The sequence below is a fragment of the Butyricimonas sp. RTP31003st1_G1_RTP31003_210430 genome (assembly GCF_040920905.1).
GTDB lineage: Bacteria > Bacteroidota > Bacteroidia > Bacteroidales > Marinifilaceae > Butyricimonas > Butyricimonas paravirosa.
This window is the reverse complement of the sequence record NZ_JBCOSQ010000043.1, coordinates 1-43832: the sequence shown is the minus strand read 5'-3', so window position 1 is coordinate 43832 and position 43832 is coordinate 1. Positions and strand designations below refer to the sequence as shown.

Annotated in this window: 33 protein-coding genes and 1 pseudogene; 19 read left to right on the top strand and 15 right to left on the bottom strand. The window is 44.1% G+C overall.

Translation table 11 applies throughout. The annotated features are described in order from the left end of the window. Nucleotides 1–509 (bottom strand): annotated as a pseudogene (locus AB5542_RS13725) (transporter); the annotation flags it as partial. 109 nt (nt 510–618) lie between these two features. Here AB5542_RS13725 and AB5542_RS13720 point away from each other — a divergent pair. Next, nucleotides 619–1176, top strand: a complete 558-nt coding sequence (locus tag AB5542_RS13720; protein WP_118302721.1) for an RNA polymerase sigma-70 factor — start codon at nt 619–621, stop codon at nt 1174–1176. Nucleotides 1177–1183: 7 nt separating this feature from the next. On the opposite strand, the gene AB5542_RS13715 is transcribed toward AB5542_RS13720, so the two are convergent. From AB5542_RS13715 to AB5542_RS13675, 9 genes are all read right to left on the bottom strand, one after another. Beyond that, nucleotides 1184–2239 (bottom strand): winged helix DNA-binding domain-containing protein, encoded by a 1056-nt coding sequence (locus tag AB5542_RS13715; protein WP_279039867.1) that lies wholly within the window; start codon nt 2237–2239, stop codon nt 1184–1186. Nucleotides 2240–2352: 113 nt separating this feature from the next. After that, nucleotides 2353–2919 carry a sugar O-acetyltransferase gene (locus AB5542_RS13710; RefSeq protein WP_279039866.1) on the bottom strand — a complete coding sequence of 189 codons (567 nt, stop codon included), beginning with the start codon at nt 2917–2919 and terminating at the stop codon, nt 2353–2355. 280 nt (nt 2920–3199) lie between these two features. Next, nucleotides 3200–4051 (bottom strand): aldo/keto reductase, encoded by an 852-nt coding sequence (locus tag AB5542_RS13705; protein ID WP_279039865.1) that lies wholly within the window; start codon nt 4049–4051, stop codon nt 3200–3202. Between the two features lie 16 nt (nt 4052–4067). Further along, on the bottom strand, nt 4068–4892 hold the full coding sequence (locus tag AB5542_RS13700) for a carboxymuconolactone decarboxylase family protein (RefSeq protein WP_279039864.1): 825 nt from the start codon (nt 4890–4892) through the stop codon (nt 4068–4070). Nucleotides 4893–4903: 11 nt separating this feature from the next. Next, nucleotides 4904–5911: a flavin reductase gene (locus AB5542_RS13695; RefSeq protein WP_279039863.1), complete on the bottom strand. Its 1008-nt coding sequence runs from the start codon at nt 5909–5911 to the stop codon at nt 4904–4906. 133 nt (nt 5912–6044) lie between these two features. Continuing rightward, nucleotides 6045–7286, bottom strand: a complete 1242-nt coding sequence (locus tag AB5542_RS13690) for a phosphatase PAP2 family protein (RefSeq protein ID WP_279039862.1) — start codon at nt 7284–7286, stop codon at nt 6045–6047. 109 nt (nt 7287–7395) lie between these two features. Then, complete coding sequence (locus AB5542_RS13685; protein ID WP_279039861.1) at nt 7396–10518, bottom strand: efflux RND transporter permease subunit; 3123 nt, start codon at nt 10516–10518, stop codon at nt 7396–7398. Beyond that, the gene (locus AB5542_RS13680; RefSeq protein ID WP_279039860.1) at nt 10515–11423 is read right to left on the bottom strand and encodes an efflux RND transporter periplasmic adaptor subunit; all 909 of its coding nucleotides are present in this window, start codon (nt 11421–11423) and stop codon (nt 10515–10517) included. The genes AB5542_RS13685 and AB5542_RS13680 overlap by 4 nt, the downstream gene beginning before the upstream one ends. A gap of 18 nt (nt 11424–11441) precedes the next feature. Beyond that, on the bottom strand, nt 11442–12737 hold the full coding sequence (locus AB5542_RS13675) for a TolC family protein (protein WP_279039859.1): 1296 nt from the start codon (nt 12735–12737) through the stop codon (nt 11442–11444). A 491-nt stretch (nt 12738–13228) separates the two neighbouring features. Between AB5542_RS13675 and AB5542_RS13670 the strand changes: the two genes are divergently transcribed. The 5 genes from AB5542_RS13670 (at nt 13229) to AB5542_RS13650 (ending at nt 20979) form a co-directional block, all read left to right on the top strand. Beyond that, a complete protein-coding gene (locus AB5542_RS13670) occupies nt 13229–14443 on the top strand; it encodes a FecR family protein (RefSeq protein WP_279039858.1) in 1215 nt (404 codons plus the stop codon). Between the two features lie 141 nt (nt 14444–14584). After that, on the top strand, nt 14585–18094 hold the full coding sequence (locus AB5542_RS13665; protein ID WP_368243131.1) for a TonB-dependent receptor: 3510 nt from the start codon (nt 14585–14587) through the stop codon (nt 18092–18094). 3 nt (nt 18095–18097) lie between these two features. Beyond that, nucleotides 18098–19666 (top strand): RagB/SusD family nutrient uptake outer membrane protein, encoded by a 1569-nt coding sequence (locus AB5542_RS13660; protein WP_368243130.1) that lies wholly within the window; start codon nt 18098–18100, stop codon nt 19664–19666. A 27-nt stretch (nt 19667–19693) separates the two neighbouring features. Then, nucleotides 19694–20398, top strand: a complete 705-nt coding sequence (locus AB5542_RS13655; RefSeq protein WP_279039855.1) for a hypothetical protein — start codon at nt 19694–19696, stop codon at nt 20396–20398. Between the two features lie 23 nt (nt 20399–20421). Then, complete coding sequence (locus tag AB5542_RS13650) at nt 20422–20979, top strand: hypothetical protein (protein ID WP_279039854.1); 558 nt, start codon at nt 20422–20424, stop codon at nt 20977–20979. Nucleotides 20980–21038: 59 nt separating this feature from the next. Here the strand turns inward: AB5542_RS13650 and AB5542_RS13645 are convergent, their stop codons facing one another. Genes AB5542_RS13645 through AB5542_RS13635 form a run of 3 tightly spaced genes read right to left on the bottom strand, consistent with a single transcriptional unit; the run spans nt 21039 to nt 23018 of the window. After that, nucleotides 21039–21422, bottom strand: a complete 384-nt coding sequence (locus AB5542_RS13645; protein ID WP_279039853.1) for a DUF3037 domain-containing protein — start codon at nt 21420–21422, stop codon at nt 21039–21041. Further along, nucleotides 21400–22182: a HipA family kinase gene (locus AB5542_RS13640; protein WP_279039851.1), complete on the bottom strand. Its 783-nt coding sequence runs from the start codon at nt 22180–22182 to the stop codon at nt 21400–21402. Before AB5542_RS13640 ends, AB5542_RS13645 begins: the two co-directional genes overlap by 23 nt. A 53-nt stretch (nt 22183–22235) precedes the next feature. Next, the gene (locus AB5542_RS13635; protein ID WP_279039849.1) at nt 22236–23018 is read right to left on the bottom strand and encodes a DUF1573 domain-containing protein; all 783 of its coding nucleotides are present in this window, start codon (nt 23016–23018) and stop codon (nt 22236–22238) included. Between the two features lie 232 nt (nt 23019–23250). Here AB5542_RS13635 and AB5542_RS13630 point away from each other — a divergent pair, with 232 nt between their 5' ends. The 13 genes from AB5542_RS13630 to AB5542_RS13570 all read left to right on the top strand — a co-directional run bounded on the left by AB5542_RS13630 (nt 23251) and on the right by AB5542_RS13570 (nt 41361). After that, nucleotides 23251–24630 carry a hypothetical protein gene (locus AB5542_RS13630; RefSeq protein ID WP_279039848.1) on the top strand — a complete coding sequence of 460 codons (1380 nt, stop codon included), beginning with the start codon at nt 23251–23253 and terminating at the stop codon, nt 24628–24630. Nucleotides 24631–24638: 8 nt separating this feature from the next. Further along, nucleotides 24639–26012, top strand: coding sequence for a C4-dicarboxylate transporter DcuC (dcuC, locus tag AB5542_RS13625; RefSeq protein WP_087420000.1), 1374 nt, complete (start codon nt 24639–24641; stop codon nt 26010–26012). A 3-nt stretch (nt 26013–26015) separates the two neighbouring features. Then, nucleotides 26016–27161 (top strand): beta-aspartyl-peptidase, encoded by a 1146-nt coding sequence (iadA, locus tag AB5542_RS13620; RefSeq protein WP_118302747.1) that lies wholly within the window; start codon nt 26016–26018, stop codon nt 27159–27161. 19 nt (nt 27162–27180) lie between these two features. Next, nucleotides 27181–28527, top strand: a complete 1347-nt coding sequence (locus AB5542_RS13615; protein WP_279039845.1) for a porin — start codon at nt 27181–27183, stop codon at nt 28525–28527. A 12-nt stretch (nt 28528–28539) separates the two neighbouring features. Beyond that, nucleotides 28540–30081: a M14 family metallocarboxypeptidase gene (locus tag AB5542_RS13610; RefSeq protein ID WP_279039843.1), complete on the top strand. Its 1542-nt coding sequence runs from the start codon at nt 28540–28542 to the stop codon at nt 30079–30081. Between the two features lie 15 nt (nt 30082–30096). Then, entirely contained in the window at nt 30097–31320 is a 1224-nt protein-coding gene (locus AB5542_RS13605; RefSeq protein ID WP_279039842.1) for a porin, read from the top strand. Nucleotides 31321–31331: 11 nt separating this feature from the next. Further along, nucleotides 31332–32222 carry a hypothetical protein gene (locus tag AB5542_RS13600; protein ID WP_279039839.1) on the top strand — a complete coding sequence of 297 codons (891 nt, stop codon included), beginning with the start codon at nt 31332–31334 and terminating at the stop codon, nt 32220–32222. Between the two features lie 112 nt (nt 32223–32334). Further along, nucleotides 32335–33840 carry a hypothetical protein gene (locus AB5542_RS13595; RefSeq protein ID WP_279039837.1) on the top strand — a complete coding sequence of 502 codons (1506 nt, stop codon included), beginning with the start codon at nt 32335–32337 and terminating at the stop codon, nt 33838–33840. Between the two features lie 152 nt (nt 33841–33992). After that, nucleotides 33993–35561, top strand: coding sequence for an L-aspartate oxidase (gene nadB, locus AB5542_RS13590; protein ID WP_168044390.1), 1569 nt, complete (start codon nt 33993–33995; stop codon nt 35559–35561). 211 nt (nt 35562–35772) lie between these two features. Then, the gene (gene nadC / locus AB5542_RS13585; protein WP_279039836.1) at nt 35773–36609 is read left to right on the top strand and encodes a carboxylating nicotinate-nucleotide diphosphorylase; all 837 of its coding nucleotides are present in this window, start codon (nt 35773–35775) and stop codon (nt 36607–36609) included. Nucleotides 36610–36724: 115 nt separating this feature from the next. Further along, a complete protein-coding gene (gene nadA / locus AB5542_RS13580; protein WP_168044386.1) occupies nt 36725–37651 on the top strand; it encodes a quinolinate synthase NadA in 927 nt (308 codons plus the stop codon). 129 nt (nt 37652–37780) lie between these two features. After that, complete coding sequence (gene pheT / locus AB5542_RS13575) at nt 37781–40231, top strand: phenylalanine--tRNA ligase subunit beta (RefSeq protein WP_279039835.1); 2451 nt, start codon at nt 37781–37783, stop codon at nt 40229–40231. Nucleotides 40232–40809: 578 nt separating this feature from the next. Next, nucleotides 40810–41361, top strand: coding sequence for an NUDIX hydrolase (locus AB5542_RS13570; RefSeq protein WP_229782451.1), 552 nt, complete (start codon nt 40810–40812; stop codon nt 41359–41361). 4 nt (nt 41362–41365) lie between these two features. On the opposite strand, the gene AB5542_RS13565 is transcribed toward AB5542_RS13570, so the two are convergent. Next, entirely contained in the window at nt 41366–42877 is a 1512-nt protein-coding gene (locus AB5542_RS13565; RefSeq protein ID WP_279039833.1) for a tetratricopeptide repeat protein, read from the bottom strand. A 38-nt stretch (nt 42878–42915) separates the two neighbouring features. Then, nucleotides 42916–43832, bottom strand: a 917-nt coding sequence (locus AB5542_RS13560) for a nodulation protein NfeD (protein ID WP_368243128.1), incomplete at its 5' end; no start/stop codon positions are given.

Genomic DNA, 43832 nt, shown 5'->3' with positions numbered 1-43832 from the left:
GGATAAGCCACGGCACACCCCAGTGCCAGATCTGATTGTTGAATCGTAGGATCATTCAATTGTTTCAACGTCTGTTGAGCCGCACCCAAAGCAGGTGTATTTGTCACCGCACCACTCAGAATTCCCACCATATCCGGCAACGACACTCCCGTGGACCAATGAAATCCCAAGGTCATCACGATTCCCAACAAAACCACCAACATGGCCAGCATATTCAATTTCAGCCCTCCCTTTCCCAAGGAAGAGAAAAAACCGGGTCCCACCTGTACCCCCAAGGCATACACGAAAATAATCAACCCGAAACTCTCCGCATAATTCAACATCTGCGGATCGATCGACAACCCGAAATGTCCTGCCATGATACCCACAAAAAACACGAAAGTTACTCCCAACGACACGCCCCACATGCTGATTTTTCCTAAAGCCAGCCCCACCGCAGACACCAGTGAAACCACGATTACTGCCTGAATCACTGAATGTTCTGTTAATAAACTACTCAACCATTCCATAATCTTATCTTTGAACGCCAAAATTAATTAAAAAAACAGGAATACGTATCAGGAGCTATTTTGTTTTTAATTTCACTTTTCCTAACTTTGCAAACAACCAAAGCGGATTATGGAACGTGTGCAAGACAATAAACAAAGTAGCCTCGTGTTTGAACAATTATTCAAGCAACACTATCGTACCCTCTGTTTCCATGCCATGAGCTTGGTAAACGATCTGGATGCCTCCAAAGACATTGTACACGACGTGTTCCTCAGTTTATGGTATCACCGGGCCTCCATTGATTTCACCCGCCCCATATTTCCCTACCTGTTCAGCCTCACCCGTAACCGAGCATTGAACTACTTGGAACATAAAAAAATCCAGAATAATCACGTGCGTCAACACCTTGCCGACGACCCGACTTACACGCTATCGGATGATTCCGCCCGGGAAGAATTGTTGGAACGCATTCTGGCCCGCATCGAACTCCTCCCCGAACGTTGCTCGCAAGTGATGAAACTCAGTTTTATCGAATGTAAAAAGTATAAAGAAATTGCCGAAGAATTAAATATTTCGGTGAATACCGTGAAAACTCACATCACGACAGGCCTAAAAACCTTACGGGACGAATTTCCCGCTTCTCTCTTATTGCTTCTGTTCTCACATCCGCACCGACATTTCGACTGATCCGGCATCAGTCATTCCCCTCGTTATTAAACACTCTAAACCTTTCTTTTGCCTTATCCAACTCTCCCTCATCGACCTCAATACCCGGTATAAAGAAAGAAGATTCTACCCCGAATTGTTTCTTCTTGGCTGACTTATTCCAATTCCCGACAATCTTCCCGTTATGCAAAATCACCGGGTAGAAAATTCCAAAAGTATTAAAAGCCTTCCTATAATATTCCGGCGCTAATGCCATCGAACGATCTTTATAACTAATAAGATATTCATCATACGAGGGTAACAAATGTATAACCTGCTTCGCCCGTACATTCCTTGCACACGAATGATGGATTAACCAGTCCGTCTCCCCAATCCTCTCCGTAATCAGTTCCGAATCAATCAACCCAACCGCCTGTTTTGCTTCCGTTATAGATAACCCCGACCACCAGATAAAATCCTGCAAGCTGGCAGGGGAATGACTTCTGAAATATTTGATCGCCAATTTTGCTAAAGCCTCTTCCTTGTGTAACTCTTTCATCGGGGGCACCCGTTCATCCAGCAAAGCATACGTACGTTTATTTCCCTTATCCACGCCATTACAGATGATACTGTCAACTTCCGCCCTTCCCAGAAAATACCCGACCAGATCATCCCCCACGATAACACCCGCTCGGTTCAACTCCTCACCAATCTCCTGACGGGTCAAGTAGCGATTCCCCTCCAAAGCCCTCACGATCACTTCAAGACTCTTGATATACAACTCTTCCGATATTCCATGATTTTTCCAATACGAATCGTACGCCAACTTCACCCGTCTGACAGACAATTTCAACATCCATCGAATATCCTCCGCCACCACCAGGTGCCAAGTCGGGCGCAACACGTGAGTCCGCAATATCTCCCCTTTCTCCAAAGCCGCCTCCACCTTCCGGATATCCGGTTTCTTCAACCGTAACCCCACGGCCCACTTCGCCATACTATACTCCTGCCCCTGCAAAGCCCCCATCCATGCCACAAGTTCCTTGGGATCATTAAAAGCTGGGTTCACCAACTGCTGACTTCTCAAACGAATATCTGTAATCATATATTTGTATTTTTAGAACTACCTCGTTCATTTTTTCAAATATATAAAGAACTCTCTATAAAACAGCAGAACCGAGTAAAATAAAGTAAATATATCTTTCAATTAATATATCCTCACCCGTCTATCATTTTGATAAAACGTGCAGGAACACCACCTACAATCGCATTCGCCGCCACATCTTTCGTAACGACCGCACCCGCACCGATAACAGCATTGTCACCAATGGTTACTCCTTGAAGAATTGTTGCGTTGGAACCTACCCACACATTTTTACCCAACACAATAGGAGCCGGATAAGTCGTTTTACGATCTTCCGGGGCTAACCCGTGGTTGAGCGTGGCGAAAACAACATTATGCCCAATTTGGCATCCATCGCCAATGGTCACCCCGCCATGATCTTGAAAATGACAACAGGCATTAATAAATACGTTCTCCCCAACAGTAATATTCTTTCCAAAATCCGCATAAAACGGAGGAAATACCCGAAGGGACGACGGCACTTGATAACCAAACAATTCGGAAAGCAACCCACGTACTTCGTCCGGTGTACGGTATGCCGTATTCAACAGGAATGTGATCCGTCTCGCCTCGTTACTCATGGCATCCATAAAACGATGTATTTCTCCTGTATTAAGCGCCTTACGCATCTTTACATATTCATTAAATTCCTTCGTTGTCATATCTTTATTTTCTTTCAAATCTTATGGGTACATCCCCATAGTACAAAATTAAAATAGTATGGTAATTACATACTACTTTACAGTCCATGAAGGTAATGCTTGTTTTCATACTCAAACTCCTCCGTCACTTCGTGCCACCTCCTCTATAAACAGAGGAGGAGCTGGTGACTCTTCCCGAAAATAGAGAGTATTTCAACTCTCCCTCTGTTTATAGAGGGAGTACCCCGAAGGGGGGAGGGAGTTGATGTACTGCAAATTCATGTATAAATTCCAATATTTATTATGCTTGGCATTCAATATTATAAAGTCGTTCCACTTCGGCCGGGGCGTGCAAATCAAGAATCGTGCTACATCCCGTGTCCATGGCATCAATTGCCGCCATATCCTCCACCGACAACGTGAAATCTCCGATATTGAAATTTTCCTCCATCCGAGTCCGATGTACCGACTTCGGGATGGCAACAACACCGCGTTGCAAATGCCAACGTAGTACGACCTGTGCTGCCGATTTACCATATTTACGACCGATTCCGGTCAATATTTCATCGGTAAACAACCCGTTCCGTCCTTCGGCCAAAGGTCCCCATGCCTCCATCTGTATGCCAAGTTCCTCCATGATCCGCACCGCCTCACTTTGCCGGGTATAAGGATGCATTTCAATTTGATTGACTGCCGGGATAACACGTACGTTGTGACACAAATCCAACAATCGATCCGGTTCGAAATTACAAACCCCGATGGCTCGTACACGGCCTGCCGAATAAAGTTCTTCCATTGCCCGCCACGCCCCGTAATAATCTCCGAAAGGCATATGTATCAGATAAAGATCAAGATAATCCAAACCTAAACGGGCTAACGAAACATCAAATGACCGTAACGTCTGTTCGTATCCCATCTCCGAAATCCACGCTTTGGTTGTAATAAACAACTCTTCCCGCAAAATACCGCTGTTGCGAATAGCCGCCCCGACAGCCCGTTCATTTCCATATACCGACGCCGTGTCGATAAGCCGGTAACCGGTAGCGAGAGCATCGGTAACGACTCTCTCGCACTCGGTTGCATCGGGTATTTGGAAGACACCGAAACCTTGCATCGGCATCTTCACCCCGTTATTCAATTCCTTGAAATCCATAGTTATACAGGAATCATTATTTGGTCTGTTCGAGCTTGTTGTACTCTTCATCCGTAACCGGTTCAAGCCATTCGTTGGAGGTTTTCTCTCCGGGAACCTCGAAGGCCAAATGAGCAAACCAACTATCAGCGGCAGCCCCGTGCCAATGTTTCACGTTCGCGGGAATATGGATGACCGTACCGGGCAGAATCTCCACGGGAGCCTTACCCTCTTCTTGATACCACCCCCGTCCGGCAACACCGATAAGCATTTGCCCGCCACCTTTCGTTGCACGATGGATGTGCCAATTATTGCGACAACGCGGTTCAAACGTAACATTGGAAATCGCAACTTGCTCACGAGAAACCGGGGCGAGGTAGCTATTACCAATAAAATACTTCGCGTATGCCGTATTCGGCTCGCCGATAGGAAAAATCATTTCACGTTGGAAAGCAGCCTTAGCATCATTACCTGTCGAATCTTCTGCCCACACTCCCTTGGCCAAATTAAATGCAGCCCACGCCTTCGGCCAACCGGCATAAAATCCTATATGGGTGATAATCTCAGCAATTTCAGTACGGGTGATTCCGTTCTTTTTTGCCGACTGAAGATGATAAGTAAGCGAACTATCCGTAATACCTTGACTAATGAGGGAGGTAATGGTTACTAGACTACGGTCACGCAGACCCAGTTTATCCGTGCGGCTCCAAACTTCACCAAAAAGTACATCGTCATTGAGTTCCGCAAATTTAGGGGCAAACTCTCCGAGTTGATTACGCCCAGCCGTCTGTACGATCTTTTCTTGTGCCATAACATTGAATGTTAAAATACTGAATACTGAAAATAAGAGAAATTTATTCATAGTCGTTTTGTTTATTGAATGAAGTTATTAATTTGATTTGCAGGATTAAGGGGCGTCTGGTCAGAAAGTGTCAGTCTCTTAACCATGTGCAACGTTCCCTGTTTGTACTTTTGAAAATGTTCCGATGCAATATGTAACTCGTAAGCCTTTTGACTGGCATAGGTTTCGAGAATCGTTACCATACAGGGATTCTCCTTTTCGCTGACAGCATACATAGTCACCCCCCCCGGTTCGGTGCGCAGGGAAACTTCGCCCACTTCCGTCGCGTATTTCATATACTCGTTAAGATACTCCGGATAAACCTCTATTTTCGACAGGCGCACGATACCATCAGCCGCCATCGGTTGTTCCGCACACATACCGGGTTCCTCATCCAGATTCAGACACTTCCCGATCACCTCCCCCGTGGCAAGGTAAGAGTAAGTCGGAAATTCAAACAACACAGGCTTTAACCGGGTATAGTCGAGTTTACCGTTATGATCAAGTACATCGGGAGTCGCATAAGTATTAACCACGGTGCAGATGAAATTATCAAACCCCTCGGTTTCGTAAATGTCCACCACGTTACACTCCATTGTCAAAGGCGAAACGTCAATCACAGGCGTACCATTCTCCCCGATATGATAAGCAAACACGCTCGATTTATCAACCGTCTCCCCACTCACACTACCCACATAATCCGCTTTAGGCAGCATCTCCCGGCTAACGAGATTAATGGAGAGTTTTTTCGATTGCTTGATTCCCTGATTGGAATAATGTTGTTTACTCATACTGACGAGTACGCGATCATGACCGATAACACCCGTATGTCCGACAACAAGCCAATTCACCTTTCCTTCCACCTTCGTACCAACAACTGTCATCGGCTTCGGATAGAGAGCCAACAGTTTGCCGAGATTTTTCTTTTCCACTTCCATTATATTAGGCTGGTCAGTATTCTCTTTCACTGTCGGGCTGCATGACAACATGGTAAGCAGCGCAAAACTCGATACTGTTTTCAAAAGGTTTCTCCCATCCATAATTTGCTATCTTTTATTATTAAACTTCTGATGGCAAATTTACGGCAATGGAACAAGCGGGTTTGTATATGAATTACGGATATTCATACCCAAATTCCCGATTTTGTAATCACCCCCATGGGTGAATATGAATTTAAAAGGTGATCATGAATGATGTTCCCAAAGTAAGCGTATTCATGTATTCATTACTATTTTTACTATGCGACGGAAGTAAATTATAATCAAAGAAAAAGCGGACTCCATAATGTTCCTTTGCTTTGAATGTCAAAGAAATGCCACTTCCGAAACAAAACCCGTTTCTCGCGGGAACCAATCGGTCGGAGAGTTTCAATTGCGGATAATGTACATATCCTCCCAAAAGTTTACTGCCTATCAACCATCGTGAAGATAACGGATATGAAAAATAACTTCCCCCACAAAGCGATAAGGCATCGAACGTGTTATTCTCCGCCCGATCTTTATTGACTATTATTGATGTATTGGAGACCGTGAAGCGCCCACCAATACCCACGTACGGATTGAAGAAATATGCCCCCTCCACACCGGCCGAACTACCCGATGAAGTACGGAACTCCGTTTGCTCGTCAATATCGTACCCACTTAACGGGATATTCAGACCGAGATACAGACTCACGAAAGAAGGCTTACCCATGCGGTCGAACATATCTTCATTTGCGAAACGATTAATCCCTCTTTCCTTGAATATCAAATCCGCTAGATAATAACCAACCTCTGTTGAAAGTATACCAATACCCGCCCCGGTCAAGACATCACTCAACCAATGTTTGTTGTTTGCCATCCGCATCAATCCGGTAGCAGTAGCAACACCGTATGCCCCGATACCAACCCACGGACTCTTATGCCCGTATTCCTTATTAAACATGGTGGCAGTCATAAATGCCGTAGCGGTATGCCCGGAGGGAAAAGAGTGTTTATTTGACCCGTCCGGACGCTCAACATGAGTTGTTTGTTTCAACGAATTTACGACTCCCCCCATAAGAAGAATAGAAAAGGCATCGGAAACCAGCATCCTGTCCCATGAGCTACGACTTTGTACTCCTGCCACTTTCATGCCAAGCATTACCGCGGCAGGAGTATATTGTAGATAATCATCCAAATGTCGATCAAACTGCGGCAGATAAGTATTGCGCAAACCCCGAAAATGGTCGTCTTCACTTTTCACGATCAAGCCACCAACCACTAACGGCACACCGATATACGTCATTTGGTAAAGCCGGGAAGATGAGAACCTGTCAAGCCTTTTACTAAAGTTACTTGTCGCAGGAACACGCAGACTATCCTCTTCTACTAAATTTTGAGCCGATAAGAAAGCAAAGCTACAAATGCCAATGATACATAGTACAATCCTTTTCATACTGTCATAATCTTATTGAATTAGGACCGTAAAAATATCGGACGATTTTGAAGAAAATTTGAAGATTTACCAGAATCTTACCGTAAACCCATTGTTATTTATCTATGTTTCATCCATTCTTTTTATAAATTAACAACATCATACTCGGCAATACCAACAAAAGTAATGGTAAACCGACGACAAATCCCCCGATGACAGCCACCGCCAACGGTTGTTGCATTTGTGCGCCCAGCCCAATTCCCAAAGCCAAAGGCATGAGAGCAAGTACCGCACCAATAGCCGTCATCAGTTTGGGACGAATACGTAGGGCTATAGCATAATCCACAGCTTCAAAAACATCTCCACCCGAATGGCGATTCATCTTGTACTGCCACACGGTGAAAATAGCATTCTCGGCAATAATACCTACCACCATAATAATACCCGTATAACTACTCACATTAAGGGGTACACCCGTCAACCACAATGCCAACAAGCAACCGCAGATGCCCAGCACGGAAATAAACAATACGGTCAACGATATACTCCATTCACGGAAAAGAAACATCAGAACAGCAAAAACCAACAACACAGCAAGCGCAAGAATCACCATCAATTCGCGGAATGACTGTTGTTGTTCGGAATAGGCCCCACCGTACGAGATACTGTACCCCTGAGGAAGGCGAAATTGCGTATCAAGAGCCGCTTGCAAGTCGGCTATCGCACGACCCAAGTCCCTGTTTTCCAATCGAGCGGTAAGAGTAATATTACTTTTCAAATCTTCACGCCGTTGCTCTATTTCTCCCGGAGTGACACGTACATCACAAAAGAAATTGAGTGGACGAGTGCTACCATCAGGCAAAAAAATAGGCTGATTCTCCAACCATTCAGGGGAATTATCTTTAAAATCCGTAAAACGGAGTAAGATTCGGCGCATTTGTTCCCCCTCCTGCACGGAACCAATCTGCAGTCCGCCCGTCATGGCTGCCTGGGCAGGATTCGGCTCGATCATGTTGGAGGACTGGCAAAGAGGAATTCCACCCGTGTGTGCTGTAAGTTGTTCCTGAAAATCAGTCATCGAAATCCCAAATTGTGAAAGACGTTCTTGATTGGGGGTAAAGACCAATGAGGCTCCGGCAGGTACAAGACCGTTATCTATATCAACAATACCCGAAACAGCCTGCATAACTTTTTCCGCATCACCCGCCAACCGTTGTAAAACAGCATAGTCATCACCAAAAATTTTCACCTCGATAGGTTTGGGCGTACTCATCAAGTCACCTAACAAGTCTGAAATACGTTGCCCGAAATCAATCGTCATCAACGGGACCGCAACAGAAATCTGCCGGCGCAGATCGCTGATCACCTCGGGTGTACTTACTTTTCGGTCGGTCTTCAATTGGATCAAGTAATCACCGAAATTACTGGGACGAGTCTTAAACGACATACCTAGAGCCGTGCGTCGTGAATAGACCTGTACATCGGGATGAGCCATTATGATACGTTCCATCTGTCGACACAAACGGTCAGTTTCCTCTATATCCGTTCCGACAGGAGAATGATAATCAAGCACAATCGTTCCTTCATCCAGATCAGGTAAAAAACCAGAAGGTAATCGAGAAGCGGTATACCAGCCCCCCATACCCAAGAGCAGGACGAATCCAGCAGCAATCAACGGTTTACGGTAAACTACCGTCAGGAAATGAACTTTCCGGATGGAATTTTCTTCCAGTTTCTTGACGTCCAAATCCTTCGGACGAAACTGTTTCTTATATCCTATAACGAGATGTAACACGGGCAGTAACAACCAAGTTACGAGAAATGATGCAACAAGCGTAAGTTGCATCGTATCGGACAGTTCCTTGAAAAAACTACCTGCCAACCCACTCATCAACCGGAACGGGAAATGAATGACAATCGTTGAAAGAGAAGAAGCCACCATGGCAGGAAAAAGGTTTCGAATGGCATGGCGTACCACCGTGAAACGGTCTATACCGGGCCGTTCCTCATGCTCCCGATAAATCTGTTCGATAACGACAATGGCATCGTCAATAATCAGCCCTACCGAAGCAGCCATCGCACCAAGTGACATGACATTAATGGTAATACCAGCCAAATAACAAAGCAGAATACTAAAAGCCACCGTAACGGGAATAGTCAGCATAACCACCAAACTAGACCGCCATGAACGAAGGAAAAGGACCATGACAATAAGAGCAAGGAACAAACCTTCATAGATCGTTTTCAGCACACTGTGAATACTATCGCCCACGAAAGCACTTTGATTATAATAAGGTTTAAGTTCATAACCCACCGGAAGTTGCTTTCTTATCTCATCAGCCTTATTTTCCACGTGTTTGGCGAAATCTATCAGATTCACTCCCGGCTGTTTCACCAAATCAACGAGTACGGCATCATTTCCATCCGCATTAATTTTCAAAAATTCTTGTTGCTCCTGAATCTCGACGGTTGCTATATCACGTAAACGGATGATCCGCTTACCATCATTACGGATAATCACATTCCGTAACTCTTCCATATCATTGATTCGTGTATCAGTCAGTGTCAAATACAAACGACTATAATCTGCCACGTTACCATTTCCCAGTACAAAATTTGTTTGTGCAAAAGCTGTTTTTATCTGTGCCGGAGTGATACCAAGAGCTGTCATCTTTGAAGCATCGGGTTTGACAACAAACTCTTTCACCTTCCCCCCACGCACCACAACATTACTGATACCGTCCACTTGCGAGAACATCGGACGAACCACAAGATTTCCCACATCATGCAGGGCTATCCGGCCGTGTGTCTTACTTTCCAACGTGAACCCATAAACCGGAAACAAAGACTGATTCATCGCTTCGGTCGAAATAACCGTGCCATCAGGCAAAAAATTTTTAATCTCATTAATGCGACTTTCCAGTTGGGTCTTTAAGGCATAAATATCCAATCCCCAGTTGAAATAAACATCTATCACACAACTGCCCCGGCTTGTACTACTTTTGACAACAATCGTACCCTGCACTTTCTTCACCGCACTCTCCAAAGGTTTGGTAACGGTTATCATCATGCGATCAACAGGCTGTTGCCCGGCATCGGCTATCACCGTAATGCGGGGAAACAACACCTCCGGAAACAAATTGGTCTGCATCCGCATATAACACCACACTCCCGCAAGCAACAAAAGCAATCCCACAAATAGAATCGGGCGGCAATACAGTTGATGGAGACCTTTTTTCTGTATCGTATTCATAATTCCTCCTCCCCTTTCACAATGAATACTTTTGCCCCGTCTTCCAAACCATAACCGCCAGTGAGGACAACACGATCTCGTGGAGACAAGGCGGACGATTTAATTTCAATTTCCAAAGCGTTGCTGTTACCAATTTCTACTGGAACTTTGATTGCCGTGCTATCGTCAGATAACTTCATAATCCAATGTTCAGTAAGCGTCTCATCGCTCTGTACAGCACCTTTGGGAAGTATCATACCATTACCCGATGACGAATCACTTACTGTAAACACAGCCTTAACATTCATCCCTTCAGGCAGGAAAAGTGTTTTTGCCCGTGCAATCACCCTCTCGGCCTGTGAAGTCGTATTCATCATTGCCAATGGAGAATGAACCGTCGCCGTCAGTCGGGTTCCGTCAGGTAATTCCAGTATGCACTTATTCCCGGCACGCGCATACCGTTGTTGCTCGTAAGGAATATTAATCTCGAAGGCAAGGCTTTCTAACTCGGCGATAGAACAAAGTACCGCACCTTCAGTGACATAACTTCCTACCTGTTGCTGTACGTCAAGAATAATACCGTCACGTTCCGCTTTTATGGGAATGGAGACATGATCTCCATTCCCTAAAGCGTGTTGTTCTTTACTCTCGATCTTGTAAAGAGTCTGCCCCACTTTCACCCTTACTCCCGGGGTCACGAGAACTTCTGTAATGAAAGCAGGAATCGGCGCACTGATAACTGACTTATTTTGAAAGACCGTGGTTGCAGAGAATACGATTTCTTTCTCGATTTTACCTAAAGTCACGTGAGTTAATGTAACAGAGGTCCGGGGTTCTTCTTCCTTTACATTTACCGTCGACACATCCCTTTGTTTGCATCCATTAAGCCCCAGTACAAGCGATAATAAAATAATAAAATATTTCATAACCATGATGATTTAATATTACCAATTCCAATAATTATAGGCGGCTATAACAAGCTGTTTATTTGTCCGGAGCAACAAACGGTCTTTCTCCGTCTGAATCTTATTCCGAAGAACCGTGATATAATCTAACATTGATACCTGACCGACGACCATCTCCTTGTTGTAATCGGACAGAACAGATTCATATTCCGCAACCTGATTTTCCAACATTCTTTCTCTTTCATCATATCTATTCAACTCGGACAGGCATTGTCGAATCTTCATACTTCTTTGATATTCTGAATTATCTTTATAAGCCTGAATACTATTCTGTTGTAACTGAGCTTGATGCTCTTTCCAGCGTTTCTGCCTGCCATCGAAAATTGTCCATGAAAATGTCAATCCGGCACTCCACCCGAAATGCCGATACCATCCGGTAAAATCACCAATTTGTATTCCCCCATTCACAAACAAATCTAGCCGGGGCTTGTATTGCAGGTTAAAGGAACGCAAAGATGCCACCGTATTCAGACTATCCAACCGGAATTGCTCGGTAAAAAAACTTTGCTCGCCATCCGCCTGTAACCGGATGAACAGGTTTATATCTGGCAATACCACATCTGTCGTGTCATCAATGCCGCAAAGTAAATTTAAATCCATCAGATGGGTATGGTAAGACTGGCAAGCCGCAGCATACAATTCCCTATTTGCCTCCCGCTCAATGGCAAGCAGTTTCAGATCCGATTGTTTGGATAGTCCATTTTCAAACAGCTTTTGAACAATCTCGATTCGACGATTAATCATGCCTCCAACGGAATCCGTAAAATCCATTTGTGCCCTGTCAAGGAGGCAAAGCAGATATTGTTCTGTGACAGAACGTTCCAACTGATGTTCCTCCATGCGGATACGATAGTTTGCCATATCCGTATTTATTTTTTCTTGCTCTTGCGCAACCTTGTATGAACCTCTGCCTAAAAGAGGTTGTGTCCAAGTCGCTCCGGCATGAAAGGAACCACTACTTTCACCCAAATCATACCCGTAATAATCTGTGGCAGAACGCGCATTCCATTTGAAAGCCGTTCGTCCGCCATCCTTTGAGATAATCGGTACAAACAAATAATCCCCGTTCAACTCCAACCGGGAATGTGTGTACATGGCTTTCAACCGTTCAAGTTCTGTTTGCTCTATCGCCCTTTGATTCCGGTAATCCGTTATCAGTGGGCTATTCTCTTTGGCAGTTTCTATATAATAATGTAGAGACCTACCATTTTCTTCCTGCCCATATGAATGCAGGCTGACCATGCCAAATGAAAGTAACAATAATAACCGATTCATATTCTATTCTATTTTTTGGGCGAAAATAGAATATGACTTTGGGGAAATTTTGGAGAAAATATGAAGCATGATATCAATTTGTACATTTGAAACCTTTCATTTATCTCTATCGCGAAAGAATCCTTGGGGATTAAATAAGGATTTTCTACTCTTAATCATGCAAATTACCAGGGAGTTACCAGACTATTGCCAGCCTGTTAGGCGCTCTCGCCGCATTGTCGCCGCCTTATCGCCCGATTATAGCCGCCATTTTAACAGATCATAAGTAAAGATAACATTTGCCTTATTTCTATTTCAACCTCTAACAAACAATCTACAAAGTAGCAAAAAGATTCATACACCCATATACTACCCCAAAGTAACCCTAGAATTAGGTATATCTATCGGAAGTAACAACATTTGTAATTTTCCTTTGAAAATATTTCATTTTTCACTCACCCATTTTTCAACCTCACCTGTGTATATAGTGTAAAAGATCAAACCAGAGATAAATGAAAGAAAAACTGGATAAAATAGAATTCATTCTGGAACACCTCCGAGAACCGGAACGGCTACTGCAAGAAGAGTTCGTGAGCTGGTTGCAGGAAGAAGAGAATAAACACTTGTTCGAGGAAGTGACTACGAACCGGATGGCATTTTTGCAAAAAGAATACGGTCAACAAATAGAACCGGAACTGGAATGGCAAAAATTATGGCAACAAATGCAAAAGGATTCTCATACCCCCATTCCGGAAAAGAGAAAAATCAACCGAAGGGTATGGTATTCCATGGTAGCAGGGGTATGTGTGCTGATGGCTTTAGCGGGAGGTTTGTTGTTACAACAAGGGAAAGGAAAAAAATCAGTTTCCCCTATGGCTCAAATTGAACACGTGGGAAAACGAAATGCCCAGTTGATCGTTTCCACGGGGGAAGTTCTTGATTTATCCCAAGAAAAGATTTACCAAAAAGCCGTGGACGGAACGTTGATCACGAATGACACGTTAAAACTACTCTCCTATCAAAGCAATGCAGGGGAAACATACACGACCGGAACCAATGCCCCAGAAAAAATAAAAAAAGAAACCGTGTATCACACATTACGTGTTCCGGCTGGTGCCGACTACCAAGTAACATTAGCAGACGGCACAAAAGTATGGTTGAATTGTGAATCGACGCTACGGTATCCCGTAGAATTCGGGGATGAAAAACGGGAAGTATACCTAGATGGAGAAGGATATTTTGAAGTAAACAAAGCCGCAGAGTGGCCCTTTATCGTCAACACGGAACAAATGCAAGTAAAAGTCACCGGGACAAAATTCAACGTGAAATCTTACACCACCGAACCCATCGTGCATACGACTCTCGTCGAAGGTTCTGTATGGGCTTACACCGATCAGGCACAAGTGGAATTAACCCCATCCGAGCAATTCCGATACGATAAGGAGACCGGAAAGACATCCGTACAAAAGGTTGACACGGAACTCTACACGGGATGGATTGAAGGTATGTTCGTGTTCCGGAACCAACGTCTGGAAGACGTGATGAATGACCTCGCACGCTGGTACAACATGACCATATTCTATTCCACGGCAGAAACCAAGGAAATCCGAATCTCCACGAATCTGAACAGGTACAAGAATATTGACGATCTATTGGAAATTATTAATGAAAGTGGTAAAGTGGTTGTCGCCCGCAAGGACAACACCATAACCATCCACGCCCGATAATAAAGAAAGGATCGGGGCCTGCGCCAACATTTCCCGATCCTCTGTATTAATTAGTTATAATTAAAACATTTCAAAGGTATGAAAAAAAGATGGAAGAGTGATTTTCCGTTAGAGAGAAAATTGCAAAAAATTTTTAGATGTATGAAATTAACCTTTCTACTACTCACGTGTTTTGTCGTTCAGACTTTTGCTAGCCTGAATGCACAGACTGTCACGATCAAAAAACAAAACGCATCACTGGAAGAAGTGATTTGGGAGTTAAAACAGCAGACCCGGTTCACGTTCATGTACAACAACGAAGACATTGCCCGGATAAAGGGGATCGATTTGAACGAAAAAGAAGTGGACGTGGAAAAGATTCTACAAAAGTGCTTGAAAAACACGAATCTGGAGTACGTCGTGTTAAACAATGCCATTGTCATAAAACTTAAAATGGACACGTTGGACGAGAAAAAGTCCATCACGCTAAAAGGTTGGGTTTATGACAAGAAAAAAGAACCCATTCCGGGCGTGACGGTCAAACTGACCAATATCAACCTCGGAACGGCTACCAACAACAAGGGATGGTTTTCACTTTCACTCCCGCTAACCAAAGGAACATTGGAATTTTCTTTCGTGGGCTTTAAAACCCAAAAAGTAAATTTCACGGAATATACAGATACCCTCCGGATCATCCTGGAAGAAGATATTCAAACACTGGATGAAACAGTGGTTGTCGCCTATGGAACAACCACCCGCCGGAAATCGACAGGCGCCGTTTCCGTGGTAAAAGCAGAAGAATTCAGAGGGATTCCTTCCGGTAACATTGCCAACCTTTTACAAGGTCGTGTAGCCGGACTGGACATTACAAATCTTTCCGGGGCCCCCGGTGGCGGTGACGTGGCTATTACCGTAAGAGGATATAACTCATTGGATGTAGAAGCCGGACGGAGATTCTCAAACCCGCTATGGGTAATCGACGGAGTACCTTTAAACACGTTCACTTCCCCGATCACAGGAACCAACCTACTCTCCGACTTGAACCCGGATATGATCGAGTCCATACAAATATTGAAAGATGCCTCTTCGGCCGCCATATACGGCTCAAGAGCGGCTAACGGGGTCATCATCGTTACCACGAAAAAAGGAAGACAAAACCAAGACGCTACCTTTTCCGTGAATTTTTCAGAAACATGGAGTACACTCCCGGAATACCCGGCCTTGACGACAGGACGGGCTGAAAGATTGTTACGCTTGAAAAGTACGGAAAACAATTTCAGAGCCTACCTGGACAAGAAGACCAACAGTTACAAATACCCCCAAAGTCTGGCAGAACAATATGAAAACACGCAAGGTTCCTATAACGGTTTCTGGTACCCAGATAAAAACAACATGCCGGAAGGAAACGGGAGTATATATCAAGATAGTCTGAACTCATTCTACAATCACTCCACGAATTATTTCCCTATTTATTTCGAAACTGGAAAAATCACGAATGCGAATATACAAGCGTATGGTGGAAGTGAAAGAATCACATACGGCATCGGGTTAGGATATTACAATGAAACAGGTGTTTTCAAAGGCACCGGATTCAAACGAATCGATTTAAATTCTAACATGAGTGTCATCCCTGTCCCCAGACTAAGTGTTGACATTCGTTTCAACGCCTCACTGGCACAAAAGAAAAGGGCATCATCCAGTGCCGACGACCACCTACGCTTTAGCGGAGCTTTAGTCCCTATCGAAACCATTCCCGGAGAGCCATATAAACTTTCATCTTTACTTCCCGGTGAAAAATCTGTCGTGTGGCAGGAAGTTCTGAAAGCATACAGGGGAACGAAAGAAACTAATCGAGCTATCCGTCTACGTAGTAATTTTCGTCTAGGGTACGATATTATTGACGGATTGAATATTTCCAGTTCTCTAGCCGCAGACTATGCCATAAGTCGAAGAAATTATTTCTCCCCTTCGTACATAGCGAGCGACAACAATTCCATCTCCATCGGGGAAACTGGGATCAACCTGATGGTGTTGAATGAAAACCTATTAAGTTACAAAAAAACAATTCATGAAGATCATAACATTGAATTTATGGCAGGTTTTTCCTACCAATATGATCAAGAAGAATACAACGGGGGATCAGCCCGAAAATCCCCAAGTGACAAAATTTACTACGCACCTTACGGTATGCCCGATCTGGAAACCGTCGGCTGGGGAGATTACACGGAAATCCGGGCGCTTAAAGATTACCAGTCCGATATGCAGGAAAAAACACTGGTATCCTATTTTGCCCGTTTAGAATACGGTTTTCGGGAAAAATACCTTTTTTCTGCCAGTATCCGACGCGACGGGAGTTCCACTTTCGGGAAAAACAACCGCTGGGGAACTTTCCCATCCGTAGCCGCAGCATGGAGTTTTTCGGAAGAACCTTTCGTGAGAGACAATCTCGGATGGGTATCTTTTGGAAAAATCCGGGCCAGTTGGGGACGTTCCGGGATGCACTTTTCCCAGAATTATCTGGCATTGGGGATCATGAACGTTGGGAATACATCTTATCTTGGAAATAGTTATATCGAACCACAATGGGATGACGGACTTTATAATGACAAATTATCTTGGGAAGAAACGGATCAGTATGATTTCGGGCTAGATTTAGATATGTTTGATCACCGTTTAGGTATCACGATTGATTATTACTACCGCTATACAGACAAATTACTAGACCGGGTTCGCTTACCTAGTGCCGGGATTAACACCGGATATGGTATGCAATGGCAGAATGCAGCAGCCGTTTCCAATGAAGGATTGGAAGTCATGGTCAAATACGAAATATTCAGGAAGTCCGATTTATATTGGAAAATATCCGTGAACGCTGCCCGCAACTGGAATCGCTTCGAAAAATCCTATACCGGAAAAGATCTTGATGGAGTCAGAATCATCGGAAAATCACTAAACGGGATATACGCCTTGAAAACAGACGGGTATATAGATTATCAGGATGAAGTCCCCGTTTTTTACAACCAAATAGGTATAAAAGCTCCTTTAGCCTCCGAGATGGGAAGTTCCACGTTTTACAAACCAGGAGACTACAAATTCATTGACGTAGATGGAAATCGTAAAATAAATGCTTTTGACGATGAGGTATATTGTGGAAGTGCTTTACCGAAAGTCTCCGGGGGAATCGTGAATGAATTCCAATGGAAAAATTTCGATGTGAATATCCTATTAAGTTTCCAATTAGGACGACACATGTTGAACATCACCCAAACGAGGTGCCTATCTGGTTTTGGTGCGGCAGAATACCCGGCCATTGTCATGAACTTAAACAAAGTATCTTTCTGGGAGAAACCCGGAGATAATCCGGACTTCCCTAGATGGCAATATGATTGGGATACCTACTTATGGGGTGGACGATATGTCGATCGAAGAGTTGAAAAGGTCAACTGGCTGAAAATAAAAACAGTATCTATCGGTTACACATTGCCCAAAGCATGGATGCAGAAATGCGGGCTAGACGAGTTGAGGATCTTTGCCAGCGGGGAAAATCTACACACGTTCACCAATTACTCCGGTATTGAACCTGAAATCGTAGACATCCGCAATGGTGAAGACGTGGGGAGTTCCTACCCCTTAGCTCGCAAATTAACATTAGGTTTAACATTGAAATTTTAAGCGATGAAAAAACGATACTTATTTTTAACGCTAATCGGAACATTCATGATGTATGCTTGCGAAGAGTGGGTGGAATTAAAACCGGAAAACTCGGTCACCTTTGAAAACGCCTTCGACACGGAAAAAGACATAGAAGCAGCCTTATTCGGGGCAGAACAAAGTTTACGAGTAAACATGACCTCGGCCCCGTACTCACCGGAAATGCGAGGAGAATATTCAGACTATCGCCATAGTGATTCCTATGACTTTTTAAGAGAAGAAGATCCCGAAGCGTATGTCGCACAATGGGTTTGGAATTACAACGTAATTGCAGCAGCCAATGTTGCTTTACCCTATCTTAACAAAGTCGATATGCCACAAGAAAGACGGAATTTTTACAGGGGTGAGATCGCTTTTTTCAAAGCATTCGTTTACCTAGATCTAGTTCGTCGCTGGGGAGATTGTGTCATGATCCAAGATGAAGTAGAACTAAAACCTATCGGTAAAACGAACTGGCCCAAGGTGACAGATTACGCAATAACTTTAGCAAAGGAAGCCGTGCGTCTTCTCCCGGAATGGAACGAATTGAAAGAATCCAACGGAGCCACCGTAACCCACCGGGCTCGCCCATGCAAGGGAGCAGCCAACGCCGTGTTGGCCCATCTATGCGCTTGGAAAGCCGGATGTAAATACATGGCACAACCGCAAGACCGGGACTATGATGAACAACTATTATGGCGAATGGTTGATACAGCTTGTACGGCAATTATCAATAGACAGGATATTTATGATTTAGAATCAACACCTGACGAAGTTTGTACCAAAACATTCGTGGACGGGGGCAAGGAATGTATTTTCGAAAGCGTATTTCGAGGATATTGGAATGAATTTGATGAAATGACAGAAAGTAACATGACTAACCTAGGCCAACGCTACGAGGCTTACCCGGCTATTCCCGGTAAAAAAATCGGAGACAACAAAAAAACAATGTACCGAATATTAAATTCAACCGTCCGGGAAATGTTTCAGGACTACACCGATGGAGGTACCCCTGTCACCGATTTGCGCCGGAATGCTTGGTTTTACGAGTTCGAAACGATGGAACAAGAAGACGAAGAGATTACCGGAGGATACGCCTATCCCTACAAATGGCGTTACGCCCGGGTGGCCACGGACGGGTACATGGCCGGAAAATTCATCAACTTTGATCAAAACAAAACATGGTGGCGACTAGCTGACATCTATCTATTACGCGCAGAATGTCGGGCCAGATTAAACGACCGGGCAGGAGCTATCGCCGACTTGAACAAAATCCGCGATCGGGCAAAAGCCAAACGTTACAATGAATCCGAGTATGACGGCAATCTACGCTACGCCATATTCAAAGAACGAGAAAAAGAATTATTGATGGAAGGAACCCGCTATTTTGATGTATTACGGAACGGGTACTACAAAACGGAACTTTACGGAAACTTCCGAAATGTTTCTGACCAAGACGTGGTTGACGGTGTATTTTTTAATGCATTGGAAAACACCTTATACTGGGATAATCCATTAATGAGGCAGAATACCTATTGGCTAAAAAGACAATAAAAGAACACAAATAAAAATGAACATATCATGAAAACAGGAATAAATATATGGGTATACTTTCTGATTCTCGCGGGACTTTCCGCCTGTGATACAAAACAAGACTGGTTTGATTCCGGTATCAGTTCACCCTATCACGATTGCAGCATCATGGAATATTTACAGAAAGACACGGCCAACTGGAAATTAACCGTAGAATTAATTGAAAGGGCGGACCTCACCCAACTTTTCGAGGGGAAAGATCCGAATTACAAAGAAATCACGTTCTTCGCTCCCCCTTCCTTGTCCATTCTTCGTTACGTGTGGGATAAAGCTTCCGGAAAAGAACAATTTCCCGGAGAGCCTGATCGTTGGAGAACGCTCTCAGAAGATGAAAAAAATCATCCGGAACATCTCGTTCAAGCACTCGACAAAGATTGGTGTAGGGAAATGGTATTGCGCCACGTTATTAAAGGTAAACATTTGAAAGATGGAATTGCTTTCCGAGACCGGGATTACGAAATTGAATCAGAAGAACAAACCGGAGGAACAGATTTTACCTGCGAAAGTGGGAACAAATTACGGGCTTACCGAGAAAAAACAGATTATGGTGGTGTTAAGGATGCCGGAGCAATTTTCATGTACTTATACTCGTTTGATGTCATGGAAATGGTTCCATTAGCCTCCCCGGATATTCAACCGCTAAACGGGGTAGTACACGCATTGAATTACAATTATGTGTTAGGTAAAATCTAACGTGGAACTTAAAATTTAAAATCATGAAGAATCTAATCATATTGGGAATATTCGTTCTTGCGACCTATCTGGGATCGAGCTGCCAAGACGTAACGATCGGCTTTTTGCAAACAGAAGATGCCGGTTATAATCCCGACACGATGGTCGTTAAAAAAGAACTGGACACCACTCCCCCTCAATTAGAAGAAGTGGATAACCCGCTTTACTATGAATTACTGGCAGAAGACCCGGAATATTACACCCCGGAACTATTGATCAGTTGGGGTATCTTACCCACTCAAATTATAGAAGTCGGTGCTGGAGAAGATTACCAACGGGCTCAATGGGGCACGCCATGGGTAAGTAACCCGATTGAAGGAGTGGACGGAACTACCCAAATATACGTTTCCATAAAAGACATCAAAACGACAACGGGAAATGCCGAAAAGATGTGGGAATACTTGAAAGTATATGGTGACGGGACCTTCGAAGTGCCTTTAGAACATGATATTCCCACGGGACATTATTTAATTTCATTGAATTTCAAAAACGAGGGATATTCTAAAGATGTGAACGATTGTTTTACCATTATCGTGAAATAATCCTTCAAGTGTGTGTTTCAAGAATAGGTGGAAATTCTCTACCTATTCTCTCTATATATCTACCTCACAAACTCGTCAAATAACTTATCAAAAGTAGCATCCGGATCCGTCAGAAAACCGGGATGCGGACGAGAGGTTTGGATAATCGTGCTACGAACAGCCGTCAGCCAACGAAAACGCTCCGGAACATCCAACCCGGCAATCGGTCCGCCATCACGGGAACCGGAACAGATTCGATCGAAAATTTGCAGGTTCACCCGAATCTCCTCTATATCGATTTCCGGAAATAGCATCCTTAATTTTTCCTCGTGAAGCACATACTTCGCCCGCAGAAACTTTTTCCGTTTGGAGAACAAAATGATCCCCACGTTAATAAATTCTTCCCGTTCCACCCGCGGGACAACCCGAATAACGGCATATTCATACAAGTATCTCTCTGGCATGTTGTGCTTCTTTTATAAATATTTCCGAATGTGCAACCCGTTCCGTTAAAAAACGAACATATGTCTCCCGTATTTCTTGATTTGTAATACCCAGATCATCCCAATTCAACCAATCCTCCGGGATCAACGCCACGATTTCCCTTATCTTTTCCGGGGTCAATCGAGCTTTCAGTCCGGCATCGACTTCTGCCAACTGGCTTGCCCGAGGCAATAAAACATGATTTTTTACCTCCGCGAAAGGACTCAATGCGTGTTTCTGCCAATTCGTCCAGGAATAATGAAAATAGAGAGACGAACCGTGATCTATTAGCCATAACTCCTTGTGCCACATCAATAGGTTCGTGTTACGAACCGTGCGATCAATATTCGTCAGTAACGCATCCAACCAAACGATTTTCGAGGCCAGTTCCGCATCAATCACGTTTACCGTGGGATCAAATGCAAGAGCCCCGGATAAAAAGTGCAACCCGAGATTTAATCCCCGGCTCGCTTTCAACAAATCCTGTATTTCCTCATCTCCCTCCGCCTGACCGAAAGCCTCATCCAGTTGTAGAAAAACCAGCTCCGGCACTCGTAATCCCAAGACACGGGCAATCTCCCCTCCGATCAACTCAGCTATTAAAGCCTTCGTGCCATGCCCAGCACCCCGGAATTTCACCACGTACTTGAATTCATCCTCTGCCTCCGCTAACGCCGGCAATGAACCGCCCTCCCATAAAGGCATGATGTATCTCGTCACATTTTCTGTTCGTAATTCCATTTCTATCTCCTTTTTACTCGAACAAAGATAATCAATAAAATCATACCCTATCTTTAGTTTATTTCACCTTTCACAATCAACTGGATCGTGGGTTGACGGGGATCGTTACAAAAGAGAGTGATGACTTTACGTTGTTTACCGTTTCTTCCGGCTGAGTGGAAGATGACATTCAAGTCCATTTCTTTACCGGGCAGAAGAACACGTTGACTAGGGAGTACCGCAGTACAACCGCAAGTGGTTTCTATTTTACGGATGATCAAGTTACGTTCTCCAACATTTTGGATTTTAAAAATCATCTTGGCCTCCTCTCCTTCCCGAAGTGTTCCAAAATCACGTTCCGTCGAATCCACCATGAAATGAGGGGCTTGTGCTTTTTCCTCTTCACTCCAATGTGCAAAATCCTCCCGTACAGGCACATCAATCATAAACCCGTAATCGTAATCCACCTCCCCGTTTATCATGAAACGCATCACGTTATAATAATTACCTAACATGGACTCATTCTTTAAACGTAACGTCACGATTAACGTGTCACAAGTTCCGGGTTCTACGGTATATCCTCCTAAATTCCAATCCTGTTCGGAGTGTCCGATCTTCCGACAGGTGATCTCCGGGAAATGATTAAAGCCTTCCAGACGAATCCCCGCTTTCGTGGGATTGTACACCAGCACCGTGTCGGCATACTCCTTATCGATATATACCTCACTCCAACTTGCCTTTTCCTTACTGAAAAATAAATCTCCTGCCGGGTAAATACACTTTTTAGAAGGCTTGTCCGAAGAACAGGCACCCATCAAAAGAGCAATAATGATTAACCCATATATTTTCATCCTCATGTCATATATCATTCACAAATTCAAAATTACTATTTAATTCTATTTTTTCTTCTTATACATGAATTTTTAATGCTAAAACGTACTTTTGTCTTGAAAAACAACATCAATAACTGAAAAAAAGCAATAATTAATGATTTGTTAGCAGATTATTTATCGATCTGTTTACCCTTCGGGGATAAATTTGTTGATGGTAAAATGAATTAAAATCATTAATTATAAATATCAGTTCACTATGAAAACAAAACATCTATGCGTTGCATTCATTTTGTCCCTGCTCGCTTTTCAAGCCTGCACGACAGATGACGTATCATTTACCGAAGACTCCGGTCCGGATGACAAAAGCAATCTTTATACTATTAAAGATAACGCTTTCGGGGAGTATTTAAAATACCTGAAAGTGACAGGTGTTTATTCCCAAACCACGACGGAAGACGGAAATGCAGTGACCTCATACGTCATTGACACGGTAGAATCCAAAGAATTTACAGGAGATATTAATCTCAGTAAAACAGAGGCGTCTATCACAAAACTGCAAAAAGCCGGATTAACTACAGCCGCAGACAAGATTCAAGATGTTGATGGAATCCAATTCCTTACCGGACTTAATTCCCTTGCACTCACGTCCAATAATATCACGTCACTCGATATAAGTAAACTGGTTAATTTAACCGAACTGAAAATGAACTTTAATAAAGTAGGTTCTTTGGATTTAACCCATAACACGAAGCTCGTGACCTTCAATTATCGTGGTAGCGGTGAAGCGGCAGAAGGACAAAAACTGACCTCTATCGACCTATCAAAAAACACGGAATTAACCTCCCTCGATCTGCGTGTTCACGAATTAACAAATATAGATTTATCACAAAATAAAAAACTTACCTCGGTATCGTTATCAGATAATCCCGGTGCACCGTTTACAATTCCAGAAGAAATTTATAACAACCTAACGACAAAAGACGGTGTTGAAGGCGGTGATGTCCCAACACCCCCGGTAACTGACGAATACTATATTATTCCGAATAAAGTTTTGGGAGAATATTTAAATTATCGTCTCGAAGGTAAGGGTATCGTGGTTGAAGAAAACGGTTCTTATAAAATAGACAAGAAAAAAGCAGCCTCATATACGGGAGAACTAAATCTCTCCAAAAACGGGAAAATTCCAACTGAATTAGAGAATGCGGGATTAAGCACCGCCAAAGATAAATTAACTGATTTGGATGGAATACAATTCTTCACAGGGATTACGTCTTTAACGTTAGTAACTAATAACGTCACCGAAATAGATGTATCTACATTGATAAACTTGGAAACTTTAGATTTAAATAATAACAAAATAAGTTCTTTAGACGTCACAAAGAACACGAAACTAAAAACTTTAAGATGCAAAGCAAGCACACAAGCATCTGATTCCCAAAAATTAATCACGATAGAATTAAGTAAAAACCTAGAATTAACAACTCTTGATCTCATAAATAATAAACTGGAAAGTATCGATTTATCGAAGAATACTAAATTGACTTCCATAAAATTAAGTGAGAATCCGGGAACGCCGTTTACAATTCCGGCTGAAATATATGATAATTTATCTACCGCTGACGGAGTACAGAAATAATTACAATCATGATTTACATAGGAGCACTTATATCCATTCAATTCATCGCCTTGACAGCTTATTGGCTGTTTAAGAAGTATCACGCCCAAGCGGTATTACTTTTCAGTGGACTGGCCATGTTGACATTGGCCTTAATCTTGGGATTTGACATCCCGGAACTGAAAAATGCCACGGGACTAAAAGAGTTCGACCTTTTCAAGGTGATACAAGAAATATTCAGCGAGAAAGGTGCGGGCGTGGGACTGATGATTATGACCATCGGGGGATTCGTGGCTTACATGAAACAAATCAAAGCAAGTGATGCTCTGGTATATGTTTCCATGCAACCGCTATCCATCTTCCGGAAGTACCCCTATCTGGCAGCATCGCTAGTGATCCCTATCGGACAACTTCTGTTTATCTGTACCCCCTCGGCCACGGGTTTGGGGTTATTGTTAGTAGCATCCATCTACCCCGTACTGGTAAGCCTGGGAGTCAGTAAACTATCCGCCGTATCGGTGATTTCAGCCTGCACGGTATTCGACATGGGTCCGGCATCGGCCAACACGGCCCGGGCATCGGAACTCGTGGGAATGAATAACGTGATGTACTTTATAGAACATCAAATGCCGCTGACGATCCCTATGACGATACTGCTCATGATCGTGTATTATTTCAGTAATCGCTATTACGACAAAAAAGACGCTTTGAAGAAACAAACAGAAGAAGTGAAACAGGAAGATTTCAAGGTTGACGTTCCGTTAATCTATGCCATTCTCCCGGTATTACCTCTGATTCTGTTGATCGTGTTCTCCAAATATATCCAGCTATTCAGTTTTTCGGTAGAACTCGACACAACAACAGCCATGCTGATGTCATTCTTCGTTGCCATCGTTTTTGAATTCATTCGTCAACGCAATATCAAACAAGTATTTGCATCCATCAAAACGTTCTGGGACGGGATGGGAAAAGTATTTGCCACAGTCATCACGTTGATCGTGGCGGCAGAAGTCTTTTCCAGGGGATTAATCAGCCTAGGGTTTATCGATTCACTCGTGATGCTTTCACAACACATCGGTTTTTCCGGTGCAGGGATCGCCATATTGATGACATTACTCATCTTCGCAGCCTCCATGCTCATGGGAAGTGGTAACGCATCATTCTTCTCTTTCGGTCCACTCGTGCCGTCTATCGCGGCAAAAGTGGGAGTTGAAGGGGTTCACATGATCCTACCCATGCAGTTGGCCTCCAGTATGGGGCGGGCAGCCTCCCCCATCGCGGGTGTGATCATTGCAATATCGGAAATCGCGGGTGTATCTTCGTTCGATCTGGCCCGCCGGAATCTGATCCCGTTATCATTCACGATGGTTGTCATGCTAATTTATCACTTTTTTATTGCTTAAAATATGAATATAACAATCATAAAGAACGCAAATATATATGCCCCTGAAAAATTGGGGATAAAAGATCTGCTCGTGTGTAACGGGAAAATCGTTATGATTGACGATCAGATTGATTTAACGGGTGTAAAACACTCTATGATCGATGCCGGGGGCTTGATCGTGACCCCCGGTTTCATCGATCAACACATGCACATTATCGGTGCCGGAGGGAAAAGCGGCTACTTTTCCATCACCCCGGAAGTACAACCGAGTGAACTGATTCGCTGTGGAACAACCACGGTTGTCGGTATGCTGGGAACAGACGGGATCACAAAAGAATTAACCACGCTCTACGCCAAGTGTAAATCGTTAGAGCAATACGGTATCGGGGCATATATGCTCACAAGCTATTTTGCAGTACCACCCAAAACCATCATGCAAAGCGTTGCGGAAGATATGTTGTTTATCGACAAGATTATCGGTTGTAAAGTAGCCATCAGCGACGAACGGTGTTCATTCCCCACGAAACAGGAGTTACTACGCCTAATCAACCAAGTACACGTGGGCGGTTTGACTTCCGGCAAAGGAGGGGTTCTGCACATCCACCTAGGCGCCTTACCTTCCCGGATGCAGATTCTCCTGGAAATTGCACGGGAATACCCGACTTTGGTAAAGCACATCTCCCCGACTCACGTGGGACGAACGACAGCACTTTTCGAAGAGGCCATTGAATTTGCCTCTTTAGGAGGAATCATCGATATATCCACGGGTGGGACCAAGTTCGATGAACCGTACAAGATTCTATTACACGGGTTGGAAAAAGGCGTGTCAATCGAACAAATGACCTTCAGTAGTGACGGAAACGCGGGAATGAGTAAAAAAGACCCGGAAACCGGAAATCTCATTTTCTACAAAGCTCCCTTACATCTGAATTTACAACAAGTACAGAAACTGGTAAAAGAAGGCGGTATGCCCATAGAGGATGCCATTCGCCCGGTTACAACGAATCCGGCTAAAAACATGACCCTACGGACGAAAGGACGTATCGCCCCGGATTACGATGCCGACCTGTGTTTCTTTGACAATGACTTGAACCTGCAAAATGTAATCGTGGGCGGTACCGTGTGGATGCAGGGAGGAAAATTAGTCAAGGCTGGAAATTTTGAATAGATAACTTGAAATTAAAAAGATGAAAAAATATAAGTTCATAGTCATGCTGTTCATCTTGATTCTGTGGTTCCCCGCTTTTTCTCAGGAAACGGATTCCGAAGATAGTGACACAGAAACTTTAACAGCAGATTCCGATGCAGCCAAGATCATCGTGAATAAATACCGTTTGGGAGACGGGATCACTTTCTCTGCCCCGGATGGTGGATATAATATAAACTTGAGAGGTTTCTTGCAAACCACGTTTGAAACCCGTAAATACGAGGGAGACGATCAGTTCTACTCCCGTTTTCGTATGAGACGTTTACGCCTACGCCTCTCCGGAGACGCGTGGGGTGGTAAAGTCAGCTACCGTTTACAAACCGACTTTGCACAAGCCAACGGGGGTGACGGTGAATTAAGCGGTATGTTACTGGATGCCTTTATTGCCTACAAACCCGTGAAAGGACTTACTTTAAGTTTCGGACAAAAATCCACGCCAACCGATAACCGCGAACTCGGAATCACTTCAAATACCTTACAACTCGTGGATCGCAGCAAACTATCCTCTTACTTCGGGTCCATCCGGGAAGTAGGTCTTTTCGTTGACGGATCATTCCGCATCGGTCATACGGCATACCTTCGTCCCTCTATTGTTATCACTGACGGTGACGGTAGTGCCACGTTTACCCGTCGTCACGGGGGACTCAAATACGGAGCCCGCATCAATTACCTGCCTTTCGGTTTATTCCGGGCATACGGGGAGAACCGGGGTGGAGACATGGCAAGGGAAGTTACCCCGAAACTCTCTGTCGGTACAACTTTTAGTTATAACGTGGGAATCAGTGACCGGAGAGGCCGGGAAAGCGGTTCCATTCTTTACCTGAATGACGAAAACAAGGAAGCCCTGCCGGATTACATCAAATTCGGTGCAGACTTCCATTTTAAATACATGGGTTTCTCCGTACTAGGAGAATTCGTGAAAACCTGGGCTCACGTTCCCAGTGAAATCACCCAGCGGGTGAGAAACGACGGGACCACGTCCACCGATTTCAGCGGAAACATGAAAGACTACGTGAAAGCCCGTATGATGCTGGGAGCCGGGTATAACATTCAAGCGGGGTACATGTTCCAAAACCGCTTGTCTATCGACGCCCGCTACACGCATTTCGACCCGGATAAAAACTCGTTCCTGCATAACGAACTTTATTTTAACCGCAATAACTTTTATGAATTTGGTGTTTCCAAATACCTGACCAAGTCATACGCGGTGAAAGTACAGGCCTCCGTCGTGTTCGTGGATGCCGAACCGGGAAGCAAGAACGTGAATAGCATCGTAACGGAAGGTAACGAGACTTTATTACAAGCCATGATTCAATTCTCATTCTAAAAACTGCAAAAGATGAATACAATGATAAAATACTTATTTACATTATTGATTCTCCTACAAGCAGGTGCTTTATGGGCCCAACAACCTGCCAAGGTGGCCAAAAAGTTCTTTGCCGATCCGGAGATGGATATTCACACGCCGTGGTTCCAGAAAGGGAATGTATGCACGACTTACGACGAAATGATGTCCTATATCAATAACTTGATTACCCGCCACCCGGAGACAGCAAGTTTGTCCTTTATCGGGAAAACCCAGAAAGGGGTAGAAATACCTGCCGTAAGAATTGCCGGAAAGACCCGAAATGTCAAATTACGAGTTTTATTTCTCGGCCGAGTACACGGTGACGAACCGGGAAGCACCGAAAGTATGCTCTACACAATGGATCGCCTGTTAAACGATCCCGACTTGGCTTATTTGTTGGAACGCTTGGAAATCACCATTATTCCGATGGTAAACATCGACGGGGGAAGTCATTTGGAACGAGTGACAGCCAACACGCTGGACTTGAACCGGGATCAAAGTAAACTGGCTACTCCCGAGGCTGTTGTATTGAGAAATTTCTACAATCAATATGCCCCTCAAGTCGTTATTGATTTTCATGAATTTCAACCACTTCGTGCCGACTACACGCTAATCAGCACGGACAACATCACGAATTCATTCGATGCCATGTTCCTCTACACAGGTAACTTGAATGTTCCCCAAGAGTTACGGAACCTGACAGCCCAGACATTTGTCGGTAACGCCCGCAAAGCACTGGACGCAAAACAACTGCGACACCACGACTATTTCACGACAGCCAAAAAGTTCGGAGAAATCGTTTTCAACGTGGGTGGAATCAATCCCCGGTCAACAGCAAATGCTTTCTCTCTTGGAAACTCCGTTGCTATTTTGATGGAATTGAGAGGTGTGAAAATAGGTAAGACCTCTTTAAAAAGAAGAGTCTGCACGGCATTCACGCTGGCAGAATCTTACTTGAAAACAGCCTACGACCATGCCGATGAAGTAATGCGCATCACCCGACAGGCCGCACAAACTCGGAATGACATTGTCGTTACCAGTTCTCCCAAGAGCGTGGATGACTACGTACTACCGTTTATCAGCATGAACACGAACCAAATGGTGAACGTGAAAGTATGCGCCAATCTATCTTTAGAGTCCACCCCTACTCTCGTTCGGAAACGCCCGGAGGCTTATTATATTTCAGCTCTCCAACCGGAGATCGCCTGGAAACTTCAGGAACTAGGAGTAAAGGTTGAAACATTGACCGTCCCCATGACGCTCGACGTTGAAACTTACACGGTGGATTCTTACAAAGAAGAATATTCACTATTTGAAAAATTCTACCCGGTAAAAGTAAAAACGACCGTGAACACGAAACAAGTCTTCTTCCCTGCCGGAACATTCGTGGTTCCCATGAACCAGAAAAATGGAAACGTGGCAGCCTCGGTTCTCGAACCGGAAGCCGCAAACGGATTTATCAATTACCGGATCTACGAAACAAAACAAGGAGAGGAATTACCGGTTTACCGAAAAATGAACAGTGACAAATAAGGGAATAACAGCATTATGAAAACATTATTTATAGCAATCATAACATTATTATCAGTAACCGCAACAGTTGCACAGGATAATAAAAATACTGCCAAATTCGAATTAGGCAAAGGACTTGACATTAATTTGAATGGTGGCGAATATAACTTCAACCTAAACGGTTTTATCCAAGTTTACGGTGCCTACCGGAATGAAAAAGATGGCGAGGATGAATCATTATTCGGCGTGAAGAATGCCTTCTTCGGATTCAAAGGAGGTGCTTTACACAATAAATTCACGTTCATGCTGGAAGCCAATTTTGCCGACTCCAACCCTCTTATGGATGCTTGGGCTGCTTACAACCTAAAAGATTACCTGACCATTACCGTCGGGCAAAAACAAACATTCACCAATAACCGGGAAATGATCATGCACGAAAAGAACCTGAGCATGGCAGACCGTAGTATCGTGAGCCAGTATTTCTCAGGTACCGGACGTGAACTAGGACTCTTTTTTGAAAGCAAACTCTATCTTGGAAAAATAGCATTAAAACCTTCTATCGCCATCACCACGGGAGACGGAAGAAACTCTTTCGGTTCCAGTTCTATTGACGTCGATATGGGAGGTTTAAAATACGGGGGGCGCTTAGACGTACTTCCATTAGGAGAATTCAAATCAGGTAATGACGGTGTGGGAGCAGATTTTGCTCGTGAAGAATCACCGAAATTATTGGTTGGTGGAGCCATGAGTTACAATGACGGGGCAAGCAACAAAGTTGGTGAAGGACATGGAGATTTCGTTCTTTATGACAAAGACGGAGACTCTAAATTCCCGGCACTTCGCAAAATCGCTGCCGACTTATTATTCAAATGGCAAGGTTGGAGTATTATGGCCGAATATGTCAACGCATCGGCTACCGACTTGAAAGGTATTTACACGAAAAGCACGGGAGACCAACCCCTGCAACCGGAAGAGATTGCCAATTACCTAAATCTTGGAAACGGGTATAACGTGCAGGTGGGCTACCTTTTGAAAAGCGGTTGGGGATTCGATGCCCGGTTCAGCAAAGTGAAACCGGAATTCAAAGAAACGGAGACCTCCCCGCTTTGGGAGACCAATGAGTATGCAGTAAGCGTGGCAAAATATTTTATCGACAACCGCTTGATGTGTCAAGGAGCTTTTACCTACCTGAAGAACCCGAACTTCAAAACGGCAAACGAAAAGCTTAGCGCAGAATTTTCAGTTCAAATTATCTTCTAATTTCAGATACGATGAAAACCAATTTAATCATATCATTATTCATCACCTTCTTCTTGTGCAGTTGTGAATGGAAAAGTGACGTGGACGACCCGGTTTTAAATAAACTGGGTACGGGCCACGGGATTGTAACCTACACGGATTACGAGCCCCTGAAAGCGAAACCGATCAACCTGCATTTCTACATTCCGGAAGGAGACATCAAGACCATGCCGATCGTGTTTATCCTACCCGGAACCGGAAGAAACGCCAACGATTACCTGGCAGCGTGGATGAAGAATTTCAAGAGCAAGGAAGTTATTGCCATTGCTTTGGAATTTCCACAGGAATATTATTCCACCAGCGAATATATCGAAGGCAACATGTTCAAAAAGAACGAGGCTCTTCCCGAAGAGCAATGGTCTTTTTCCGTGATCGAGGCTATATTCAGTTACGTGAAGGCTGAAACCGGGAACCAAGTCACCCAGTACAGCCTGTTCGGTCATTCGGCCGGAGCTCAATTCGTACATCGTTTCGTGACCTTTAAACAGAACACGCATCTGAACAAGGCTGTTGCTGCTAATGCCGGCTGGTACACGGTTCCCGACGTACAGGTTGAATATCCCTACGGGTTGAAAAACTCTGGTTATACAGACAACACGACACTCTCCCACTTGTTCGGTTCGAGCCTCATTGTCGCATTGGGAGATCAGGACATTGATCCCAATGATAATTCCTTGCGGCATGACGAACAATCCGATGCCCAGGGATTGTATCGTTTTGCCCGCGGAGAATATTATTATAGCGAAGGCGAACGCATTAGTAAAGCCAACAATATGGTATTCAATTGGAAGAAAGTCATAGTCAAAGGTGTGGCACATGATTTTGAAGCTATGATGGTTCAAACCATAAACTATTTATTCTAGACTTTTTGCAACCAAAGTCTACTTGAGACTGCCCGACACCCCTCTATCTTTATTTGTCGGGCAGTCATTTTTTACTTTCGATTCTCGTCCGCAAATATTATATTTGCAGGGCATGAAAAAATCAAAGAAATATATAATTATAACAAACACCTATCTCGCACTATATAAACTATGCGTGAGCGTTTTAGTTATACTCCTGCTCGTTATTTCCAGTCAAGTCACTTTATCCGCACAAACAAACAACAGCGAAACAGAAAAGAACGACACGATCCCGGCAGACAAAAACCGTTATATTTATTTGAAAAAACGTCTACTATTAGATTTTGATATTTTACTGCAACCTCGGCAACAAATTTATTTCGGGCCTATCTTACAGATCAAGTCCAATGAAAATGAATATTATAACGTATTTCTCGACTATCGCAGGGGAGAATTACAACAACTCATTGTTTATTCGAAAGAAAACCTAAGGAAACTTCCCATTCCCCAGTTTAAAACAACATCCGGAGAGCAGGAAATCAATATCAAGCTGACACTCTTTCAACAAAAGAAAGAGTTCATCATTCAACTCGGTGACACACTATACACCATCAACAACCTCGGTTTTAATCCCAAAGCCGGATATAAATTTACCTTTACCGCTGACAAGGAACAAGTGCTTGACCCGAGTGGAAATCCCGCTTTACAGATCAGCAATATCCGTTTCATTGAAACAACCGACAAACATATACCTAAAAGTATATGGTACTGGTTCGTGTTTATCTTGATTATCGATTTATTGATATTCAGCGGGGTTCATATCCGAAAGAAATTATTACGTCGGAAACAAACGGCCTCTGCTGTCCAACTGGAAAACGAACTGGAGACTATTCCTGATAGTCTGCCGGCCTACTCTCCCCGCACCACGAATGCCATCTACCTGTTTGGCGGGTTCCACATCTATGATGCGGAAGGAAATAATATTACCAAAAAATTCACCCCGCTCTTGAAAGAGCTGTTTTTATTGTTGGTGACCCACACTCCCGAAAAAGGAATCACCTCGGAACGCTTGAAAGAGATCCTTTGGTTTGATAAAACCGAACAAAGTGCCAAAAATAACCGGGCCGTCAACATTGGAAAGCTCCGGAGTATTTTGGACACCCTAGGAGAAAATGAAGTGAGTAATAAAACCGGAAGTTGGGAATTATTCTTAAACCCGGAAACCATCTATATCGATTATTATGACTACCTGACACTGTATAGCAAAGGAAAACTTTCCTCCCGGGAAGACATCTTGAAACTACTCCAACTCACCCGTCAAGGAGGTTTCCTCTCGGATACCGGATATGAATGGTTAGATCGTTTCAAAGCCACCGTGTCTGATTATATCATTGACACTCTTGTTAGTTACTCGACAACTTCCGTGAATACCATCATGGAACCGGATTTGGCATTACAAATCGCAGACTCCATATCCGTGTTTGACCAACTTAACGAACACGCACTTCAGTTGCGGATAAATGCCTATGCGGCTCTAGGAAAACACTCTTTGGCTAAAAAAAGTTACGAGAAGTTCACGAAAGAATATCTAAACGCGTACGGGGAAAAATTCAACAAATCATTCACGGACTTCAGATAACACCTTGATTGACGCTTTTCTATTGGTATTCCCTATTTCTCGAAAAACTCAAGAAACACGGAGTGAAGGAAAGAAATCTTGAAAAAACGAAGGAAAGAGGCGGGATATAGATAAAAAAATCCTAATTTCGTGCCAATTTACATGACACAAAAATGCGTAATTACGATTATATCATTGTCGGGAGTGGTTTAGCGGGTCTTTACACGGCCTATCGTGCGTCTGCCTACGGGAAAGTTGCACTATTAACTAAATCAAACATCAGGGAAAGTAATTCTTATTTCGCCCAGGGAGGTATTGCGGCTGTCACCGGAGAAGATGACGCCCCGTTATTTCACTTTCAAGACACGATCACGGCAGGAAGAGGTCTATGTGACTATCCCGCAGTGAACGTACTGGTAAATGAAGGGCCTGCCCGCATACAGGAATTAATCAATGACGGTATGCACTTTGACACGGAAAACGGGGAGCTGGCTCTAGGGCTAGAAGGAGGCCATCACCAGAAACGAATTCTTCATGCCGGAGGTGATGCCACCGGAAGAATGATCACGAATTTCGTGATTGACAAAGTGGAGCATTGTCCTACCGTGGAAATATTCGATAATCATGCCGTCATCGCCCTGTTACAGGATGAACACGGATGTTACGGTGTCAGATGCTGGGATTTTAACGAGAACCGGGAAGAAATCTTCACGGGACACAACGTGTTCCTGACTTCCGGAGGGACCTCAGCCATCTATAAACGAACGACCAATCCTCACACGACCATTGGAGACGGTTTGGCTTTAACCTATAATGCGGGGTGCGAAATCGTGGACATGGAATTCATTCAATTCCACCCTTCCGCTATCTACACTCCTACCGGAGAGGCATATCTGGTGAGCGAGGCCGTTCGCGGTGAAGGCGCACACCTGTTGAACCAGCAAGGCGAACGCTTTATGGTGGGAAAACATGAATTGGCTGAACTTGCCCCGCGAGACATCGTGGCCCAGTCCATATTCCAACAAATGAAAGAACACCACGAGGACTACGTTTACTTGTCATTAAAACACCTTGACCCGGAAAAGATCAAGAAACGTTTCCCCAACATCTTCGAGAAATGTGCGGAATTAGGTATCGACATGACAGACCGTATTCCGGTGGCTCCTGCAGCACATTACACCGTGGGCGGGGTGAAAACGGATCTCACGGGACGTACCAATATCCCACACTTATACGTATGCGGAGAACTCGCCTCATCCGGTATCATGGGTGCCAACAGACTGGCGTCTAACTCCCTGATCGAATGTTTGGTGTTCGGAAAACGTGCCGTGGAAGACTCCGTACGTAACCGACGGGAAGACCCGATTCCGGAAACCATACCTTCATTCTCCTTGGATCGAGAGAAACTAGATGCCTACCTGTCTTTAAAAAACAAGGTCGCCGACATCATGACTCAAGAGGCCGGGATTATCCGTACGGAAAACGGATTGCAGGAAGGATTGGAAAACTTGCTCCGCTTGGAACAAACCGAAATATTCGAAGAGAACGAATACTATTCTCTAGTAAGTAAAAACCTACTTACCGTTGCCGAATTAATCATCCGTTCCGCTCTCTTCCGTAAAGAGAGCCGCGGAGGTCATTTCCGTTCCGACTACCCCACCCCGAATGATGACTATGTTTGCCATATCATTCAACAGAAAGGCAAAGAGATCAAAACAACACCGGTAATCCTGAACAATTGAAAATGGAAAATGAAGAATTGAAAATGAGAACTCCTCCGCCCTTCGGGCACCTCCTCTATAAACAGAGGAGGAGTTTAGTTACTCTTCAATCTCAAGATGGTATTTTTAACTCTCCCTCTGTTTATAGAGGGAGTACGGCGTAGCCGGGAGGGAGTTTAATTTAAAATCATAAATCAAGAAATTAGTTGAATTTAAAATCTAAAATTAATATATGTACGATTCGCTCATAGACAGACTCATCGACCTTGCGATAGAAGAAGACATCGCAACGGGAGATATTACGACCAATGCCATTATCCCGGTACACGCTAAAGCGGTTGCCGAAATGAAAGCAAAAGCCGACGGTGTTATTTCCGGACTGGAAATCGCGAAACAAGTATTTGAAAGATTTGAAAAAAATATAGTATGGGAGCCTCTCGTTACTGACGGGACTACCGTAAAGAAAGGGGATATTATCCTGCGCATCGAAGCCAGCTACCGCACGTTACTTTGCGGGGAACGTCTATCATTGAATATCCTGCAACGAATGTCCGGTATCGCAACAGCTACCTCTCACTACATGAAAGAGCTGGCAGGAACGCATACCCAGCTATTGGACACCCGGAAAACAGCTCCTGGTTTGCGGGTATTGGACAAAATGGCCGTACACCACGGAGGGGGTTCCAATCACCGAATGGGACTTTACGACATGATCATGCTGAAAGACAACCATATCAAGATTGCAGGAGGTATTCCCAATGCAGTGAAAGCCGTGAAACAGAATCTTCCGTTAAGTATCAAAGTGGAAGTAGAAACCACCACCTTAGAAGAGGTACAACAAGCCATTGACGCGGGTGCAGACATTATCATGCTTGATAACATGAGTAATGAAACTATGGCCGAAGCAGTGAAACTTATTGCGGGCAGAGCAAAGACAGAGGCATCCGGAAACATGAGTATCCCCCGTCTCCAAGGTGTTGCCGCCACCGGAGTTGATTACATCAGTGTCGGTGCCCTCACCCACTCGGTTACAGCTTTGGATATTAGCATGAACATTAAGATGAACTAAAAGATTAAAACTAAAAGATAAAAATTGAGGATTATAAAACTTACTTTCGTAAGTTTCAATCTAAAATCATTAAATCTAAAATTATTATATCTTTGAAGTCTCAAAAAACAAGGTTATGACGCAGACAGAGATTATCGACAGGATAAAACAACTCAAGAAAGAGAAAAACGCCATCATTTTGGCGCACTACTATACTCGTCCTGAAGTACAAGACATCGCTGACTATTTGGGTGACTCTCTAGGACTTTCCCAGATGGCCGGAACCACAGAAGCCGATATTATCGTTTTTTGCGGTGTGCATTTCATGGCAGAAACAGCATCCATCATCTCCCCCAATAAGAAAGTGCTGATCCCCGCAGAAGGAGCCGGTTGCTCTTTAGCCGAGGGAGTAACCGGGTATGACTTGAGAGAATGGAAAAAAGCAAACCCGGATGGTCTCATTGTCAGCTACGTGAACACCACGGCTGAAGTCAAGGCTTACACGGACTATTGCTGCACATCTTCCAATGCCTTGAAAATAGTGCAAAGCCTGCCGAAAGACAAAAAAATTCTTTTCGTTCCCGACAAGAATTTGGGTGCTTATATACAAAAAGTTACCGGAAGGGAAATGGAAATTTGGAATGGAGACTGTTGCGTACATGACAAAATTGACACCCAGATGGTACTGGATAAATTGGAAGAATATCCCGATGCTGACGTGCTGATTCATCCCGAATCCAGTTGTTCGCACGACGACCGGGTATTAAATCATCCCCGTGCCTTCATGTATTCCACGGCAGGGATTATCAAACATGCCAAGGAATCCCCGAAACAACGATTTATCATTGCCACGGAATTGGAAACCATCCATAAACTCCAAGCGGACAACCCGACCAAAGAGTTCATCCCCATTCACCCGAAAACGATATGCGGACAGATGAAGAAGGTAACTTTAGAAAAAGTACTCGAAGCTCTTGAAAAAGAGCAATACGAGGTACGGCTCCCGGAAGACTTGAGAGAGAAAGCTTGGTTACCCATTCAACGTATGTTAGACCTTAGTTAAAAGGATTCGGTGATTGACGATTTAAAGACTAGGTGATTAACCTATGGGGAAAAATCACAGAATCAAGAATCAATAAATCACTCAATAAATAGAATCTAAAATTTACAATCTAAAATCTAAAATTAAAATATGAACGTATCACTGAACTGGTTGAAAGACTATCTAAAGATCGACCAAAGCACTGAAGAGATTTGCAAAATTCTGACAAGTATCGGACTGGAAGTTGGCGGGTACGAAGAATTTGAGGCAATAAAAGGGGGATTAAAAGGATTGGTCATCGGTCATGTGTTAACTTGCGAGGCACATCCCGATTCGGACCATTTACACGTGACGACTGTTGATTTGGGAACGGGTGAACCGGAACAAATCGTCTGCGGGGCTCCTAACGTGGCTGCCGGACAGAAAGTAGTCGTTGCCACCGTAGGAACAACCCTTTACAAAGGTGATGAAGAGTTCGTGATCAAGAAATCAAAAATACGGGGTGTAGCCTCTAATGGTATGATCTGCGCCGAAGACGAAATCGGTGTCGGAACCGATCATGCCGGAATCATGGTATTACCCGAAAATACCCCGGTTGGAATACCGGCCGCAGACTATTTCAACGTTTACCGGGACACGGTTATCGAAGTCGATATTACCCCGAACCGGATTGACGGAGCCTCACACCTTGGTGTAGCTCGTGATTTAGCCGCTTATTTACAACAGACACAAGATATTCACTATACTCTTCCCTCCGTGGAAACATTCCATCCGGACAGTACGGATGCTAAAATCACCGTACGAGTAGAACGTCCCGAGGCTTGCCGTCGGTACGCCGGAATATGTATCGAAGGAGTAACCGTTAAACCGTCTCCTGAATGGTTACAAAACCGGATGAAAGCTATCGGATTACACCCGATCAATAACATCGTGGACGTGACCAACTACATTCTTTTCGGCTTGGGACAACCTTTACACTCTTTCGATAAAGACAAAGTAAAAGGAAACGAAGTTATCGTGAAGAGTGTTGCCAAAGGAACTAAATTCACCACTTTAGACGGAGTAGAAAGAGAATTACACGAGGATGACCTGATGATCTGTAACACCGAGGCCCCCATGTGTATTGCCGGAGTATTTGGTGGGCAGGAAAGTGGTATCTCAGACACAACGACAAACGTGTTCTTGGAAAGTGCTTGTTTCGACCCGGTATTCGTCCGCAAAACAGCTCGCCGTCATGGTTTGAACACGGATGCCTCTTTCCGTTATGAACGGGGAACAGACCCGAACATCGTGATCTATGCGCTGAAATTAGCCGCCATGATGATTAAGGAAGTTGCCGGAGGTAAGATTACTTGCGCTCCCATCGACATCTACCCGGAACCCGTGAAGGATTTCGAAGTGTCCATAAAATATGCTCACGTAGATCGATTGATCGGTAAAAAAATTGACCATGAGGTAATCAAAAACATCCTCCGTTCTCTTGAAATGAAAATCATGGAAGAGTGCGAAGAGGGTCTTTTATTGAATATACCCCCCTACCGTGTTGACGTGCAAAGAGAAGCTGACGTAATCGAGGATATTCTTCGCATCTACGGTTTCAACAACGTGGAAGTACCTGCCAGCGTAAGATCCACGCTAAGCTATTCCGAAAAGCCGGATGACTTCCAGTTGAAAAATATCATCTCAGACCTATTAGCAGCAAACGGATTCTGTGAAGTAATGAACAATTCATTGACGAAAGCTAGCTATTACGAGGACTTCAAGTGTTTCGATCCCACGCAGACGGTAATGTTATTCAACCCGCTTAGTGCAGACTTAGGAGCTATGCGTCAATCCTTGCTCTTCGGCGGACTAGAAAATATTGCTTACAACATCAACCGGAAAAACAACAACTTGAAATTATTCGAATTCGGTAAAGGCTACACCTTCAACAAAAAAGAAGGTATTGACAACCCGCAAAAACAATACAAAGAAGACAACTTGCTTTCTCTCTTCATCACAGGGAATAAAAACATGACCACCTGGAATGTCAAAGAGACGAAAACTGACTTCTTCTATTTGAAAGCATATTGCGAAATGATATTAACCCGTCTAGGACTTCACCCCGATAACTTGAAAATTGATGCCACTGACAAGGACATCTTCCGGGAAGGATTAACGTACAAAGCCGGGGATAAACATATCGTATCCATGGGTATCTTGAGTAAAGCCCCGCTGAAAAAAGCAGATGTTAATCAAGAAGTCTACTACGCTGAATTCTCGTGGGAAAACATTCTGAAAGCCATCAAAAACCTCAAGGTAACCTACACCCCTCTACCGAAATTTCCTTCTGTGAAACGGGATTTAGCCTTGTTGCTTGATAAGAAAGTCACTTTCAAGGAAATCAAAGAAACGGCGTTCCGTACAGAAAAATCATTACTGAAATCCGTCACGTTATTCGACGTGTACGAGGGAGAAAAACTCGGTGCAGACAAGAAGTCCTACGCCGTCAGTTTCACCCTTCTCGATGAAGAGAAGACCCTCACGGACAAACAGATCGACAAAATTATGAACAAGTTGATGGGTACCTACAAACACCTGTTCAACGCTGAAATCAGATAGTTACAAGTTTACAGGCTACAAGTGGAATGATAACTTGTAGCCTGCCTTTTAATTTTCCATTTTCAATTCTCAATTTCAATTGTATGAAGTCCCTTCTCCCCTCCTTTATCCTTATTCTTCTATACTTCATTGCCGAAGAGTTTTTTGGTCCGAAAATCGGTTTGATAGCCGTAATCGTGTTAGGAGCCGGAGAGTTTTTCTATTCATGGATCAGGGAGAAACGTATCAACAAGATGACACTCTTCAACACCCTGTTCTTCATTGCCCTTGCGGCAGTCAGCGTGTTGCTCGAAGGAACTTCTTTTGAAAGGATACAACAGACCATCGTAGAGGCTGCCATGTGTGTGCTAATCGGGATATTTGCATTTTCGAAAGCGGACATGACTCAGACATTGCCCGAATCATACCGTAAGACATTACAAATCACCCCGGAACAGCAACAAGCCATGCACCGGATGCTACGCCTGCTATTTTACCTGCTCGTATTGCATACAGTCCTAGCTTTCACTTCTGCCTTTATCTTTGACGAAGAAATACATCAATTCATAGAAGGACCTCTATTGTATATTCTGATTGTCCTGTTCTTCCTCACGTTATTTGTTAAGAACAGACTACTTGCCAAAGCAGCCAGTCAGGACGAATGGTTACCTATCGTGAACGAGAAAGGCGAAGTCGTCGGCAAAGCTACCCGTAGAAGTTGTCATTCCGGCTCCATGCTCCTGCATCCCGTCGTGCATCTCCACCTTATCAACGAACAAGGGGACATTTACCTGCAAAAACGCAGCATGAAAAAGAACTTTCTTCCCGGAATGTGGGATACTGCCGTGGGCGGACACGTCGCACTGGGAGAGAAAATAGAAGATGCCTTAAAACGGGAAACTTTCGAAGAATTGGGTATCACGAAATTCAAGGCCCGTTTTCTCGGTTCCTACGTGTGGGAGAGTTCCCGCGAACGAGAACTCGTATTCCCTTTTCTTTGTACCTCTCATGACGCCATTCACATCAATAACGACGAAGTAGACGAGGGGCGTTTCTGGTCACGCAAAGAGATCGAACAAAATGCAGCCGCCAACATTTTCACCCCGAACTTTTTACACGAATACAATCGTCTGTTGAAAAAGATCAAATAATCGATCAGCGTCCTAACTCCTGCAATTTGGTCTTCGCCCGATCCATACCTCGATTGGCAGCCTTGTGATACCATTTCACGGCCTCCTCAATATTCTTTGTCACACCGTAACCATATTCATACAGTAATCCCACGTTAAACTCCCCATACATGTTACCTTGTGCGGCAGCCTTACGATACCATTCCATTGCCTTACCATAATCTTGTGAAATCACCTCCCCGTTATAATACAGGTTTCCAAGACTATTCTGGGCAGAATCAAATCCTTGGTTAGCCGATTTTTCGTACCATACTTTGGCCATAGACAGGTCTTTCGAAACACCTTTCGCATACTGATACATCCGTCCCAAATTATATTGAGCATATTTGTTTCCCTTATTTGCGGCATTCCGATACCACCTTACCGCCTCCGTTAAATTCTGACCTACCCCGTTCCCATTCTCGTACAGGATAGCCAACTCATTCATAGCGGAAATATTCCCTTGATTAGCTGCCTTCAAAAGCCATTTAGACGCCTCTCTGTAATTCAGCGTTGTCCCCTTGCCATTTTTATACAACCATCCGACCATGTATTGGGCATAGGCATCATCATAGTCAGCCACTACTAAATAATTTTTTAGAGCCTCCGTGTAATTTTGCTCGTTATAATACTTGGCCGCCCGACTGGAATACTCCTTGAGTGCCGCTTCTGAAAGAGTTGCCCTTTCACCTGATAACAACTTCAGTCTTTCAGTAGCTTGCTCGTACCCTAACTCCGCAGCTTTCTCGTATAATGCCTTAGCCATATCTTTATCTTTACCAACCCCAACTCCGGTTTCGTACATCACACCAAGATTAAACAAGCCCCTGTTATATTCTTGATCAGCTGCTTTACGATACCACTTAACGGCTTCGGCTACATCCTCTTCAACACCCGCTCCACACTGGTACATATATCCCAAACAGCACTGCCCTCTTGCATTCCCAAGCTCTGCCGATTTCCGATAACATCTCACAGCCTCAATCACATCCTTGACAACCCCTTTTCCCTCTTCATAAAGAAGACCTAGGTTACAATATGCTTCATCAAAATTCTGATCCGCCGCCTTACGAAACCACTTTGCAGCCTCCGCATAATTTTGAGTAATCCCCTCGCCATCCTTGTACATTAACCCCAAATTATTCTGCGCATAAAAATCACCATTCAAAGCAGCCTTCCGATACCATTTCACCGCTTCCGCATTATTCTCCGGCACACCTAATCCTAAATCATATAGCAATCCGACCATATTCTGAGCTTCCGTATTCCCAGCATCTGCTGCCAAACGATAGTATTTCATCGCCTCCCCGTAATTCTCCTCGTCGTAATGCTTCCCCGCTTGTTTCATCCAGTTTTGTACTCGCTCATCATCCTGCATGACCATACATCTTGCATGATTTTTACTTACATCATTTCCTGCCTCTCCGGCATATGAAACCGTGTTCACTCCCAGTAAGCACGACAACACACCTATCATACCTATTGTTCGATTTCCCATATCGTTCCAATTTTACACCTCTTTTTATATATATTCTCTTAATTTATAACCACGTAAACCTGCCCGGCCTGGTATTTAACCACCCGTACCACTTTTCCTCTCTCAATAAAAGCACCCGTGTCTGACACGGCGTCATACACCTCGTTTCCGATCATTACCTTCCCTGCCGGACGTAAATCTGTGAACGTAGTCCCCACCTTACCGATCTCCTCCTTTGCCGCCATATCCACGCCCACGAAACCATCCTCCACTTTCTGTTCTGCATGAAGAGCAAAATTCAATCGCCGGGAACCAAACAATTTTCGGCTCAACCAAATACTCCCGAATAGTGAGAGTAACGAACAACTCACCACGAAAAACAACGAGCGAATAATAGCACTTGTAAAATCCGGCAAGAAATCAAACGTGAAATCATCAATCCCCGCCAATACCAGCGACGCCACCACGCAAACAATTCCCAGTACCCCGGTGACACCGAAACCCGGTATCACGAATATCTCCAGCAGCAACAGGATAATCCCCACCACAAACAGGATTATCTCCACATAATTTGCCATCCCTTCCAAATACAACGGGGCAAAATACAACAAACACGCTGTTATCGCTGCCACCAAGGGAAAACCAACTCCCGGAGTCTGTAACTCGAAATAAATTCCCCCGATAATAATCATGATCAAAATCCCTTGCACGATCGGGCTAATCAGAAACCCTATAAACCGATCCATCGTCGTCGGTTTATACTCGTGCAACTCATAATTCGTAATTCCCTCTTTCTGTAACACTTCCACCACGCTCTCCGCAATTCCGTCACAGAACCCGTATTGTATCGCCTCATGCGGAGTAAACGTTACCACTTTCCCGCTATCCGTTACCCCCTCAACTACAACCCTCTCGTCCACCATAGCTTCGGCAATCCTCGGATCCCGTTTCCAACGAATCACCCTTTGCCCGTTCT

Excerpts from the sequence above, each read along its gene's own strand:
- AB5542_RS13720 (WP_118302721.1), top strand. The coding sequence starts at position 619 with ATGGAACGTGTGCAAGACAATAAACAAAGTAGCCTCGTGTTTGAACAA.
- AB5542_RS13715 (WP_279039867.1), bottom strand. The coding sequence starts at position 2,239 with ATGATTACAGATATTCGTTTGAGAAGTCAGCAGTTGGTGAACCCAGCT.
- AB5542_RS13710 (WP_279039866.1), bottom strand. The coding sequence starts at position 2,919 with ATGACAACGAAGGAATTTAATGAATATGTAAAGATGCGTAAGGCGCTT.
- AB5542_RS13705 (WP_279039865.1), bottom strand. The coding sequence starts at position 4,051 with ATGGATTTCAAGGAATTGAATAACGGGGTGAAGATGCCGATGCAAGGT.
- AB5542_RS13700 (WP_279039864.1), bottom strand. The coding sequence starts at position 4,892 with ATGAATAAATTTCTCTTATTTTCAGTATTCAGTATTTTAACATTCAAT.
- AB5542_RS13695 (WP_279039863.1), bottom strand. The coding sequence starts at position 5,911 with ATGGATGGGAGAAACCTTTTGAAAACAGTATCGAGTTTTGCGCTGCTT.
- AB5542_RS13690 (WP_279039862.1), bottom strand. The coding sequence starts at position 7,286 with ATGAAAAGGATTGTACTATGTATCATTGGCATTTGTAGCTTTGCTTTC.
- AB5542_RS13685 (WP_279039861.1), bottom strand. The coding sequence starts at position 10,518 with ATGAATACGATACAGAAAAAAGGTCTCCATCAACTGTATTGCCGCCCG.
- AB5542_RS13680 (WP_279039860.1), bottom strand. The coding sequence starts at position 11,423 with ATGAAATATTTTATTATTTTATTATCGCTTGTACTGGGGCTTAATGGA.
- AB5542_RS13675 (WP_279039859.1), bottom strand. The coding sequence starts at position 12,737 with ATGAATCGGTTATTATTGTTACTTTCATTTGGCATGGTCAGCCTGCAT.
- AB5542_RS13670 (WP_279039858.1), top strand. The coding sequence starts at position 13,229 with ATGAAAGAAAAACTGGATAAAATAGAATTCATTCTGGAACACCTCCGA.
- AB5542_RS13665 (WP_368243131.1), top strand. The coding sequence starts at position 14,585 with ATGAAATTAACCTTTCTACTACTCACGTGTTTTGTCGTTCAGACTTTT.
- AB5542_RS13660 (WP_368243130.1), top strand. The coding sequence starts at position 18,098 with ATGAAAAAACGATACTTATTTTTAACGCTAATCGGAACATTCATGATG.
- AB5542_RS13655 (WP_279039855.1), top strand. The coding sequence starts at position 19,694 with ATGAAAACAGGAATAAATATATGGGTATACTTTCTGATTCTCGCGGGA.
- AB5542_RS13650 (WP_279039854.1), top strand. The coding sequence starts at position 20,422 with ATGAAGAATCTAATCATATTGGGAATATTCGTTCTTGCGACCTATCTG.
- AB5542_RS13645 (WP_279039853.1), bottom strand. The coding sequence starts at position 21,422 with ATGCCAGAGAGATACTTGTATGAATATGCCGTTATTCGGGTTGTCCCG.
- AB5542_RS13640 (WP_279039851.1), bottom strand. The coding sequence starts at position 22,182 with ATGGAATTACGAACAGAAAATGTGACGAGATACATCATGCCTTTATGG.
- AB5542_RS13635 (WP_279039849.1), bottom strand. The coding sequence starts at position 23,018 with ATGAGGATGAAAATATATGGGTTAATCATTATTGCTCTTTTGATGGGT.
- AB5542_RS13630 (WP_279039848.1), top strand. The coding sequence starts at position 23,251 with ATGAAAACAAAACATCTATGCGTTGCATTCATTTTGTCCCTGCTCGCT.
- dcuC (WP_087420000.1), top strand. The coding sequence starts at position 24,639 with ATGATTTACATAGGAGCACTTATATCCATTCAATTCATCGCCTTGACA.
- iadA (WP_118302747.1), top strand. The coding sequence starts at position 26,016 with ATGAATATAACAATCATAAAGAACGCAAATATATATGCCCCTGAAAAA.
- AB5542_RS13615 (WP_279039845.1), top strand. The coding sequence starts at position 27,181 with ATGAAAAAATATAAGTTCATAGTCATGCTGTTCATCTTGATTCTGTGG.
- AB5542_RS13610 (WP_279039843.1), top strand. The coding sequence starts at position 28,540 with ATGAATACAATGATAAAATACTTATTTACATTATTGATTCTCCTACAA.
- AB5542_RS13605 (WP_279039842.1), top strand. The coding sequence starts at position 30,097 with ATGAAAACATTATTTATAGCAATCATAACATTATTATCAGTAACCGCA.
- AB5542_RS13600 (WP_279039839.1), top strand. The coding sequence starts at position 31,332 with ATGAAAACCAATTTAATCATATCATTATTCATCACCTTCTTCTTGTGC.
- AB5542_RS13595 (WP_279039837.1), top strand. The coding sequence starts at position 32,335 with ATGAAAAAATCAAAGAAATATATAATTATAACAAACACCTATCTCGCA.
- nadB (WP_168044390.1), top strand. The coding sequence starts at position 33,993 with ATGCGTAATTACGATTATATCATTGTCGGGAGTGGTTTAGCGGGTCTT.
- nadC (WP_279039836.1), top strand. The coding sequence starts at position 35,773 with ATGTACGATTCGCTCATAGACAGACTCATCGACCTTGCGATAGAAGAA.
- nadA (WP_168044386.1), top strand. The coding sequence starts at position 36,725 with ATGACGCAGACAGAGATTATCGACAGGATAAAACAACTCAAGAAAGAG.
- pheT (WP_279039835.1), top strand. The coding sequence starts at position 37,781 with ATGAACGTATCACTGAACTGGTTGAAAGACTATCTAAAGATCGACCAA.
- AB5542_RS13565 (WP_279039833.1), bottom strand. The coding sequence starts at position 42,877 with ATGGGAAATCGAACAATAGGTATGATAGGTGTGTTGTCGTGCTTACTG.